The sequence below is a fragment of the Ruegeria atlantica genome, from assembly GCF_013032455.1.
Lineage (GTDB): Bacteria > Pseudomonadota > Alphaproteobacteria > Rhodobacterales > Rhodobacteraceae > Ruegeria > Ruegeria atlantica_B.
In genome coordinates this window covers 1-57,165 of record NZ_WQCF01000008.1, presented here as the reverse complement: position 1 = coordinate 57,165, position 57,165 = coordinate 1, and the positions used below count along the sequence as shown (strand labels likewise).

Annotated in this window: 55 protein-coding genes and 1 pseudogene (1 of these 56 only partly in view); 19 read left to right on the top strand and 37 right to left on the bottom strand. The window is 57.4% G+C overall.

The genetic code is table 11. The features are described 5' to 3' along the window. Positions 1–474, top strand: partial view of a CPBP family intramembrane glutamic endopeptidase gene (locus GOW93_RS20935; protein WP_170385597.1) — the 3' portion only. It extends 366 nt beyond the left edge of the window; only the last 474 of its 840 coding nucleotides appear in the window; its start codon lies off the left edge, out of view; the stop codon is at positions 472–474. A gap of 2 nt (positions 475–476) precedes the next feature. Here GOW93_RS20935 and GOW93_RS14410 read toward each other — a convergent pair whose 3' ends face one another. Next, a complete protein-coding gene (locus GOW93_RS14410) occupies positions 477–935 on the bottom strand; it encodes an Lrp/AsnC family transcriptional regulator (protein ID WP_170385595.1) in 459 nt (152 codons plus the stop codon). 137 nt (positions 936–1,072) lie between these two features. Between GOW93_RS14410 and ald the strand changes: the two genes are divergently transcribed. After that, positions 1,073–2,188, top strand: a complete 1,116-nt coding sequence (gene ald / locus GOW93_RS14405) for an alanine dehydrogenase (RefSeq protein WP_170385592.1) — start codon at positions 1,073–1,075, stop codon at positions 2,186–2,188. 189 nt (positions 2,189–2,377) lie between these two features. Here ald and GOW93_RS14400 read toward each other — a convergent pair whose 3' ends face one another. Next, positions 2,378–3,190: a mechanosensitive ion channel family protein gene (locus GOW93_RS14400; RefSeq protein ID WP_174819115.1), complete on the bottom strand. Its 813-nt coding sequence runs from the start codon at positions 3,188–3,190 to the stop codon at positions 2,378–2,380. A gap of 209 nt (positions 3,191–3,399) precedes the next feature. Between GOW93_RS14400 and GOW93_RS14395 the strand changes: the two genes are divergently transcribed. Beyond that, complete coding sequence (locus tag GOW93_RS14395) at positions 3,400–4,098, top strand: glutathione S-transferase N-terminal domain-containing protein (protein WP_170385586.1); 699 nt, start codon at positions 3,400–3,402, stop codon at positions 4,096–4,098. A 63-nt stretch (positions 4,099–4,161) separates the two neighbouring features. On the opposite strand, the gene GOW93_RS14390 is transcribed toward GOW93_RS14395, so the two are convergent. The 9 genes from GOW93_RS14390 to GOW93_RS14350 form a co-directional block, all read right to left on the bottom strand. Then, positions 4,162–4,611, bottom strand: a complete 450-nt coding sequence (locus GOW93_RS14390) for a YtoQ family protein (RefSeq protein ID WP_170385584.1) — start codon at positions 4,609–4,611, stop codon at positions 4,162–4,164. A gap of 104 nt (positions 4,612–4,715) precedes the next feature. Further along, the gene (gene pheT, locus GOW93_RS14385) at positions 4,716–7,112 is read right to left on the bottom strand and encodes a phenylalanine--tRNA ligase subunit beta (RefSeq protein ID WP_170385581.1); all 2,397 of its coding nucleotides are present in this window, start codon (positions 7,110–7,112) and stop codon (positions 4,716–4,718) included. A gap of 78 nt (positions 7,113–7,190) precedes the next feature. Further along, entirely contained in the window at positions 7,191–7,985 is a 795-nt protein-coding gene (locus tag GOW93_RS14380; RefSeq protein ID WP_170385578.1) for an alpha/beta hydrolase family esterase, read from the bottom strand. Between the two features lie 257 nt (positions 7,986–8,242). Beyond that, positions 8,243–8,869: a hypothetical protein gene (locus GOW93_RS14375; RefSeq protein ID WP_170385575.1), complete on the bottom strand. Its 627-nt coding sequence runs from the start codon at positions 8,867–8,869 to the stop codon at positions 8,243–8,245. Beyond that, positions 8,866–9,939, bottom strand: coding sequence for a phenylalanine--tRNA ligase subunit alpha (gene pheS, locus GOW93_RS14370; RefSeq protein WP_170385573.1), 1,074 nt, complete (start codon positions 9,937–9,939; stop codon positions 8,866–8,868). The genes GOW93_RS14375 and pheS overlap by 4 nt, the downstream gene beginning before the upstream one ends. A 71-nt stretch (positions 9,940–10,010) precedes the next feature. Further along, positions 10,011–11,381, bottom strand: a complete 1,371-nt coding sequence (locus GOW93_RS14365) for a glutamate--cysteine ligase (RefSeq protein WP_170385569.1) — start codon at positions 11,379–11,381, stop codon at positions 10,011–10,013. A gap of 65 nt (positions 11,382–11,446) precedes the next feature. After that, positions 11,447–11,974 (bottom strand): hypothetical protein, encoded by a 528-nt coding sequence (locus GOW93_RS14360; RefSeq protein WP_170385567.1) that lies wholly within the window; start codon positions 11,972–11,974, stop codon positions 11,447–11,449. Continuing rightward, a complete protein-coding gene (locus GOW93_RS14355) occupies positions 11,971–12,819 on the bottom strand; it encodes a GNAT family N-acetyltransferase (RefSeq protein WP_170385564.1) in 849 nt (282 codons plus the stop codon). The genes GOW93_RS14360 and GOW93_RS14355 overlap by 4 nt, the downstream gene beginning before the upstream one ends. Beyond that, complete coding sequence (locus GOW93_RS14350) at positions 12,816–13,541, bottom strand: 16S rRNA (uracil(1498)-N(3))-methyltransferase (protein ID WP_170385562.1); 726 nt, start codon at positions 13,539–13,541, stop codon at positions 12,816–12,818. Before GOW93_RS14350 ends, GOW93_RS14355 begins: the two co-directional genes overlap by 4 nt. Positions 13,542–13,553: 12 nt before the next feature. Between GOW93_RS14350 and ubiA the strand changes: the two genes are divergently transcribed. The 3 genes from ubiA (at position 13,554) to GOW93_RS14335 (ending at position 16,819) form a co-directional block, all read left to right on the top strand. After that, positions 13,554–14,516 (top strand): 4-hydroxybenzoate octaprenyltransferase, encoded by a 963-nt coding sequence (gene ubiA, locus GOW93_RS14345; protein WP_170385559.1) that lies wholly within the window; start codon positions 13,554–13,556, stop codon positions 14,514–14,516. Positions 14,517–14,580: 64 nt separating this feature from the next. Continuing rightward, the gene (locus GOW93_RS14340; RefSeq protein ID WP_170385556.1) at positions 14,581–16,497 is read left to right on the top strand and encodes an OmpA family protein; all 1,917 of its coding nucleotides are present in this window, start codon (positions 14,581–14,583) and stop codon (positions 16,495–16,497) included. Position 16,498: 1 nt separating this feature from the next. Next, positions 16,499–16,819, top strand: coding sequence for a hypothetical protein (locus GOW93_RS14335; protein ID WP_170327275.1), 321 nt, complete (start codon positions 16,499–16,501; stop codon positions 16,817–16,819). Between the two features lie 2 nt (positions 16,820–16,821). Here the strand turns inward: GOW93_RS14335 and GOW93_RS14330 are convergent, their stop codons facing one another. From GOW93_RS14330 to pgsA, 4 genes are all read right to left on the bottom strand, one after another. Further along, positions 16,822–17,496 (bottom strand): hypothetical protein, encoded by a 675-nt coding sequence (locus GOW93_RS14330; protein WP_170385553.1) that lies wholly within the window; start codon positions 17,494–17,496, stop codon positions 16,822–16,824. A gap of 77 nt (positions 17,497–17,573) precedes the next feature. Beyond that, positions 17,574–18,017 (bottom strand): molybdenum cofactor biosynthesis protein MoaE, encoded by a 444-nt coding sequence (locus tag GOW93_RS14325; protein WP_170385550.1) that lies wholly within the window; start codon positions 18,015–18,017, stop codon positions 17,574–17,576. A gap of 1 nt (position 18,018) precedes the next feature. Continuing rightward, positions 18,019–18,264, bottom strand: coding sequence for a molybdopterin converting factor subunit 1 (gene moaD / locus GOW93_RS14320; protein WP_170386136.1), 246 nt, complete (start codon positions 18,262–18,264; stop codon positions 18,019–18,021). Positions 18,265–18,267: 3 nt separating this feature from the next. Further along, on the bottom strand, positions 18,268–18,936 hold the full coding sequence (gene pgsA, locus GOW93_RS14315) for a CDP-diacylglycerol--glycerol-3-phosphate 3-phosphatidyltransferase (RefSeq protein WP_170385547.1): 669 nt from the start codon (positions 18,934–18,936) through the stop codon (positions 18,268–18,270). A gap of 183 nt (positions 18,937–19,119) precedes the next feature. Between pgsA and GOW93_RS14310 the strand changes: the two genes are divergently transcribed. Next, positions 19,120–20,004 carry a DMT family transporter gene (locus tag GOW93_RS14310; protein WP_170385544.1) on the top strand — a complete coding sequence of 295 codons (885 nt, stop codon included), beginning with the start codon at positions 19,120–19,122 and terminating at the stop codon, positions 20,002–20,004. Here the strand turns inward: GOW93_RS14310 and uvrC are convergent. From uvrC to GOW93_RS14280, 6 genes and pseudogenes are all read right to left on the bottom strand, one after another. Continuing rightward, positions 20,001–21,875 carry an excinuclease ABC subunit UvrC gene (uvrC, locus tag GOW93_RS14305; protein ID WP_170385541.1) on the bottom strand — a complete coding sequence of 625 codons (1,875 nt, stop codon included), beginning with the start codon at positions 21,873–21,875 and terminating at the stop codon, positions 20,001–20,003. The two genes, GOW93_RS14310 and uvrC, sit on opposite strands and share 4 nt — an antisense overlap. 290 nt (positions 21,876–22,165) lie before the next feature. Then, positions 22,166–22,948: pseudogene (locus GOW93_RS14300) on the bottom strand (SDR family oxidoreductase); the annotation flags it as partial. 18 nt (positions 22,949–22,966) lie between these two features. Further along, positions 22,967–23,929, bottom strand: a complete 963-nt coding sequence (locus tag GOW93_RS14295) for a calcium/sodium antiporter (RefSeq protein WP_170385534.1) — start codon at positions 23,927–23,929, stop codon at positions 22,967–22,969. 168 nt (positions 23,930–24,097) lie between these two features. Further along, positions 24,098–24,895 carry a S49 family peptidase gene (locus GOW93_RS14290; RefSeq protein WP_170385532.1) on the bottom strand — a complete coding sequence of 266 codons (798 nt, stop codon included), beginning with the start codon at positions 24,893–24,895 and terminating at the stop codon, positions 24,098–24,100. Between the two features lie 114 nt (positions 24,896–25,009). Beyond that, positions 25,010–25,771: an ABC transporter permease gene (locus GOW93_RS14285; protein ID WP_170385529.1), complete on the bottom strand. Its 762-nt coding sequence runs from the start codon at positions 25,769–25,771 to the stop codon at positions 25,010–25,012. Then, a complete protein-coding gene (locus GOW93_RS14280; RefSeq protein ID WP_170385526.1) occupies positions 25,768–26,697 on the bottom strand; it encodes an ABC transporter ATP-binding protein in 930 nt (309 codons plus the stop codon). Before GOW93_RS14280 ends, GOW93_RS14285 begins: the two co-directional genes overlap by 4 nt. 152 nt (positions 26,698–26,849) lie before the next feature. Between GOW93_RS14280 and GOW93_RS14275 the strand changes: the two genes are divergently transcribed. After that, positions 26,850–27,959: a CaiB/BaiF CoA transferase family protein gene (locus GOW93_RS14275; RefSeq protein WP_170385523.1), complete on the top strand. Its 1,110-nt coding sequence runs from the start codon at positions 26,850–26,852 to the stop codon at positions 27,957–27,959. Between the two features lie 57 nt (positions 27,960–28,016). On the opposite strand, the gene hemE is transcribed toward GOW93_RS14275, so the two are convergent. After that, complete coding sequence (gene hemE, locus GOW93_RS14270) at positions 28,017–29,051, bottom strand: uroporphyrinogen decarboxylase (protein ID WP_170385520.1); 1,035 nt, start codon at positions 29,049–29,051, stop codon at positions 28,017–28,019. 107 nt (positions 29,052–29,158) lie between these two features. On the opposite strand from hemE, the gene hemC reads away from it, so the two are divergent. Further along, positions 29,159–30,118 carry a hydroxymethylbilane synthase gene (gene hemC, locus GOW93_RS14265; protein WP_170385517.1) on the top strand — a complete coding sequence of 320 codons (960 nt, stop codon included), beginning with the start codon at positions 29,159–29,161 and terminating at the stop codon, positions 30,116–30,118. 224 nt (positions 30,119–30,342) lie between these two features. On the opposite strand, the gene GOW93_RS14260 is transcribed toward hemC, so the two are convergent. The 9 genes from GOW93_RS14260 to GOW93_RS14220 all read right to left on the bottom strand — a co-directional run bounded on the left by GOW93_RS14260 (position 30,343) and on the right by GOW93_RS14220 (position 39,840). Further along, complete coding sequence (locus GOW93_RS14260; RefSeq protein WP_170385514.1) at positions 30,343–31,620, bottom strand: aspartate aminotransferase family protein; 1,278 nt, start codon at positions 31,618–31,620, stop codon at positions 30,343–30,345. Position 31,621: 1 nt separating this feature from the next. Continuing rightward, a complete protein-coding gene (locus GOW93_RS14255) occupies positions 31,622–32,725 on the bottom strand; it encodes a mandelate racemase/muconate lactonizing enzyme family protein (protein ID WP_170385512.1) in 1,104 nt (367 codons plus the stop codon). Positions 32,726–32,759: 34 nt separating this feature from the next. Continuing rightward, entirely contained in the window at positions 32,760–33,143 is a 384-nt protein-coding gene (locus tag GOW93_RS14250) for a hypothetical protein (protein WP_170385509.1), read from the bottom strand. 96 nt (positions 33,144–33,239) lie between these two features. After that, positions 33,240–34,349: a mandelate racemase/muconate lactonizing enzyme family protein gene (locus GOW93_RS14245; protein WP_170385506.1), complete on the bottom strand. Its 1,110-nt coding sequence runs from the start codon at positions 34,347–34,349 to the stop codon at positions 33,240–33,242. Continuing rightward, positions 34,346–34,630 carry a cupin domain-containing protein gene (locus GOW93_RS14240; RefSeq protein ID WP_170385504.1) on the bottom strand — a complete coding sequence of 95 codons (285 nt, stop codon included), beginning with the start codon at positions 34,628–34,630 and terminating at the stop codon, positions 34,346–34,348. The genes GOW93_RS14245 and GOW93_RS14240 overlap by 4 nt, the downstream gene beginning before the upstream one ends. Continuing rightward, entirely contained in the window at positions 34,627–35,733 is a 1,107-nt protein-coding gene (locus tag GOW93_RS14235; protein WP_170385501.1) for a mandelate racemase/muconate lactonizing enzyme family protein, read from the bottom strand. Before GOW93_RS14235 ends, GOW93_RS14240 begins: the two co-directional genes overlap by 4 nt. After that, positions 35,730–36,308, bottom strand: a complete 579-nt coding sequence (locus GOW93_RS14230; protein WP_170385498.1) for a dimethylsulfonioproprionate lyase family protein — start codon at positions 36,306–36,308, stop codon at positions 35,730–35,732. Before GOW93_RS14230 ends, GOW93_RS14235 begins: the two co-directional genes overlap by 4 nt. Further along, on the bottom strand, positions 36,305–37,387 hold the full coding sequence (locus GOW93_RS14225; protein WP_254443602.1) for an alcohol dehydrogenase family protein: 1,083 nt from the start codon (positions 37,385–37,387) through the stop codon (positions 36,305–36,307). Before GOW93_RS14225 ends, GOW93_RS14230 begins: the two co-directional genes overlap by 4 nt. Beyond that, positions 37,387–39,840 carry an FAD-dependent oxidoreductase gene (locus tag GOW93_RS14220; protein ID WP_170385495.1) on the bottom strand — a complete coding sequence of 818 codons (2,454 nt, stop codon included), beginning with the start codon at positions 39,838–39,840 and terminating at the stop codon, positions 37,387–37,389. Before GOW93_RS14220 ends, GOW93_RS14225 begins: the two co-directional genes overlap by 1 nt. Before the next feature lie 68 nt (positions 39,841–39,908). Between GOW93_RS14220 and GOW93_RS14215 the strand changes: the two genes are divergently transcribed. From GOW93_RS14215 to GOW93_RS14205, 3 genes are all read left to right on the top strand, one after another. Then, entirely contained in the window at positions 39,909–40,796 is an 888-nt protein-coding gene (locus tag GOW93_RS14215; protein WP_170385492.1) for a MurR/RpiR family transcriptional regulator, read from the top strand. Next, a complete protein-coding gene (locus GOW93_RS14210; RefSeq protein WP_170385490.1) occupies positions 40,793–41,881 on the top strand; it encodes an aromatic ring-hydroxylating oxygenase subunit alpha in 1,089 nt (362 codons plus the stop codon). Before GOW93_RS14215 ends, GOW93_RS14210 begins: the two co-directional genes overlap by 4 nt. A 162-nt stretch (positions 41,882–42,043) precedes the next feature. After that, a complete protein-coding gene (locus tag GOW93_RS14205; protein WP_170385487.1) occupies positions 42,044–42,427 on the top strand; it encodes a carboxymuconolactone decarboxylase family protein in 384 nt (127 codons plus the stop codon). Positions 42,428–42,439: 12 nt separating this feature from the next. Here the strand turns inward: GOW93_RS14205 and GOW93_RS14200 are convergent, their stop codons facing one another. The 4 genes from GOW93_RS14200 to GOW93_RS14185 all read right to left on the bottom strand — a co-directional run bounded on the left by GOW93_RS14200 (position 42,440) and on the right by GOW93_RS14185 (position 46,075). Then, a complete protein-coding gene (locus tag GOW93_RS14200; protein WP_170385484.1) occupies positions 42,440–43,450 on the bottom strand; it encodes a DUF2955 domain-containing protein in 1,011 nt (336 codons plus the stop codon). Continuing rightward, complete coding sequence (locus GOW93_RS14195; protein WP_170385481.1) at positions 43,440–44,504, bottom strand: HlyD family secretion protein; 1,065 nt, start codon at positions 44,502–44,504, stop codon at positions 43,440–43,442. The genes GOW93_RS14200 and GOW93_RS14195 overlap by 11 nt, the downstream gene beginning before the upstream one ends. After that, on the bottom strand, positions 44,501–45,580 hold the full coding sequence (locus GOW93_RS14190; RefSeq protein ID WP_170385478.1) for an AI-2E family transporter: 1,080 nt from the start codon (positions 45,578–45,580) through the stop codon (positions 44,501–44,503). Before GOW93_RS14190 ends, GOW93_RS14195 begins: the two co-directional genes overlap by 4 nt. Positions 45,581–45,748: 168 nt before the next feature. Beyond that, complete coding sequence (locus tag GOW93_RS14185) at positions 45,749–46,075, bottom strand: potassium channel family protein (protein WP_170385474.1); 327 nt, start codon at positions 46,073–46,075, stop codon at positions 45,749–45,751. A 723-nt stretch (positions 46,076–46,798) separates the two neighbouring features. Here GOW93_RS14185 and GOW93_RS14180 point away from each other — a divergent pair. After that, positions 46,799–47,983, top strand: coding sequence for a tyrosine-type recombinase/integrase (locus GOW93_RS14180; protein ID WP_170385471.1), 1,185 nt, complete (start codon positions 46,799–46,801; stop codon positions 47,981–47,983). Positions 47,984–48,512: 529 nt separating this feature from the next. Then, positions 48,513–50,213 (top strand): aspartate-alanine antiporter, encoded by a 1,701-nt coding sequence (gene aspT, locus GOW93_RS14175; protein WP_170385469.1) that lies wholly within the window; start codon positions 48,513–48,515, stop codon positions 50,211–50,213. Between the two features lie 107 nt (positions 50,214–50,320). On the opposite strand, the gene GOW93_RS14170 is transcribed toward aspT, so the two are convergent. Beyond that, the gene (locus tag GOW93_RS14170) at positions 50,321–51,952 is read right to left on the bottom strand and encodes a bifunctional aspartate transaminase/aspartate 4-decarboxylase (RefSeq protein WP_170385467.1); all 1,632 of its coding nucleotides are present in this window, start codon (positions 51,950–51,952) and stop codon (positions 50,321–50,323) included. A gap of 542 nt (positions 51,953–52,494) precedes the next feature. On the opposite strand from GOW93_RS14170, the gene GOW93_RS14165 reads away from it, so the two are divergent. From GOW93_RS14165 to GOW93_RS14150, 5 genes are all read left to right on the top strand, one after another. Beyond that, entirely contained in the window at positions 52,495–53,136 is a 642-nt protein-coding gene (locus GOW93_RS14165) for a hypothetical protein (RefSeq protein ID WP_170385464.1), read from the top strand. Between the two features lie 83 nt (positions 53,137–53,219). Next, positions 53,220–53,468, top strand: a complete 249-nt coding sequence (locus tag GOW93_RS14160; RefSeq protein ID WP_170385461.1) for a helix-turn-helix transcriptional regulator — start codon at positions 53,220–53,222, stop codon at positions 53,466–53,468. Positions 53,469–53,590: 122 nt separating this feature from the next. Further along, entirely contained in the window at positions 53,591–53,809 is a 219-nt protein-coding gene (locus GOW93_RS14155) for a hypothetical protein (protein ID WP_170385458.1), read from the top strand. 188 nt (positions 53,810–53,997) lie between these two features. Then, entirely contained in the window at positions 53,998–54,306 is a 309-nt protein-coding gene (locus tag GOW93_RS20790) for a hypothetical protein (protein WP_254443600.1), read from the top strand. Positions 54,307–54,335: 29 nt separating this feature from the next. Then, entirely contained in the window at positions 54,336–55,148 is an 813-nt protein-coding gene (locus tag GOW93_RS14150) for a hypothetical protein (RefSeq protein ID WP_254443598.1), read from the top strand. Positions 55,149–55,295: 147 nt separating this feature from the next. Here the strand turns inward: GOW93_RS14150 and GOW93_RS14145 are convergent, their stop codons facing one another. After that, complete coding sequence (locus GOW93_RS14145; RefSeq protein WP_170385454.1) at positions 55,296–56,558, bottom strand: leishmanolysin-related zinc metalloendopeptidase; 1,263 nt, start codon at positions 56,556–56,558, stop codon at positions 55,296–55,298. Positions 56,559–57,165 lie beyond the last annotated feature (607 nt).

The window sequence follows — 57,165 nt, the reverse complement described above, 5'->3', positions numbered from 1 at the left end:
AAACCGCTGGTTCTATTCGCCGTTTTGCTGGCCTGGCCCAGGATAGCACAAAGCACAAAGCTAACCAGAAGAGGCCTTTTGGGAATTGGATTATTGGCCCTGCCTACCCTGTTTGGACTGGGCCTTATATCGGGCGCGGTTCGGCCCGAAATCGGCCTGCCCGCTTGGTGGCTTATCTTTGCACTGTCAAACCTGTTTCTGACTTGCTTGACGGAAGAGGCTTTTTTTCGAGGCTATCTGCAATCAGCCCTTATCCCGAAAACCGGTGTAGCAGTGGGAATCACAATTGCCAGCCTGTTGTTCGGCCTGGCCCACGCGGGCGGTGGGGCGGCTCTGGTTGTGTTCGCCTCGATCCTCGGGGCAGCCTGTGGATTGGGGTATTATGCAACCGGTCGAATTTGGGTACCGGTTTTGATGCATTTCGGCTTCAACGCTTTGCATCTAGCCCTTTTCACGTATCCGGGCCCGGTCTAGCGCTATACCGGCAAAGCAGTCGTCTTGAACACCGTGCGCAGGGCAAACGAACTTTGCATCTGCGCCACTCCGGGCAACCGTGATAGATATTGCCTGTGGATGCGGGCAAAATCCTCGGTGTTTTCGGCAACAACTTTCAGGATGTAATCCGCTGTACCTGCCATAAGGTGGCATTCGAGCACGTCGGGAATGCGGGCCACGGCCTTTTCAAATGCGTTCAAAACTTCTTCGGCCTGCCCCTGCAGGGTAATCTCGACAAACACCGTCGTGGGCACGCTCATCTTGCGCGCATCCAACAGCGCCACATAGTTGCGGATATAACCGTCCGCCTCTAATCTTTGCACCCGCCGGTGGCAGGCCGAGGGAGACAGATTGACCTGCTCGGACAGCTCTGCATTCGACATCCGGCCATCCCGCTGCAGGGCCGCGAGAATCTTTCTATCAGTCGTGTCGATGCTCATTTACGCAATTCCTTTGCGAGATTCTGTTAATATAGTCGAAAATTTCCCGAAAAAAAGCCAATTCCCGGGCAGAGTTTCACAGAAATTGCGGCCAGGATCGCCCATTATTTAAGCAGTTTATGAACGGAGGAACAAAAATGAAAATCGGTTGCCCCAAGGAAATCAAACCTCAGGAATTCCGCGTCGGCATGACACCCAACGCCGCGCAAGAGGCCATCGCGCGTGGTCATGAGGTGGTGATCGAAACCAATGCCGGGATTGGCGCAGGTTTCGAAAACGACGACTATATCGCAGTTGGTGCACAGATCGTCGATACCGCCGAAGAGGTGTTCGCCACAGCCGACATGATCGTCAAGGTCAAGGAACCGCAAGCGGTTGAGCGTAAGATGCTGCGCGAAGGCCAGCTGCTGTTCACCTACCTGCACCTGGCACCCGACCCAGATCAAACCAACGACCTGTTGGAATCGGGTTGTACAGCGATTGCATATGAAACTGTCACTGCGCCTGGTGGTGGCCTGCCTCTGCTGGCCCCGATGTCCGAAGTTGCAGGTCGCCTTGCACCGCAGGTTGGCTCGTGGACCCTGCAAAAGGCAAATGGCGGCCGTGGCGTTCTGATGGGTGGCGTTCCGGGCGTGAGCCCTGCCAAAGTCGTCGTTATCGGCGGCGGCGTTGTCGGCACGCATGCTGCAAAGATCGCTGCGGGCATGGGCGCGGATGTTACCATTCTGGATCGCTCTCTGCCCCGTCTGCGCTACCTCGACGACGTGTTTGGCGGCACTTTCAAGAACCAGTACTCGACCGCTGGTGCCACTGCTGAATTGATCCAGACCGCTGACATGGTCATCGGTGCGGTTCTGATCCCCGGTGCGGCTGCCCCCAAACTGGTGACCCGCGAACAGCTGTCGACCATGAAGCCCGGCGCGGCTCTGGTTGACGTTGCGATCGACCAGGGTGGCTGCTTCGAAACCTCGAAGGCAACTACGCACGCTGATCCGGTTTACGAAGTTGACGGCATCATGCACTACTGCGTCGCCAACATGCCCGGCGCGGTTGCTCGTACGTCCACCATCGCACTGGGCAACGCGACCATGCCGTTCATGCTGTCGCTGGCAAGCAAGGGCTGGAAACAGGCCTGCAAGGACGATGCGCACCTGCTGGCAGGTCTGAACGTCCACGCCGGCAAGCTGACCTACGAAGCGGTTGGCACCGCCCTCAACATCGACGTTGTCGATCCGACAACTCTGCTGAACTAAGAGAGCTCCCACCTCTGAAAGCGTTCTTTTCCAAAGGACGCTTTGCAGACTTGGGCATAGCGCCGCGCCAAAAGCGCGGCGCTGTTGTTTCTGGCCTATCGGTAGAACACACAAAAAAGGGCACCGCGCCTTCGCGCAGTGCCCGACCCAACAAGAGGATATCAATACCTGACTGACAGGCGGAAGACTTTACGCCTGCTTGTGAATTTCCACCGAATGCGGATACGGAATCGACACGCCTTTGGCATCGAACGCCTCTTTTACCGCTTTGGTGATTTCGAACTTCACATCCCAATAATCTGCCGCCGCACACCACAGGCGGGCCGTCAGATCGACCGAACTGTCGCCCAGATTGGTGACGCGCACCCACGGTTCTGGATCGTTGTGAATACGGTCATCTGCCTTGGCAACATCCAGAATGATCTTCATCGCCTCATCAGCACTGTCGCCATAGTCGATACCGAACACCAGATCGACACGCCGCGTGTCGTGAGCCGAATAGTTGGTAATCACAGAGCCCCAAGACTGTCCGTTCGGCACAATGATCTGCACATTGTCAGGCGTCACCAATTCGGTGGTGAACAGGTTCAGGTCCTTCACCGTCCCCGCGGTGCCGCCGATATCGACATACTGGCCCAGCTTGTAGGGGCGGAACACCACCAGCATGACACCGGCGGCCAGATCGCTGAGGGTTCCCTGCAGCGCCAGACCAATCGCCAGCGACGCAGCACCCAGAATGGCAACGATACTGGTCGCTTCGATCCCGAAGATTCCCAGTACGGCAACCAGAACCATTGCCAGAATGGCCCATTTGACCAAGCTGGCCGTGAAATTGCCCAGTGTCGGGTCTATCTTTGGGGTCGAATTGATCCGGCGGCGCACGACGCCCCCGACTGCACCAGCCACAATCCAACCGAGGACAAGAACGACCAGCGCCTTTACCGCGCTTATGATCAGCGGGGCAAACACGCCCACCTGTGTTACGACCTCATCCACGCGCATCTCCTTTCAACAACAAGAAACCCGCGCCTTTTGCGCGGGATTTGGCGAATACTGAGGCAAAATAAGTCTTTGGTCTAGGTGTCAGTTTTCTGGGATTTCCCCGTTGTTCACCTACAAACACGCTCTGACCGACAGCGCACACCACCAGACCTTAAAAGATCACTCGACACCACCTACGTTACACGCAACATCCAAACAGGAGCCCCTATATGCTGGACACCTATTCACACCCGATCATGAATCGCTGGCCTGCTCAGTTTCCCGATCGGATTCAGCTCTATTCGTTCCCGACACCCAATGGCGTCAAAGCCTCGATCATGCTGGAAGAAACCGGCCTGCCCTATGAGGCGCACAAGGTCAGCCTTTCGGATACGGATGTCAAAAGCGCCGAGTTCCTGTCGCTGAACCCCAACAACAAGATCCCCGCGATCATCGACCCCAACGGCCCGGATGGCGAGCCCATCGGCCTGTTCGAAAGCGGTGCAATCCTGCTGTATCTGGCCGAAAAGACCGGCAAGTTCATCGGCCAAACCAAGGCCGACAAACATCGCATCACGCAATGGCTTATGTTCCAGATGGGCGGCATTGGCCCGATGTTCGGGCAATTGGGCTATTTCCACAAATTCGCTGGCAGCGAGATTGAAGACCCCCGCCCGCGCCAGCGTTACGTCAACGAGGCCAAACGCCTGCTGAACGTCCTGAACCAACAGCTGGAAGGGCAGCACTGGATCGCCGGAGACTATTCGATTGCCGACATGGCCATCGCCCCTTGGCTGCGCGGGCTGGATTTTTATGAAGCCAAAGAGTTGGTGGGCTGGGAAGATCACGCCAACGTGGTGGCTTATCTTGATCGCTTCCTTGAGCGGCCCGCCGTGCAAAAAGGGTTGGTGACGCCCGCACGGGACTGATCGCCAAGCAACCCGCTGAAACAGGGCTTGCAGCCGCACCAGCGCGCAAGCCCTTTTCGTTTCTTAGCTCGGCAGCTTTCCAGTCAGCACATACCGCAGCACTTCAACCACTTGGCTCGATTCTTCGGCCACAGCCAGCGCGGCGGCGTCGACCTCTTTTAGCGCGTGCTGGTGGTCGGGACCGTGCAGCACAATTAGCGACTTGCCCAGCGCCGCCGCATAGCCCGCGTCAAAGGCCGCGTTCCACTGCTTATATTTCTCACCAAACCGCACGACGACCACATCGGCATCCGCGATGCCTTTGCGGGTTCGGATCGCATTGACCATCGCGCCCTTGTGGTCATGCCAGTACTTGTTCGGCTCGGCCCCCAGAATGGCCACGCCGCAATCGTCGCTGGCGTCGTGATCGGTGACCGGGCTGTTGAAGGTGATGTCCAACCCCTGCGCGCCGTCGATGATCTGTTCGCGCCAGTCGGTGTGGATTTCGCCAGAGAGGTAAACGTTCAGGCCCATGGGTGTCTCCGCTTTTGTTTCCAAGTCTACTTATGACGCAATCCGGAAAAGCCCAACGAAAAACGCGCCCGTAGGCGCGTTGATCTCTTTCCGGAAGTCAGGTTTTACCCGCGCAGAACGCCGCCGGTTGCCTTGGTGACCTTGGCGATGATTTTCTCAGCCACCGCTTCGATGTCTTTTTCCTTCAGCGTCTTATCCGTCGGTTGCAGGCGGACGGTGATGGCCAGAGATTTCTTGCCCTCACCCAGACTGCCGCCGATGAACTCGTCAAAGACGCGCACATCCTCGATCAGCGCCTTGTCGGCCCCCGCTGCGGCGTTCACCAACGTCAGCGCCTCGACACCCTCATCAACGACAAAGGCAAAGTCACGCTCGACAGCTTGCAGGTCACGCAGCTCCAGCGCGGCACGGGTGGCACCGGATTTTCGAGGCAAAGGCACCTCGTCCGGCCAGATGGTAAACGCCATTGCCGGGCCTTTGATGTCCATCGACTGCAGGACGCGCGGGTGCAGTTCACCGAACACGCCCAGCACCTTTTTCGGGCCCAGACAAATCTTGCCGTGACGACCCGGATGCCACCACGCATCTCCGTCGCGCAGGATCTGAACCTTGGCGGGCGCGCCGATGGCAGCCAGCACGGCCTCGGCATCTGCCTTGACGTCGAACACGTCTACGGGGCGAGACGCGCCGTGCACGTCCTTCGGCCCATCGCGACCAACCAACAGGCCGGTGATTTGGGTTTTCTGATCGCCGGGCTCGCCGTCATGGAAAACCGGGCCGACCTCGAACAGCGCGACGTCCGCATAGCCGCGCGCCTGATTGCGGGCCGCGGCCTGCAACAGGCCCGGCAACAGATCGGGACGCATATGGCTCATCTCGGATGAGATTGGGTTTTCCAGCTGTGTCGCTTCGTCCCCGCCACCAAACAGTGCTGCCGAGGCCTGATCGATGAAGGTGTAGGACACACATTCGTTATAGCCCAGCGCCGCGCAGGTGCGACGCGCCATGGATTGACGGCGCTGTGTCGGGGTCATCACAGGTTTCGGGATGCCATCCGTGATACGCGGCAGCGGTTTGCCCTGCAGCTTGGTCAGGGATGCAATCCGCGCAACCTCTTCCACCAGATCGGCTTCACCCATGATGTCGGGGCGCCAGCTGGGAACATGCGCCATCTCACCTTCCAGACGGAAACCAAGACGAGTCAGGGTCTGGCGTTGTTCACTTTCGGGGATATCCATCCCGACCAGAGACTGCACCCGGGCAGCGTCCAGCTTGTAGGCACGTGAATGATCCGGCGCCTTGCCGGCTTCAACTACCTTGGAAACCTCACCGCCGCAGATATCCAGAATCATCTGGGTCGCCTGCTCCAGCCCCTCCAGCGTGTATTTAGGGTCAACACCGCGTTCAAAACGGTACCGCGCATCGGAGTTGATCTTCAACGCACGTCCGGTCAACGCGATCTGCACATGATCCCAGAACGCGCTTTCAAGGAAGACATTCACCGTTTCTTCGGTACAGCCGGTTTCCTCACCACCCATGATACCGGCGATGGATTCCGGGCCTTTGTCGTCCGAAATCACCATCATGCCGGGCTGCAGGGTGTACTCTTTTTCGTCCAGCGCAACCAGCTTTTCACCACCCTTGGCGCGGTGCACTCGCAGATTGCCCTGCACCTTATCCGCGTCGAATACGTGCAGCGGGCGGTTGTGGTCAAAAGTCATATAGTTGGTGATGTCCACCAAAGCCGAGATTGGGCGCAGACCGATCGCCTTCAACTGATCCTGCAACCATTGCGGGCTGGGGCCATTTTTGACACCCCTGATCAAACGTCCGGTGAAATGCGGCGCGCCATCCAGAGTATCCTCATCAATGGTCACCTTGATCGGGCTTTCGAAATCACCCGGCACCGGCGCATAGTCGCGTTCCTTCAGCGTGCCCACACCGCGCGCCGCCAAATCGCGCGCAATCCCTTCCACGCCCAGCGCATCGGGGCGGTTCGGCGTGATCGCAATCTCGATCATCGGGTCAATCTTCGAGGGCTCATTCTCGGCCAGCCAGTCGATGAACCGATCACCGACCTCACCCGAGGGCAGCTCGATGATACCGTCATGCTCGTCCGACAGCTCCAGTTCGCGCTCGGACGCCATCATGCCAAAGCTTTCGACACCACGGATTTTGCCGACGCTGATCGTCAGGTCCAGACCGGGGATATACATGCCGGGCTTGCAGACCACGACGGTGATGCCTTCGCGTGCGTTCGGGGCACCGCAGATGATCTGCAGCTCGCCCTCATTCGTGTCCACCTTGCAGACGCGCAGCTTGTCGGCGTCGGGGTGTTTCTCGGCATGTTTCACGTAACCGAGGGTGAAATCCTTCAGCCGGTCCGCCGGATTGACGATCTCTTCGACCTCAAGGCCAAGGTCGGTCAGCGCCTCGGCGATCTCATCGACCGAAGCATCAGTGTCGAGGTGGTCTTTCAGCCAGGAGAGAGTGAATTTCATTGCACGGGGCCTTTTTTGGCAAACATCCAGTCGGCACAGGCAATGGCAAAGATTGGGCCGGGGTGCAAGCGCTGCGCGTTACGGATAGGTGGGGGTGCGGCCCAAAAGCTCATCCAATTGCCGCCCAATCCAGCCATGAGGGATGAAATGCCCGCCGGGATGGGTATCCAACGTAACCCGCCCCTGCGCGCAATCCGCCCACTCCACCCGGCTGAGCGTCAGGATCGGCACCACACTCCAATCGCCGCGCGGAGTAGCCCCGTTGCAGTTGTAAATCCCGCGCCACAACGCCACCGGATAGGTCGTATCGCCACCCGCGCCATAGGGGAAATCCATCACCGTATCGCTGAGGCCGTGCACATGGCGCACCTCGCGCGGGGCTTCGGGGCAATGTTCGGTCTGACGGATGGTTCCGGCCACGCCCAGCAACGCAGCGATATCATCGCCCGACTGACAGGCAAAGCGCCACGCCATCGCGCCGCCGAAGGAATAGCCCGAAACATAGATGTGGTCCGGATCAATCGGATAGCGCTTGGCCACGTCCTCTAACACCCGATCGGCAAAAGGCACGTCGCCAGTGTCCGAGGTCCAGAAATCCCAGCTTTTGCCCAGCCCGTTTGGGGCCACCAACAACACGCCGCGCAGTTTCGTGGCACCGGCGATGCGTTCATGGTTCACCACAACATTTCCCTGCCGTGCCCAGCCATGGAAATGCAGCAGAACGGGCAGAGGCGTTTCACCATCCCAGCCGTCCGGTTCCAGCACGTGATACGAGCGGTCACCGACCTGACAGGCGGTGTCGCCATGGCAGGTATCCACGGCGGCGGCTTGGGTGGCGGTCAACAACAAAAGGCAGAGCAGTCGGTAAATCATCCGTCGAACCCTAGCGAGCCTGCGCCCACTGTCACGTCACAACCCCGTGGGCGCATGTAACAAGCCGCGCCGTCGCCAGACCGCGGGCTGGCGATCCTCGGGTTATGGTGGGCAATTTATGTCGGCCAAATCCGTGTGTCGTTCAAACGGAGCGCTTGTGGAGCTAAATCGCCAGCCCGTGCGGGCGGTCTGGCGATGGCGCGGCGGCCTTTCGGCCTTTGCTCCGCGCTTTATCAAAAATACCGCGAAAATTTACTTCAGTCAGACGCCGAGTGTCGAACGTAAGGCAGAAGCTTGGCTTCAATTATGTTCAAAGCTGTCGATAATTTCTCAGTCAATGAACCGGATGTCTGGTCATACCCGTCCCATATTAGTTCTTCGTATCTCTCAATTCTTTGAATATCCTCTGCGGACAACGCGCGCCCAAAATGTGTGCTGTCCCTCTTTGCATCTCTAATCTTTGCCTTGAGGGCGACAATCAGTTTCACGCGCGCATCTAAAATTACATCTATCGCTTCTTGGACTTCATCATTCCCGACAAGTGCTTTTTGGCGGACCCCAAGCCGCCTTAACTCGGCATACTCGTCATTGAGATCAGCCAGCTCATTAAGCCTACGACGAAAGTCATAGGCTCCATCTTCATCCTCACCGGCGGGTGCTACGAATCCCATCGGGCTTCGAACAGACTGGAATTTACTAATCAGTTCAGAAGCATGCGAGATCAATGCTTCCCCGAGGTCCGCGCGCTTCAGTGTTAATTTCTCGCCTTTCCACGAATGAAGTTGGCGATAAGCAACCCATACACCGGCGGCAACCGAAACCGCGATTGCAACTTGGCTCAAAGCAGCAATTCCTTCGAAGATGCCGCTTGATGTCACCGTCACCGCGACAAACCACCATGCAGGTTCGGCATATCCAGCGCCGCGAACCCATAGTGCCGCAACCAGCGCAGGTCGCTGTCAAAGAACGCCCGCAAATCCGGGATACCGTATTTCAACATCGCCAGACGGTCGATGCCGATGCCAAAGGCAAAGCCCTGATAGACCTCGGGGTCGATACCACCGGCGGCGATCACCTTGGGGTGGACCATGCCCGAGCCCAGAATTTCCATCCAGTCATCGCCCTCGCCGATCTTCAGCTGGCCGTTATCCCAGGAACAGCGGATATCGACCTCGGCCGACGGCTCGGTGAAGGGGAAGTGCGAGGCGCGGAAGCGCAGCTCGACATCGTCGACCTCGAAGAACGCTTTTACGAACTCTTCCAGAACCCATTTCAGGTTCGCCATCGAGATGTCTTTGTCGATCGCCAGCCCCTCGACCTGATGGAACATCGGCGTGTGGGTCTGGTCATAGTCGGCGCGGTATACGCCGCCCGGACAGATAATACGGATCGGCGCGCCCTGCAGCTCCATCGAGCGAATCTGCACCGGGGAGGTATGGGTACGCAGCACATGCGGCGGGCGATCATCGCCTTCGGCGCGGTGCATATAGAACGTGTCCATCTCGGCCCGTGCCGGGTGGTGGCCGGGGATGTTCAGGGCATCGAAGTTGTGCCAGTCGGTTTCTATCCGCGGCCCTTCGGCCACCGAGAAGCCCAGTTCGGCAAAGATCGCGGTCAGTTCCTCGGTCGCCTGGCTGATCGGGTGGATCGAGCCCTGACGGCGCGCGCGGGTCGGCAGGGTCACGTCCAGCCATTCGGTGCGCAGACGCTCATCCAGCGCGGCATCGGCCAATGCTGCTTTTTTCGCCACAAGCGCCGAGTTGATCTCGTCTTTCAGGGCGTTCAGCGCGGGGCCTGCAACCTGACGTTCTTCGGGCGTCATCTTGCCCAACTCGCGCATCTTCAACGCGACCTCGCCTTTTTTACCCACGGCGGAGACGCGGATCGCCTCAAGCGCGTTTTCGTCGCCTGCTTCGGCGATCTGCCCCAGATACTTTGCCTTAAGATCGTCCATGACGGCCCTCTGAAATTGGTCGACAACCTGCTATCGGCCAATCCCTGCGAATGCAACCCGGACCGAGCCGATCAGTAGCTGTATTCCGGGAACACCCGCGTCAGATCACCATTCCAGTCGCCATTGTAGTGATCCAGCAACTCATCGGCGGGAACCTTGCCCGTCTCAAGGCTGTCTTTCAGGGCGTTCAGGAAATGCGTCTCGTCCGGAACCAGACCACCGGCACCGGGGAAGGCGCGGGATTTCAGACCCGCCTCGGAAATCGAAACCACTTCACGCGCCAGATCGTGCATGTTGATGTTGCCGACCTGAGCTTGAAGACCGTCCTTGGCGGCCTCGATCCGCAAGGATTCGCGGGTTTCCGCGTCCCAGCCTTTGACCAGATCCCACGCGGCATCCAGTGCACCCTGATCATAAGTCAAGCCAACCCAGAAGGCGGGCAGTGCGCACAGGCGGCGCCATGGGCCGCCATCGGCGCCGCGCATCTCCATGAATTTCTTGATCCGCGCTTCGGGGAAGGCCGTGGTCAGGTGGTCGGCCCAGTCGGATAGGGTCGGTGTCTCACCCGGCAGCGCAGGCAGTTTGCCTTGCAGGAAGTCGCGGAAGGACATGCCCAGCGCGTCGATATACTGGCCGTCGCGATAGACAAAATACATCGGCACATCGAGCGCGTATTGTACGTAGCGTTCGAACCCAAAGCCGTCTTCGAACACGAAGGGCAGCATACCAGTGCGAGCATCATCCAGATGCCGCCAGATATAGCTGCGCCAGCTTTTCTGACCGTTCACCTTACCTTCGAAGAACGGAGAGTTCGCGAACAGGGCCGTTGCGACCGGCTGCAGGGCCAGCGCCACACGCAGTTTCTGCACCATGTCGGCCTCGGACCCGAAGTCGATATTGACTTGAACCGTGCAAGTGCGGCGCATCATGGCACGGCCCATGGTGCCGACCTTCTCCATATAGTCGTTCATCAGCCGGTAGCGGCCCTTGGGCATTAACGGCATCTCGTCATGGGTCCAGATCGGAGCCGCGCCCAGACCGATGAAACCCACGCCAATCTCGTCGGCGATATCCTTCACCTCACGCAGGTGAGTGTTCACCTCATCGCAGGTCTCGTGAATCGTCTCCAGTGGAGCACCCGACAGTTCCAGCGCGCCACCGGGTTCAAGGCTGACATTGGCGCCGTCTTTTTCCAGACCGATCAGATGCCCAGCTTCGCGCACTTCAGCCCAGCCGTGGCGATCGCGCAGCCCTTCGAGCACCGCAACGATCGAGCGTTTACCCTCGAACGGCAGGGGTTTCAGAGTGTCTTTACAATAGCCGAACTTCTCATGCTCGGTCCCGATGCGCCAATCCTGCTTGGGCTTACAGCCCGATTCCAGATATTCGGCCAGTTGCTCATGGCGTTCGATCGGCCCGCCGCCGGACTGGGGGATGGACATGAACCGTGCTCCGATCCTGATGTGTCTGTCTAGTTGGTCAGTCGTGAGGGTAAACCGCCCCAGTGTCAATGCAGGGTTAGATGAGCCGGGCGCGTTGACGTGCGCTCCCAGATCACTACCGGATGCAGGGACCCGCCGTTCAGTTCAGACAGCATTTGTTCGGTTTTCAGGCCCGGCAAGGCCGAGAACACATCAAACAACGCCTCAGCGCCTTCGGCATTCACAGGAATGTGAAGCACCGGCTGACCCGGTTGTTCCAGCACCCAATGCGCGGGTGAGGAAGTCGGGTCTAACGCAAGCCTCTCAATTTCCCGTGTGGCAATCATGCCACCTTCCAGCGGGCCAAGATAGGTGATCTGGCCTTCGTCGATGGTCACAACACCGGGGCCACCAACACCCGTGCGAAAACGGGCGCGTTGAATGCCAATGACGGCGAGCGCCACGGCAGCAAGAACCAACACCCAGCCCAGCCAACCCAGCAGCCCGCCAGGTCCACTGATCCAGCTGAGGCCCACCAACAGGACCGCCGCAGCCACCAGCACCTCGCGCCAGCGCCACAGGGTCAGTTTGGCTTCGGGTCGGATGAAACTCATGCCGTGTCCTTTGGGTTTGTGAACAGGATCAGTGAATACTGACCCGCCGGTTGAAATCCAATTCCGATATAGGCACGCGCGGCGGAATCGGAAGCCGCAAACAGCACCGCGCGGGACGCTCCGGCCTCGCGCGCCTCAACCAGATGCAGCGCCACAGCCAGTCTGGCATGGCCCAGACCGCGCAGGTCCGGCGGCGTGTAAACCCCTCCGATTTGCACGATCTCGGGTAGGCGGGCGTTGAAGCCGGTCATGGCAACCGGCTGGCCTTCGATCAGCAACGCGCGGTGCGAGTCGCGTTCGATATACGTTGCGACATCCGCTTTCGCCTGCCCTCGCGCCCGATCAGGCGCGAAATCCATGGCCTCGATCAGATAGCTTTCCCGCCACTCTTGGGTGACCGCCTTATCGAGCGCCTCCAAAGGCACAATCTCGGCACTGTCATCTTCGGGCACAACCAGCTTGTCCAACTCCAGCGAAAATCCTGGTTCGTCATTGTTCAGGGTCGCGGGGCGATCTTCCCATCCTGCCAGTCGCATGACCCGGTGAGCCTGAGACGCCTCGGCGGCCAGACCAAACAGCTTGCGGCCCCGGATCAGGTTAATCGCTGCCTCAAGCTCTGCGTCGGTGCAATCGGGACATTGCGGCAGGACCATGCCTTCGTTGGTGATGCTGAATACGGCGCGGGGTTCATCCCCCAGAACCCAAGCGTTCAACGCGCGCGGATGTGCACCGTGAAGACCATGATCCCGCAAATTGGCCAGCGGAAACATCGAAGTCTGAATATGTTGCGAGAGGAGCGCATCGATCTGCGGCACATCGGTTTCAGTCGCCGCTCTCCACGTCACGACCAATCCCCCAAAGCCTGTTGCCACATGGTCAGGGCGGCCACGGCGGCCGTGTCGGCGCGCAGGATACGCGGGCCAAGGCTAACCACATGCGCGAACGGCAACCCGGCCAACCGGGTGCGTTCTTTTTCCGAGAACCCACCTTCCGGGCCAATCAGAATAGCCCAGGGGCGACCTGTTTCCTGCGCAGCCAATCGCAAGGCCGAGCCCACCTCGGCCTCGTCGCAGAACATCAGCTGGCGGTCTCCGGGCCACGCGTCGAGAATTCGATCTAACCGTTGCAGATCGGCGACCTCGGGCACGAAAGTTCCACCGCATTGCTCGGCAGCCTCAACAGCGTGGGCCTGCAGACGGTCCTGGCGAATGCGTTCGGAGTTGGTGAATTCGGTCTGCACCGGCATGATCCGCGCCGCGCCCATTTCCGCCGCTTTTTCAACGATAAAATCGGTGCGCGCCTTTTTGATTGGGGCGAACAGGAACCACAGGTCGGGCGGTATTTTAAGCGGTTTTGTCTGCTCCACGCAGCTCAGAACGCCACCGCGTTTGCCCGCCTCGGCCACCTCGGTCAGCCACTCTCCGTCCCGGCCGTTGAACAGGGCCACATGGCCGCCCACAGCCAGCCGCATAACGCCAAACAGGTAATGCGCCTGCTCACGCGTCAAATCTACCGATTGCCCCTGACCCAGAGGGTGCTCTACATACAGTCTGATCTTTGCACTCATGAGACGTTACATATGCAAGGCAACGCCCCAACACCAGACGGTCAGGTCGCCGATGCGGTCAGTGGCAACTGGGTCGATTCATATGCACCCGCTTTTACCCGGCCCTACCTTCGACTCAGCCGCGCGGATCGGCCCATCGGTACATGGTTGTTGCTGATTCCCTGTTGGTGGGGTCTGGCGCTTGCGATCCTCAGCGATGGCACCCCCCGATGGGAAGACCTCTGGATTGCTATCGGCTGTGCCATCGGGGCCTTCCTGATGCGCGGCGCGGGCTGCACGTGGAACGACATCACCGACCGAAAGTTCGACGGACAAGTGGAACGAACTCGGTCGCGACCGATTCCATCCGGGCAGGTCAGCGTGCGGCAAGCTGTGATCTGGATGGGTTTGCAATGTCTGCTTGCACTGGGAATCCTGCTGACGTTCAACCAAGCGGCCATCGCCATGGGTGTACTGTCTCTGTTGCCAGTTACAATCTACCCCTATGCCAAACGCTTTACATGGTGGCCGCAGGTGTTTCTGGGGCTGGCCTTTAATTGGGGCATCCTGCTGACCTGGGCTGCGCACACTGGAACGGTCGGCGCACCCGCGATCACGCTGTATCTGGCCGGCATCGCCTGGACGCTTTTCTACGATACGATCTATGCCCATCAGGACGCCGAGGACGACGAGCTGATCGGCATTAAATCCACCGCACGGCTGTTCGGCACCGACACCGCCCGCTGGCTGAAATATTTTCTTGTGGCCACGGTCTTCCTAATGGGTTTGGCCATTATCGACGGTGCACTTTCTCAGGCCTCGTTGCTGGCGTTGGTCGTTGCATTGGCGGGACCATGGGCTATGGGCTGGCACATGACATGGCAATTGCGCGGGTTGGATACCGAGGACAATGCAAAACTGCTGCAACTGTTCCGTGCCAACCGCGATACTGGCCTTATTCCGCTGATCTTCCTCTGCGTCGCGCTGTTGCTCTGATTGCACCTTGGCGCGGGCCTCTGTAAGAGTGCGCACAACCGCTTGAGGAGTCGATAAACCGCACATGCGTTTGCCCTATTTCTTTGCCGTTTCTCTTATCTTTCTCGTGGCTGCAGGCCTGTGCCTTATGGCCGCCAGCTTTGCGGTGACAAAGGTTGAAGAAACGTCCGAATTCGCGGTGCGCCGCGCGCTGGACTTGAAAGGGCACGACTGGACCGAGGTGCATTCGGACGGCTTGCGCGTCGTACTGACGGGGACCGCCACGGACGAGGCCACCCGTTTCAGCGCACTGACCGCAGCGGGTACCGAAGTCGATACCTCGCGCGTGATCGACGAAATGGAGGTGGCACCTACAACCGAACTGGCACCGCCCCAATTCTCCGCCGAGATTTTGCGCAATGACAGCGGTATTTCCGTAATCGGCCTGATCCCAGCCAGTCAGAACCGCGACGCACTGATAAAACGATTGCGTGATCTGGATGATGACGGCCGTGTTTCTGACCTGCTGGAAACCGCAGACTATCCCGAACCCAAAGGGTGGGATAACGCCATTAGCTATGCGCTGGACGCTTTGAACCTGCTACCTCGCTCCAAAATCTCGGCCAGCCCCGGACTGGTAAAGATCACAGCAATTGCCGACAGCCAGCAGGAAAAAGAACAGCTGGAACAGTATCTCACGCGCGCCGCGCCGCCCAGCCTGCGCATCGGTCTGGCGATCTCGGCACCGCGGCCAGTAATTACACCTTTTACCTTGCGCTTTCTGATCGGCGAGGATGGCGGGAAATTCGATGCGTGCTCGGCTCAGGATGAAAATGCCCGGTCTGCGATTGCCGCCGCCGCGCAGGATGCCGGTCTGACAGGCCCCTTCACTTGTACCATCGGTCTGGGCGTACCCTCACCCCGCTGGCCCGAGGCCGCTACACTTAGCATTCGCGCCTTGGCAGAGCTTGGCAAAGGGTCGGTGACGATCTCGGACGCGGATATCACACTGGCGGCAGCACAAGGCACAGATGCCGGAACCTTTGATCGGGTGGTGGGCGAGCTTGAAAATGCCCTGCCCCCGGTCTTTGCACTGCATGCGGTCCTACCTCCACCCGAAACGGATGAAGGCGAAGGCCCGCCCGAGTTTACTGCCACGCGCAGCCCCGAGGGGCTGGTCCAGATGCGTGGTCGTCTGACTGATGAAACCCAGCGCGAGATGGTCGATAGCTACGCCCGCGCCGCCTTTGGGTCCGAACGGGTCCATACTGCACCCCGTATCGCACCAGAGGGCCTGCCAATGGATTGGCCCGTGCGTATTCTGACCGGGCTTGAGGCGCTGGCCCAACTTCACAATGGAGCCCTGACGGTCACACCGGACGATCTTGTTTTGACCGGCATCAGCCATGACCCGGACACACGCGCCCAAATCGCCGGACTGCTGTCCGAAAAGCTGGGCGACGCGCAAGAATTCACCCTGTCCATCACCTATCATGAACCGCCCGAACCCGCCGACAAGCTGCCCGACCCAGAAATCTGCGAAGAACGCATCGCCGAGGTTCAGGCCAGCACCAAGATCGCATTCGAGCCCGGCTCGGCCACCGTCGCCGCCGATTCACGCGACACGGTAAACCAGATCGCGGACATCCTCCGCGAATGCGGTCCGATCCGGCTTGAGATTCAGGGCCACACCGACAGTCAAGGGCGCGAAGAGATGAACCAGCAGCTCAGCCAGGCGCGGGCACAGTCCATCCTGAACGAGCTGCGTGGGCGCCGCGTGCCCACCGCCAGCTATACTGCCGTAGGATATGGCGAAACGCAGCCCATCGCCGACAACGACACCGAAGAAGGCCGCGAAGAGAACCGCCGCATCGAATTTCACCTGATCCGACCCGAGCCGGTCGAGAACCCGGAAACCGGGCTGGACGCGATCGAGGCTGAAACGATCAAGGCCGAACAGACGGACAATGCCGCCTCAGAGGCGGATGCAGGGGACCAATAAGTTGAACCGTATCGAATTCATCATCGCCACCGCCATCATCCTGTTCGCCGCGTTCTGCATGGGCTGGTTTGCCAATTGGCTGGCCCACCGCCTGTCCCGCGTGCGCCAAAGCGACGTGGCCGATCTGGACCGCATGAGCCAGGAGTTGCACGAGGCCGAGGAAACCCGCGATCAGGCGATCACCTACCTGCAACAGCGCGAAGCCGAGTTGACCAACCAGCTTACCCAGGCCGAGGCTGAACTGGCCGCCGCCATGGACGGCCTACGCGCCGCCCGGCAAGAGGCCGAAGAATTGCGCGGCCGCATCAACAACGCGGATTGAACTTACGAGAAACGGGAAACTGTTTCTGACGGAAACCGGCACTTGGCCTTGTTGACTTCTGCTGCCATACGGTATTCTCCAAATCCGCCAAGCAGCATGAGATACTTGTCCGCCACCCTACGGCTAAACTCACGCTCGGTGTCGAATTGTTTGTCGTCAATGGCAAACATATCCCTCGTCAAAGATGCCTTTTTCAGATCTTCACTCACATCTGTGTGGAAGCTTTCAAACGCCTTCAGGAATGCAACATAGCCTGCATCACGGGTCAACTCTCCACGTTCGTACAACGCCCGACGGGCGTATCTGTCATAGGGCGAAAACTTCAGTGGGTTCTTACAAAATAGATACTTGGACACCATGGAATAGGGGCGGCCCGTAGTTAGCCGGTCTTCGTACAGCTTTTCGACAAAGCTCGAGAACGCTTCAGAACCAAGGTCACTGGGGTCCTCAATCCTAATCTGCGCCAGTTTAGGTGCCAGTTCATCGCGCCTATTTTTGGGCGCAGTTCTGGCCAGCCCCCAGATCGACAAAAAATCTTTGAACTTCTCTCGGGGCAATTCGCAGTTTTTCTGGACAGCCTCTGCACAGGATTTTTCGCCATCAAACCAGGCGCGACTAGCTTCAAAACATGCCAAGGCCAAGCGATTGGCAGGATCAAAAAATAACGGTTTCCTCATACGCGCTCCAAAGCGTTATTAAATCCTTGATCAACTATATCTCTAACTTTGGGGGATCGAGAGGAGTCAGCGCGACATCACCAGCGTGTCAGCGCGTCTTCGTCCTCATCCTTCGCAGCCACCCATGCCTCACCTGACTTGGTGATTTCCTTTTTCCAGAACGGAGCGCGGGATTTCAGGTAATCCATCAGATACTCGGCCGCCTCGAACGCGTCCTTGCGATGCCGAGCAGCCGTGGCCACCATCATGATCCGGTCCCCCGGAGCCAGCCGCCCGTGGCGATGGATGACCAATACATCCCCCAACGACCAACGTTGCTGCGCCTCTTGCGCGATCTTGGTCAGGGCGCGTTCGGTCATGCCGGGATAGTGCTCGATCTCCATCACATCCAGATCGCCCGAGGCCAGATCCCGCACGACACCGGTAAAGGTCACAATGGCCCCATTTGCGTCGTCACCTGCGGCGAAGGTATTGGCCTCGGCGCCCAGATCGAACTCTTGTTCCTGAACCACGATGCGCATGTCAGCCGCCGGTCATGGGTGGGAAGAATGCCACCTCGCGCACTCCGGACAGCGAAGCGTCAAAATCTGACAGCTCCTGATCCAGCGCGACGCGAAGCGCGGAAAGGTCGGCAAAGGCTGCAGCATAGCGGTCTTCACGCGCGCTGAGTTCGGCCACCAAATCGGATACCGTCGCGGCCTCGGTCTCGACCCGCTCTTTCGGCAATCCGATCCGTTCGCGGACCCAAGCGAAATACAGCACGTCCATCACTTAGCTCTCCTTCAAGTGGGGCATGGCTTTACGTAGGTAGTCATAGCCAGTGATCAATGTCAGCGTCGCGGCAATCCACAACAGCCACAGACCGATCCGGCCAGACCAAAACATCCCCTCAAGGTGCCAGCGTAACCCGTGCAGGTCTTCAATCTGCCCCGTCAGAACCTGATCCAGCGTTTCTGCATCCATCCCGAATGAACCCATCACAAAATGGTGCTCGAATATCCCCTGCGAGAACAGGATAGCAATCGCCACCATCTGCGCGGTGGTTTTCCACTTGGCCAGCTTTGTCACCTTCAGTGTCCCAGCCACGTCGCCCAGATATTCCCGCAGCCCCGAGACAAAGACTTCACGGAACAGGATCACGGTTGCTGGCAAGACCAACCAGGGCGTCCAGTGCTCGGCGGAATAGCCCACCAGGATCATCAGCGCGATCACCACCATCGCCTTGTCCGCAATCGGGTCCAGCATGGCCCCGATCTTGGTTTCCTGCTGCCAAGCGCGGGCCAGATAGCCGTCGAACCAGTCAGTGATAGCCGCCGATAAAAACAGGATCAGCGCGAACCAATCCGCGTAAGGACGGGTGAAATACAAAAACATCACGGCCAGACCGGGGGCTGCAAGAAGGCGTAGCACGGTCAGAATATTGGGCAGGTTCCATTTCATGGTTCGGACATTACATTGCCGGTCGCAGACATAAAAGGCGGCCCCGCAAAAAACTGACCCGATCACAGGCAGTTGCGGCAGCGTTGGTCAAAGGGTCGCAAGCCGGAACTCTCATGCAGATACCCCCTTGGCGCGCGCTCCCTTTGCGGTCAGATTGACGACCGGTTTCAAAGTAACAGAGCAATGACAGCACATATTCAAACCGATGCCCGGTCCAATCTGATCGGCAGCGCCTGGATGATACTGGCGATGGCGCTGTTCGCGCTGGAAGACGCTTTGTTAAAGGGGGCCTCGGCCGCGTTGCCAATCTGGCAAATCCTGCTGCTTTTCGGTTCAGGTGGGGCGGTGATCTTTGCGATTGTGGCCGCGCTGCGTGGGACGTCACTGTTTCACCCCGATGTGTTGTCGCGCCCAATGAAAGTGCGGGTCTTGTTCGAAATCCTTGGGCGGCTGTTCTATGTGTTGGCGATTGCCCTGACACCTTTGTCTGCAGCAACGGTGATCCTGCAAGCCACACCTCTGGTCGTGGTCGCAGGCGCAGCGCTGTTCTTTGGCGAAACGGTCGGGTGGAGACGGTGGAGCGCCATTCTGATCGGCCTGATCGGTGTGGTCATCATCATTCAACCGACCGGAGACAGTTTCTCGGCCCTGTCCATACTGGCCGTGCTGGGCATGTTGGGTTTTGCTGGACGCGATCTGGCCAGCCGTGCCGCACCCGCAACATTGGGAACCGAGGTACTGGGGTTCTACGGCTTCCTCTGCATCATCATCGCCGGCTTGGCCTATCGGTTCTGGGAAGGCGCTCCGCTTGCGCCCGTTGACCTGCATACCGGACTACATGTGACTGGGGCGGTTCTGATGGGCACCGCCGCCTACGCCGCGTTGATGAAGGCAATGCGGACGGGCGAAGTTTCCGCCGTCACCCCGTTCCGCTATTCCCGCCTGCTGTTCGGGGTGGCGTTGGGCGTGGTCATCTTTGGCGAGCGACTTGACCAGACCATGTGGATTGGCAGCGCACTGATTGTGGCCTCGGGGCTGTATATCCTGTGGCGCGGACGCCAAGCTTAGCCCTTGTCGTGGAAGAAATCATAGACCTTCTGCGCCAATCCGGCTGAAATTCCGTCAACCGCCTTCAAATCCGCCAGATTGGCCCGGCTGACCGCCTTGGCACTGCCGAAATGCGCCAGAAGGGCGCGTTTACGGGCGGCCCCCACTCCGGGGATTTCGTCCAGCGGTGTTGCGCCCACGGCCTTGGCCCGTTTCGCCCGGTGGGTGCCGATGGCAAAGCGGTGCGCCTCATCCCGTAAGCGCTGGATAAAGTACAGTACCGGGTCATTGCGTTTCAGGGCAAATGGGCGCTGACCAATACGGTGGAACTCTTCCTTGCCGTGGTCTCGGTCCACGCCCTTTGCGACGCCGATCATAGGGATGTCCTCGACCCCATGGGCCTGCATGATTTCATGCACGGCGCTCACCTGCCCGGCCCCGCCGTCGATCAACAGAAGGTCGGGCCACATCCCCTTGTCGCGGTCCGGGTCCTCTTTTTGCAGGCGGGTGAAGCGGCGGGTCAAAACCTCTTTCATCATGCCGAAATCATCGCCTGGGGTCAGGTCGTCGCCGCGGATGTTGAACTTGCGATAGGCATTTTTCATGAACCCCTCAGGGCCTGCCACAATCATGCCGCCCACTGCATTGGTGCCCTGAATGTGAGAGTTGTCGTAGACTTCGATCCGGTCCGGAGGCGCATCCAGTTCGAACGCCTCGGCCACGCCACGCAGCAGTTTGGCCTGCGTGGCGCTTTCCGACATGCGGCGGGCCAGCGATTCACGTGCATTGCGCAGGGCACCGGCCACCAGTTCCTGTTTTTCACCGCGCTGAGGCACAAGGATTTCAACCTTGCGGCCCGCCTTTACGGTCAGCGCCTCCTGCATCAGATCTGCATTCTCGATCCCGTCGGACAGAATCAATTGCCGGGGCGGTTCCTTGTTGTCGTAGAACTGGCCTAGGAACGCCTCCATGACCTCAGCAGCCGACACATCGGGCCCCACGCGCGGGTAGAAATCCTTGTTGCCCCAGTTCTGGTTGGCACGGATGAAGAACACCTGCACACAGGCCTGCCCGCTATCCATGTAGAGGCCAATCACATCCGCCTCGGCCACTCCGCGCGGGTTGATGCCTTGGCTGGTCTGCACCTGCGTCAGCGCCCGGATACGGTCGCGCAGACCGGCGGCGCGTTCGAACTCCATCGCCTCCGACGCCGCCATCATCTGTTCGGCCAACTCCTCCTGCACCTTGGTGGACCGGCCCGACAGAAAGCGTTCCGCATCCTTGACGCTTTCGCGGTAGTCGGCTTCCGAGATCAGCCCGACGCATGGTCCCGAACACCGCTTGATCTGATAGAGCAAGCAGGGGCGCGTGCGGCTATCGAACATGGAATCCGAGCAGTTGCGCAACAGGAATGCCTTCTGCAACTGGTTCAACGTCCGGTTCACCGCGCCCGCGCTGGCAAAGGGGCCAAAATACGCGCCCTTTTCTTTCTTCGCCCCGCGATGTTTCTTGATCTGCGGATAAGCATGATCCTTGGCGACCAGAATATTCGGAAAGCTCTTATCGTCGCGCAGCAACACGTTGTACTTGGGCTTGAGCTGCTTGATTAGGTTCTGCTCCAGTAGCAGCGCCTCGGTCTCTGTTCGTGTGGTCAGAAACATCATCGAAGCGGTCGCGGCGATCATCCGTTCGATCCGGCCCGAATGACCGGGCCGCGCATAATTCGACACCCGCGCTTTCAGGTTTCGCGCCTTACCCACGTATAAAACGCGACTGTCCGCATCCAGCATCCGATACACACCCGGCGAGCTGTCCAGCGTCTTCACATAGCGCTGAATGCAGGCATAGCCGGTGGGCTGAGCATCCGGGGTCTGGTTGTCTTGGAGTGTCATGGGCCTCAGATATGATTCTCTGACAATGGCTGCAATCTTGAGCCTCGCAGATCAAGAGAAAACAAATCCACGGTTTCTGTGGATAAGTATGATGATAAGTTTCCTGATACTACGAAATTCCCTTGATTCATTAAGAAATCCTTGAACTGCCCAAAAAATAGGCAGCAATATAAGTAATTGTTTTTAAAAGAAAGAAAATCCTACACAAGACAAGTGCATGAAAAAAAAGACATTTTCACGATAGGCAGGTAACAGAAATGCGAACGGTGCAAAACTTGCAGCAGATTTACTTATTCTACACCCAATACATCCGGCGTCTGCCAGCCCAAATGCTGCCCGCCATCCACACACAAAAGCTGTCCGGTGACGGCTTGGGCATCCAGAAAATACCCCAGCGCGGCGGTAATATCTGACGGGTTCGCGCCTCGCTCTAGCAGAGTGTTGGCCCGCTGCGCGTTGAAATGATCCTCACTCTGGCGGTGTCCCTGCATGGTCGGCCCCGGCCCGATGGCGTTGACGCGGATCGCGGGGGTCAATGCCTGCGCGGAAGTACGGGTCAACGCCCAAAGGCCCATCTTGGCAATCGTGTAAGACATGAATTCAGGCGTCAGTTTACGTACCCGCATGTCGACCATGTTGACGATCAAACCAGTTGCGACGGGTTCGCCTGCCTCGTCCGTGTCGGGTGTCAGCCCCTGTTCCGCCATCGCCTGTGTCAACACGAAGGGCGCGCGCAGGTTGCTGTCCATATGCCGGTCCCAGCTTTGCCGCGTGGTGGAGTGGATGTTGTCATATTCAAAGATTGAGGCGTTGTTGACCAGACAGGTGATCGGCCCGCCCAGAGCCTCAGCCGCGCGAGGTAGCAGCGCGCTGACCTGCGCCTCGTCCAGCAAATCGGCCTGCAAAGCCACCGCCTTGCGGCCCAAGGCCTGAACCTCGGCCACGGTCTCTTGCGCGGGTTGTTCCGAGGTGGCGTAATGCACGGCGACATCATAGCCGCGGCGCGCCAGATACAGCGCCATGGCCCGTCCAAGGCGAATTCCGGCACCGGTCACTAACGCTCGGGTCATGGACGTTTCCTCTTGATCAAATCACGCCAGCAACACGACGATGTAGACTGCATATAGCAGGGTCAACACAAAGCCCCAGGTGCGCGTGATGTCCTGTTTGAAAAACACGAACGGGGCCAGCAGCAGCGAGGCACCCAGCATGACCCAAAGGTCGAACCGCAGGAATTCAGGATCAACGGGAATCGGCCCGACAAGCGTAGCAATCCCGACGATGGCAAGCAGGTTGAACATGTTCGACCCGATCACATTGCCCAGAGCCACATCCGCCTGCCGCCGTAGCGCAGCCATCACTGTTGTCGCCAATTCCGGCAGAGAGGTCCCAACGGCAACCAGTGTCAAGCCGATCACTGTTTCGCTGACGCCATAGGTGAGGGCAATCACGGTCGCGTTCTCGACCAGCAGATGCGCACCCATGGGCAGACCGATCAGACCTAGAACCAGATAAATCGAAATCTTCCAGTAGGCCATGTTGGGGTCGGCCTCTTCGAGGCCGTCCAGTTCTTCATCCTCGGCGCAGGCCTGACCGCATGCTTTGCGATGCGCGTGTGCCTCGCGAAACGCATTCCAGAGGACCAGACCCAATGCCGCCAGCAGAATCGCTCCGCTAACCAGAGTGAACACACCGCAGAAGGCCAAACCAATGAACAGCACCGAGGCCAACAGCATAAAAACATAGTTCCTGCGGCTGTTGCATTCGCTGGTATGCAGTGTCGACAGCAAGGCTGGCAGGCCCAGAACCAACAGGATATTTGCCGTATTTGACCCGACCACGTTTCCCAGGGCTATGCCCGGCGCGTTTTCCTTGATCGCGCTGATGGCAATCAAAAGCTCGGGCGCCGAGGTGCCAAAGGCCACGATCGTCAGGCTGACGATCAGCGCAGGCACGCCCATGCGCAGGCTCAGGTTCACCGCGCCACGAACAAGGGCATCGCCCGCCAGCAGCAAGATCAGCAAACCGAGGCCGGATAACAGCCATGCCGTCATGTCCGGCCTCCTTTTTCGCAGGCGCAGGGGCCTTTGCCGATCCTGAATCGCCCACAGCGCGGACACCTTGCCGATTGCAACCGTTTCTGGCCCGGAAAGCGCAACTTTCCGAACATCGCCAATACTCCCATGGCGATCAAAAACAGAGTGACAATTTTGATAATCACGTCACAAACCGAAACGCGCGTATGCAGCGCGCTCCTCAAGCCCGGCGATGGCGTCCTGCGCCAAGGACGCACCGAACCGTGACCACAACGGTTTGCGCAGCCCATAACGGCGGAATTTGACCTTATCGCCAAACCGTTCCTGCATCTTTGGTTTCAGATGCGCGATGCCGTCGATCAGGCCCAGTTCTTGGGCACGTCGCGCCAACCAGATTTCTCCGGTGAACAGGTCCTGGCTTTCGTCCAGCTTACCACCGCGCCGGTTTTTGACATGGGTGATAAAGTTCTCATGGATGTCGGCCAACAGCCCTTCCAGCCGGGCGACATCCTCTTTTTTTTCGGGCGCAAACGGGTCCAGCATGGACTTCGATTTGCCAGCGGTGTGTACGCGGCGCTCGATACCCTGTTTTCGCAACAGGACATGCGCGCCGAACCCCGAGGATATCACCCCAATCGATCCCAGAACCGAGCTGTCATCGGCATAGATCTCATCTGCAGCCGCCGCCAGCCAATAACCGCCCGAAGCGGCGACATCCTCGACAAAGGCGATGACAGGAACGTTCAATTCCTCAGATAACCGCCGGATTCGCGCCCCGATCAATGAGCTTTGCACCGGCGATCCACCGGGTGAGTTGATCTCAAGCGCGACGGCAGCGGGCTTACCCTTGCGAAAGGCTTTTTCCAAAACCGCGGCCAGCGCGGTGTCGGACATTGACCCGCGTCCGGCCATTCCGATGGCTCCGGACAGGCGCACAACGGCCACACAAGGTTGTTTTTTGAGAAACGGCAGGCTGAGTTTCATGGGTGCCGATGTAGAGTGCGCCCAACCGGTAAACAAGGGACCGTTTGGCTGATATCCGTGACGTGAACACATTTCCTGAGGGCAGTGGGCAAAAATGCAACGCCCCACTGCCGGTTAGTTTCGGATGCGCCAACCGGTTTTAAAGATCCAACCGATGATGCCCAGACACGCGCCGGTAAAGGCCAGAATGGCCAGCAGGCTGAACCCAATCGGAACATCCGCAAGCCCGTAAAACGACCAACGGAAGCCCGAAATCAGGTAAACCACAGGGTTAAACAAGGTGATCGTCTGCCACAATGGCGGCAGCATCGAAATAGAATAAAACGTGCCCCCCAAAAAGATCAACGGAGTCACCACAAGCTGCGGCACCAGCGACATTTGCTCAAAGTTGCTGGCCCATATACCGATGATAAACCCCAAAAGGGAAAAGCTGAGACAGGTCAGGATCAGAAATGCTGCCATTGCAAAGGGGTGCTCAATGCGCAAATCCACAAAAAAAGACGCAGTGACCAGTATGACCAAGCCCACGAACAGCGCCTTCGTTGCCGCCGCCCCAACATAGCCGATTACAATTTCGATGAAATTGATAGGCGCTGAGAGCAGCTCGTAAATCGTGCCCAGAAACTTCGGGAAATATATTCCGAAGGATGCGTTGGAAATCGCCAACATCACCACTGATAGCATGATCAGCCCCGGCACGATGAACGCACCATAGGACACACCCTCAATCTCTTGAATACGGCTGCCGATGGCGGTGCCGAAAACCACGAAATACAGCGAGGTCGAAAGGACGGGCGACAAAAAGCTCTGCGCCAGGGTACGGAAGAACCGGGCCATTTCGAACCGGTAGATGGCAGCAACAGCGGACCAGTTCATGCGGGCTCTCCGGACACCAGATTAACAAAGATTTCCTCAAGGCTCGACTGCCGGGTCTGCACATCCCGCAACACCAGCCCCGCCTGCGCCACGTCGTTCAACAACGTGGTGATGCCGGTACGGTCCGCATGGGTATCATAGGTATAGACCAGCGCATCGCCATTGCCATTCAGCACCAGATTATGGGCCGCCAAACTATCCGGGATGGTATTGATGGGCTCACTCAGCATCACCTCAAGCTGCTTTTTCCCCATCTGCGCCATCAGCGTGTCCTTTTCCTGCACCAACAGCAGTTCGCCCTTGTCGATGACGCCAACGCGATCGGCAATTGCCTCGGCCTCTTCGATGTAATGCGTTGTCAGGATGATGGTGACACCGGCCTGTTTCAGTTCGGCCACGATCTCCCACATGTCCTTGCGCAATTCGACGTCGACGCCAGCGGTAGGTTCATCCAGAAACAGGACGCGCGGTTCATGCGACAGCGCCTTGGCGATCAACACCCGGCGTTTCATACCTCCGGACAACTCCTTGATCGCGTTCTTGCGCTTATCCCACAGGGACAGTTTCCGCAGAATGTCTTCAATCCTTGCATCATCGCGGCCCAGCCCAAATAACCCGCGCGACAGGCGAACCGTGTTCCAGACCTTTTCGAACGGCTCCAGAGCGATCTCCTGCGGCACCAGCCCGATCATCCGGCGCGCAGCACGGAAATCGGTTTGAATATCGTGGCCGCCCACCGTCACCGTCCCCGAGGTCGGCGTCGTGATCCCGCAAATGGTCGAAATCAGCGTTGTCTTGCCTGCCCCGTTCGGACCAAGTAGCGCCAGAATCTCCCCCTGTTCGATATCCAGAGACACGCCTTTAAGCGCTTCAAACCCATCAGCATAGGATTTGCGCAAGTCCTTGATCGAAAGAATGGTCGTCATGCAAGTACCCCGTTCTGGAGGCGACCCTACCCCGCCCAACCAGCGCAGAACAGGCCAATTTCGCACAAGCCCCTGCGCTTTTTTATGTTCTCGACGTACTGCTTGCAATTTGCGGGCGATCCTTGAACCCTGCGTAAAAACGAGGGGGCATAATGCTGAACGGTATCCGGATTATCGAGGTCGAAGGATTGGGACCCGCCCCCTTTGCCGCCATGCTGTTGGCGGATATGGGTGCCGACGTCATCACCATCCACCGCAAGGGGCAGCCGGTGACGCCGGGCATGCCCGAACGATCTATTCTAGATCGCGGGAAGCGGTCGATTGAGCTGGATCTGAAAGACGCAAATGATTTGGAGATCGCCAAACGCCTGATCAGCTCAGCCGATGCGCTGATCGAAGGCTTCCGTCCGGGCGTAATGGAAAAACTGGGGCTCGGCCCAGTACCCTGCCATGAGAAGAACCCAAGGCTGGTCTATGGCCGGATGACAGGCTGGGGCCAAGACAGCCCCCTGTCGAAAACGGCCGGGCATGACTTGAATTACATCGCCCTGTCCGGTGCGCTCTGGTACGCGTCTCAACCCGGCCAACCGCCGCAAACACCCGCCACGCTGGTCGGTGATATTGGTGGCGGTGCCATGTATCTGGTCGCGGGTCTTCTGGCCGGGCTGCTGAACGCGCAAAGATCCGGTAAAGGTACCGTGGTCGACGCCGCCATCTACGACGGCTCAGTCCATATGATGAACCTGCTCATGAGCATCGGCCAAACCGGCAACCTGACCGAAACTCGCGGCCAGAGCCTGCTGGACGGCCCGCATTGGAGCCGCACCTATACCTGCTCCGACGGCGGCTACGTGACGGTGCAATGCCTTGAACCCAAATTCTACGCGCTGTTTCTGGACAAAATGGGCCTTTCAGACGACTCGGGCTTCCAGCAGCAATACAACCGCGCAACATGGCCTGCACTGACCCAACGCTTGATCGAAACATTCGCCAGCGAACCAAGAGACCATTGGGCAAATCTCTTTAGCGGCTCCGATGCCTGCGTTGCGCCAGTTCTCAGCCCGACCGAAGCGCAGTCCCATCCAATGAATGCGGCACGTCAGACATGGCGCAAGACAGATGGCACTCTACAAGCCGCCGCCGCCCCCAGATTCTCAACCTCCGAATGGCAATCCAAACCCAGCCCGGCCCGGGGTGAACACCGTCAGGACATCCTGAACGAGCTTGACGCACAACAGGCATCCGCCTCTTCATCTGGCTAAAAATATCCCGGGGAATGAATTGGCCACAGGCCAAGAAGGGGGCTGGCCCCCTTTCGTTTACCGCCCGCGCACCGTGTCGATCATCAACTGAACGTTTTCCGGATCCGCATCCGGCGTGATCCCGTGACCGAGGTTAAAAATGTGCGGCCCCTTCGAGAACGCCTCGACAATCCGTCGTGTTTCATCCACCAACGCCTGCCCGCCCGTTACCATATGAGAAGAGGCCAGATTGCCCTGAACGCAGCCATCCACCTGCACATGTTCGGCAGCCCATTCAGGTGACACGGAGTTGTCCAGCGCTACACAATCCACACCGGTCGCCTTTGCGAAACCGATATACCCATCGCCCGCTTCACGCGGGAAGCCGATCACCGGGATGCCGGGATGGCGCTCCTTGATGGCCTGCGTGATCACGCGGCAAGGCTCGACCGCATATTTTTGGAAGGCGTCGCCTTTCAGCGACCCGGCCCAGCTGTCAAAGATCTTGACCACCTCGGCCCCGGCCTCGATCTGGGCTGACAGATATTCGATCGTCGCCAGCGTGATCCGCTCCAACAGCGCCTCGAACAGGGCGGTGTTTTCCTCGCGCAGCGCATGGGCAGGCCCCTGATCCGGCGTTCCGCGCCCGGCAATCATATAGGTCGCGACAGTCCAGGGCGCGCCTGCGAATCCTATCAGAGTCGTCTCGGAGGGCAATTCCCGCGACAGGATGCGGACGGTCTCATAAACCGGTGACAGGGTTTCGTGGATATCCTCGACCGGCTTCAGCACATCAAATTCTGATTGCTGCGTGATGGTCGAAAGTCGTGGGCCTTCACCCGTGACGAACCACAAATCCGCGCCCAGCGCCTGCGGCACCAACAAAATGTCGGCAAACAAAATCGCGGCGTCAAAGCCATAGCGGCGGATCGGCTGCAACGTGACCTCGGCGGCCAGCTCAGGATTATAGCACAGTGACAGAAAATCCCCGGCCTGCGCGCGGGTTGCGCGATATTCGGGCAAATAGCGGCCAGCCTGACGCATCATCCAGATAGGCGGCACATCCTGTACTTCGCCCGCCAGTGCCCGCAGCAGTTTCTTTGTCTCGGCCATCTTTGTCCCCAATCGTCTGGTTTGTCGCAACGGGTCGGCCCTCAGTGGCAATTTGTCAAGGTGTGCCCCCATTGTCAGGGCAATGTGACGCGACTAAAGCTTGGCCCATGACACTGACCCTGCCCACACCCGACTCACCGCTAAAGATTGGCACCCGTGGTTCGCCTCTGGCGCTGGCGCAAGCCTATGAAACCCGGCAACGGCTAGGCACCGCCTTTGACCTGCCCGACGAGGCGTTCGAAATCGTGGTGATCAAGACCACCGGCGACAACCGCGCCATGATCGACGCGGACCGCCCGCTGAAAGAGATCGGCAACAAGGGCCTGTTCACCAAGGAAATCGAAGAGGCGATGCTGCGCGGCGATATCGACATCGCTGTCCATTCCACCAAAGACATGCCTGTGGAACAGCCCGAAGGCCTGATGCTGGACACGTTTCTGCCGCGCGAAGATGTGCGCGACGCGTTTATCTCCCCCAGCCTGAACTCGATCCATGACCTACCAAAGGGTGCGGTGGTCGGCACGTCGTCGCTGCGCCGCCGGGCGCAATTGCTGAACCGGCGCCCCGACCTGAACGTGGTCGAGTTTCGCGGCAACGTGCAGACCCGGCTAAAGAAACTGGCGGACGGCGTGGCAGATTGTACATTTCTCGCAATGGCTGGCATCCGCCGCCTGAACATGGATAACGTCCCGGCGACCGCCATCGCCCCAGAGGACATGCTGCCCGCCATTGCACAGGGCACGATCGGCATCGAGCGTCGTACTGAGGATTCCCGCGCAGCGGGTATGCTTGAAGCGATTCATCATACCGAAACTGGCCAACGTCTGACTGCAGAACGAGCACTGTTGGCGGCTCTGGACGGGTCCTGTGAAACGCCCATCGCCGGGTTGGCCGAGGTACAGGATGGTCAGCTACGCCTGCGCGGCGAGGTGCTTCGCCCCGACGGGTCCGAGGCAATTTCAGAAGATATCACCGGCACCATCGCCGACGGCTCCGAAATGGGCCGCACGATGGCAGAAAAACTATTGAAGCAAGCGGGCCCGGGTTTCTTCGACTGGAGAAATTAGTAAAAATTTGAGTAATGTGAACTACTTCACTGTCGGGAACATGGCGATCTGGCATCAAGGTCCCATGCCGATCACCATGACGGGTCAATCTCGATAAAGTCGAAAAATTTTTCAGTATATTCGCTTAAGTGGTATTCGAGGGGGCGAGAGTTTACCCAGTTCACTGATCGGTTAGGGCCGCTGTCATATTTCGACGGCGGCCCATTTCTTTTCAATGCTGACGGTCACGTAGCACTGATTGCCTGCACAGCCTTATCAACAGCATCACGGGTTTTCTCCAGATCTGCCTTTGTCACCGCAAGGGACGGGTAAAGCTTGCCGGGGGCTTTGAAAATCCCTTGGTCGCGCAACGCAGCGTTGTAGATCACGTTGCGGTGCGGGTCATCATGTTTGGCACTGCGATAATCGCGGCAGGCGCCATTGTTGAAATAGATATCGAACAGCGTTTCATCGCCGACGATCTGATGCTCAATACCCGCCTTGCTCAGTGCATCCGCTTGCATTTGCTGCAACGCGACACCGGTTGCGCGTAGCTGGTCATAGGTACCGTCGCGCCGCAGGATCTCCATCGTTTTCAGACCCGCGACCGAGGCAACTGGGTTGCCTGACAGCGTACCCAGTTGCATCAGCCAACCCTCTTCGCCCACCTTTGCCTTGTCAAAATGTTTCATGATTTCGGCGCTTGCGCCCAGCGCAGCCAAAGGGAACCCACCGCCGGTGATTTTACCCAAGGTGCAGATATCGGGGGTAACACCGTATTTCTCTTGCGCGCCGCCATAGGCCAGACGAAACCCGGTGACGATCTCATCGAAGATCAGAAGGACATTGTGCTTGTTGCACAGGTCGCGCAGACCTTGCAGATAGCCGGGCCAAGGCGGGATGATGCGCTGCAACGGCTCAACCATGATCGCTGCAACGTCGTTATGTTCGTCCAGCAGAGCAGCGACCGCCTCAAGATCGTTGTAGGGCGCAATCAGCATCTGTTCTGCCACGCCCGCGGGGATCCCGGCGCTGTCCGGTACAGCCTGCGGGAAATTGACCCGCTTCGATGGTGCAAGACTCATCTGAGCCTCGGCGCTCATGCCGTGATAGCCACCTTCGAATTTCAGGATTTTGTCACGACCGGTGTAAGCGCGGGCCAGACGGATCGCGTACATATCCGCTTCGCCACCTGAAGCGACAAAGCGGATCTGCTCGCAGCACGGCACCGCATCAATGATCGTTTCGGCCAGTTCGATACCTTTGGCGTTATTGGCAAAGAAGGTCATTCCCTTGGGAAGTTGTTCCAGCACGGCCTCCATCACCTCGGGGTGGCCATGGCCCAGCAGCATCGGGCCTGATCCGATCAGATAGTCGATGTATTCATTGCCGTCTTCGTCCCAAACACGGCTCCCCTCGCCACGGGCGATGATGATACCCGGGTCGAAATTGCCAAAGCCGCCAGCGGGTAATACCTCATTCGCGCGGGCGATCCATTCGGACTGAGTGTTAATTTTCAGCATCTCACGCGATCTCCAATATCGGGGAACCCAGGGTTTCGGGATCAGGCACCACACCTAACCCCGGACCTTTCGGCGGAGCAATCCGGCCGTTTTCACGGTTTGGTGCGTTCGGACAAACACGCGGTGCAACATAGGACGACAGATCACAGGTGTTCAGCAGTGATCCATGCGGGGTCGAGGCCGCAAAATGCAGCGAAGCCGCTGTCACGATATCCGATCCCCAGGTGCATTCAGCGCAAATCTCGGCACCCAAATGCACGGTCAGGTCCCGCGCGCGGCGCATGGCAGACAAACCGCCGAACTTGGACAGTTTCAGCGCGACCGCGTCCATACATCCCAATTCATGCGCCCGTAGCAACGAAGTCAGATCAAAGGCGCCTTCGTCAATCTTCATCGGCAAACCGGTGGCCTGTCGCACAGCGGCGCAGTCTTCCAAGGTTTTGCAGGGCTGTTCCAGCATGACATCCAGATGTGCAACCGCGCGGCCTGTCCGGGTGGCCTGCAGGCGCGACGCTCCACAGTTCCAGTCACCATAGACCAAAGGCCCCTGTCCCACGGCCTCGCGCACCTTGATCAGCCGCTCGGCATCGGCCTGCCAGTCGCCCTCGACGCCCAGTTTGACCTGAAACTGGCGTATGCCGGTCTGATAAGCGGTCTGGGCGATCCGCGCCATTTCGTCGGGTGCGATACAGGTGATCGAATGATAGAGTGGCATGTCCTTCCGCGTCCGACCGCCCAGCAAAGCATAGACCGGTTGGCCCGTGGCCTGACCAAACAGATCCCACAGGGCGATGTCCACGAGGGATTTCGCATAGAGATGCCCCTGTAGAAACGCATCCAGTTTACGCATCGGCGCATCTACACCGAACGGGGACATGCCTAGGATTTCCGGACCCATCTCCGCCACCGCGCCCGGAACACCCCCTGCATAGGCGGGCAAATAGTGGGGGATCGGGCAGACCTCACCCCAACCCTTCAGGCCGCTATCCGTCTCAAGACACAGGATATGAGAGGTTACGATCGCGCAGGTCTTGCCCTCGGCCATGTGATAGGTTTCATGGCTGGTCAGATCGACGGACCAGAGGGTTATCTTGGTGATCTTCATTGCTGCGCCCCTTTTGGCTGGAGCCGCAGCTTTGTCAGTTCCAACCCCGCATTTTGACAGGCCGCCCTGTTACCAGCTTCCACAGTGTATAGACTGCCCAAACCCAACCAGCGATGGCCGCGATCAACCACCCAATCATGAACAGGGATGCCGTGCCCCCAGCAGAGCCGAAGGTTGAAACGGCCATCAAAATCCCCACGGTCCATGCTATGAGCCAGCCAAACAGGAAAACTGATGAGAACAGACGCATTCCAAGGGACATGCCCCCTGCGCCCTTTTCCTGTTCCAAATCGCTGTTTTGCGGCGGTGATTGTGCACTGCCAAAGATTGCGTTCGCGTCCTTTCGATTGCGGCTCTGACCAATCATCAAACCAATTCCCAAAGCGACGATCGCGACAATCAGATGTGTTATATCCATACTCCCTCTCTAAATTATTATTTATTTTCATATATATAATTTTAGACCACGCTAAATTCAAGATTTTGGCATGCGATTGTATACAAAATTCGCACATCATTTCACATACTCCGCGGTAGGTTCGCCCAGCGCGTCCTCATCCGGATGCACACCGAGACCCGGCGTTTCCGGCAAGTGTAGGTGACCGTCGACGTTGCGCGGGCCGCGCCCACCCGCAATATCGACGGTGATCATATCCTGACAGGCCCATACAGCGTGGCAATTGGTGTCCGGAATGGTGGCGGCCAGATGCAAGGCCTCGGCATCGGCCAGAACCGAGCCACCCGTGGCCATGACGAACATATCGATACCATGCGACAGCGCGATATCCCGTATCCGCGCGGCTTTGGTCAGACCGCCGACGCGGTTGAGTTTGATCCCGAAGATCTCGGCGATCCCATCGCGGGCAATGCGGGTTGCATCCTGCAGGGTCACGAGGCTCTCATCCACCGAAACGGGCGAGGCATGACGGCCCGAGATCGCGGCGATATCATCCAGCGTCTCGCCGGGTTGTTCGAACATCACGTTCAGGTCTTCGCAAGCACTCATCACCCGTAGGGCCTGTTGTCGGGTCCAGCCGCGATTGACGTCATAGAGCACAATCTCTCCCGGTCGCCGGATGCTTTCGACGTCGCGCACGCGAGCAATGTCGCGTTCCACATCACCGCCGATTTTAACCGAATGGGCGATGTAGCCTCGGCTGCGATAGCGTTCCATAACCTCGCGGGTTTCCTCGATGGTCTTGGCTCCAACCGAAGAGGCAATTGGACGCGGCGTGCGTGACCCTCCACCCATCAGATCGGCGATCGGCAGACCCGACGCCTGACCGGCGATATCCCAGCAGGCCATGTCAATCGGGCTTTTCGCATAAAGGTGACCGGGCAGCGCAATATCCATTGCGCGCTCCACCTCCAACACCTTGCGCGGGTCGAGGCCGAGGATGAATGGCGCCATAGTCTGAATTCCAGCACGGATGCCAGGCCCGTGCGCTGGGACGTATGTGTGCCCCCATGGGGTTCCCTCGCCCCAGCCAACCAACCCCGCATCGGTTTCGATTTTCACAATCGTCGCGTCGAGGGATTCAAACTTTAGACGCCCGCCGGACAGCCAGTATGGATGCTCCAGAGGCAGATCGATGTGATAAACCGACAGTCGGGTAATCTTCATTTCAGTTCCACTTCAACAAAGGACATAGGGTCGTCCCCAGCATTGATCACATTGTGTTCGACGCCTTCGTCCCGGCGATAGGCCGTGCCGGCGGGAACCGTCACGTCATTGACTGTTCCGTCGGGCAGCTCTAATCGCATGTGGCAATCGGTGATGGCCGTGATGACATAATCCATCGTATGACGGTGCCATCCGGTTTCCGCGTCAGGAGCAAAGTCAAATCGCGTTACCCGTACGCGGGCGTCGTCAATCATCCGGGTTGCTGTCGCCTGCGATCTCATAAGCGGAACTCCTCAATCGGTTCTCCCAGACTTTCGAAATCCGCGGCCACCCCCAATCCTGGGGCGTCCGAAGCGTAAAGCTTGCCATCCCGCGACACCGGCCCACCGATTCCGGTTGATCGGGTGTTGTAATTCATCAGATCAGTGGTGTTCTGCAGATATTCGGGCGGGGTCGAGGCTGCAAAATGGGCGACGACAGAGGAGGCAATTTCGCCACCCCATGTATCCTCACTGACCACCGGAATGCGGTTGTCGACCAGATAATCCCGCACCCGCCGCGCCTTGCTGAGCCCGCCGAGGTTCGAGATTTTCAGACAGCAGATTTCGGCCCCACGATCCGCGACGATCCGTTGGGCCATATGGATGCCGGTGACGCATTCGTCCAACTTCATCGGTTGCTCAGCCACACGGCGCACCTGTTGGCACTCCTCATAAGTGCGGCAGGGCTGTTCTAGAATGAAGTCCAGATCGCGCGTCGCACGTGCCACCCGGATTGCATTATCTACGCGCCAACCCTGATTGGCATCGGCCATCGCCTTTTCACCCGGTTGCAGCAAGGGCACCGTAGTACGAATGCGGTCAATATCAGTGGTCCAATCGCCGCCCACCTTGACCTGAAACTGCCGATACCCTTGTTCTCGATAGCGGTTTAGCTCGGCCACGGTTTCATCCACCGCCTTTTGCGGCGCGACCCGATACATCGGCGCGCCGTCGGTCAGCTTGCCGCCCAGCAACATCCATACGGGCTGATCACAAGCCTGCCCCAAAATATCCCAGCAGGCCGCATCGAACGGGGCCTTGGCATAGCCATGGCCCTGCACCAGATGATCCATCAGCTGCTCGATCTGCCCCACTTGCCGCGGGTCTTCGCCCAACAGCTTTGGCGCCACCAGCCGCGCCAGTGCCGCGACGCCCTCGGAATGGGCAACCATGTAATTCTCGCCACAAGGCGTGAACTCACCGCAGCCCTGTAATCCGGCATCGGTGTCGATGACAACGACCGAGGCGATGGCCGTTTCGATCGCATTGCCAGCACCCCAGACATAGGCCCCACCCACATAGGGCAGCCCAGTCTGGTAGATGCGGATGCGGGTGATCTTCATGCGACATCCATCCGTGGCAGGTCATCCATGCCTTCGCCACGCCAGAGGACAAAGGTCAGAATTGGCTGGTCGGTCGTGGTCATCGCGTGGCTTTGCCAGCTGTCATGGTGACGCGTCTGGTTCGGGCCGACATAGGTTTCGTCCCCGTCGACACGGAACACCGCCCCACCTGCCAGCGTCAGGTACAACTCTTCGGCCTGATGGCTATGCCAATCATAGTTCAGACCCGCTCCCCAATAGCCCACATAACCTCGCAACCGGGTCGAGTGGAAATGACCAGTCGGGCCAAACAGTTCGTAATACCCATATTTGCTCAGGAAATCCGCACCAACTTCCTCTTCTGTATAAGTATGCTTCCATTGGGCCAAATGTGCGGTTGCCTTAATTGCCGCAACCAGGTCGCGTGTTGACGCACTGCCGTCGAGATCAATGTCGCGCACCAAATCCGTGGCGGGTATTGGCGCAGGCTGCAGACCCGTCGGCGACAGATCGTCAGGCCATGCCGCGAATGCAGCAAGGTCGGGATGCACCTGATGCAGTTGCCGGGCCGCCTCTAATACGTCGTCCAGAGTCATGGGATCACCACGATGTTGCCGGTATGCTGTTTTGCGATGAAGGCGGCTTGCGCTTCGCGCAGCTCCTCCAGCGGATAGGTCGCGGCGAGGGCGGGTTTGATCTCACCGGCCTCGATGTATGTCACGAGGTTCCGCATGACTTGCGGGTCGATCACGGTTGAGCCGGTGAAGGTCAGATCGCGCAGGTAGAAGGTCCGCAGGTCGAAATTCACCATCGGGCCAGCGATTGCACCGGAACAGGTGTACCGCCCGCCGCGCTCCAGAATGTCGATCAGGTTCGGCCAATAGGGGCCACCCACCACATCGGCAACCACGGTGATCTTTTCATCGCCCAGCGCCGACCGCAAATTCTCGGGCGCGCGGGGCAGGATCATGTCAGGGCCAAGCCCGGCCACGTCGGCATGTTTCGCCTCGGACGCCATTGCGATCACACGTGCGCCCCGGCGTTTTGCCAGTTGCACCAGCGCACCGCCTACACCACCAGACGCGCCGGGAACCAACACCGTGTCCTTGTCGGTCACGTTGGCGCGGGTCAGCATCCCCTCGGCCGTGGAATAGGAACAAGAAAACGTTGCCAGTTCCGCATCAGACAGGTCCGAGGTGATCGGCACCGCGTTCTCGGCCAGTGTCGTGGCGTATTCAGCGAACCCTCCGTCCCGTTCCGATCCGAAATAGCCGGTTTTGTCCATGTTGTCGGGGTCCGTCGGATCACGCAGCCATCCATCAGTGATGACACGCTGACCGACGCGGGCGCTGTCGACGCCTTCACCTACCGCTACGATTTCACCGCAGATATCTGCCCCCTGAATACGCGGAAAAGTGATCGGCGCTCCGCCCCAAGTGGGATCGTCTTCGCCCACTTCTTCGAAAGCGCCTCCGGTGGTCGCATCAGTGACCGTTTTGGAATACCAGCCCGAGCGCGTGTTGACGTCTGTGTTGTTCAGACCGCAGGCGGCGACCTTTATCAGAACTTCTCCGGCCGCCGGATCCGGGCGCGGCCAGTCTTTGTGCAGAACCATCTGCTCCAGGCCGCCATGGCCCATCGTGACCATGGCTTTCATCGTGTCGGGAAAGCTCATTACGCAGTCTCCAATGCGGCGTCGGTGCGCGGCAGAAGGCTTTGCGGATCATAGGCAGGTTCCCCCAGCACGCAGGCTGCGCGGAGTTTGCCGTGGACCACCACCTGCAATTTGGTACCGGGTGTTGCGGCCTCGGGCTTGATATACGCAAAGGCGAGGATTTTACCGACCGTATGGCCATAAGCCACCGAGGCCGTCGAACCCACGACACGCCCGTCCAGCATCACCGCTTCACCACCATGTCCGTCAATCTCGCCGTCAGGCTCGATTTCCAGATAGGCGCAGATCCATGGAAGGTCGGTGTTCAGCGTCTTGTCCTTGCCCAGATACTCTTTGTCTGTGCGGGCAAAGCGCAGCACGTCGGCTTCGGCCAGAGTAACCTCATTGGTCAGCTCGCCCGCACCTTTGAAGCCCTTCTCCATCCGCATCACGTTCATGGCAAAGCTGCCGTAGTCGGTAATGCCGTGCGGCTCACCCGCCGCCCAAAGAGCGTTATAGACGTCAAGGCAGGCGGCGTTGGGCATGTGCAGCTCCCAGCCCAGCTCACCAGCATAGGACATACGGAAAGCCCAGACTTTGTGACCCGCGATGGTGATCTCCTGCGCGGACAGCCAGCGGAACCCGGCATTGGTCAGATCGGCATCGGTGCATCGCGCCAGCACCTCGCGCGACCGTGGGCCGTTCAGTGACAGGGCGGACCAATCAGAGGACAGAGCGGTGACCTGCACATCCTCTTCCGCGCGCTGCTGCGCCAGGTGATCCAGCAAGCGCTGTTCGAAGAACGCCGCACAGACCAGATAGAAGCGGTCTTCGGCCATGCGCACGATCGTGGTCTCCAACTCGATCCGGCCACGGCGGTTCAGCATATGTGTCAGCGTGATCGAGCCGACCTTTTGCGGCATCCGGTTGGCGGTCAGTCGGTCTAGCAGGGCATAGGCGTCCGGTCCCGAGACCTCGACCTTGGTAAAGGCGGTGACATCCATGATGCCGACGCGCTCGCGCACCGCTTTGACCTCGGCCGCGACCATGTCATCGGCTGGCGTGCGGCGGAAAGAGTAGTAATCGCGTTGCTCGACCCCGTCCCGCGCGAACCAGCGGGGACGCTCGAAGCCGTAGACCTCTTCATGCACCGCGCCTTTGGAGTTCAGCAGCTCATACAGCGGTGACGGCTTGATCGGACGCCCTTCCAGACGGTTGAAATGCGGGAAGGGGATTTCGTGGCGTAGGCAGTAGTCTTCCTCGGCCTTGATCACCTGCCAGTCCTTGGTGGCATAGCTGCCGAACCGGCGTGGATCGAACTCGCGCATCGAGATATCGGCCGCACCATGAACCATCCAGCGCGCCAGTTCGCGGGTCAGGCCCGGCCCCCAACCGATCCCGATTTGCGTGCCGCAGCAGCACCAGTAGTTCTGCACACCCGGAGCAGGCCCGATCAGCGGGTTGCCATCGGGGGGATGCGAGATCGCGCCGTGCACGTCACGCTGAATGCCCAGTTCGGCAAAAATCGGCATGCGGTTCAGGCTTTCCTCAAGCCACGGCATCACCCGGTCGTAATCCGCATCGAAAAGCCAGTTCTCGTATTCCCACGGGCAGTGATCATGCCAGACCGAGTTCGGATTCTCTTTCTCGTAGATCCCGATCAGCCCGCGCTGTTGCTCCATCCGGATATAGCCAGAGACCTTGCGGTCATCACGGATCACCGGCAGTTCCTTGTCGAGGTTCTGGAACTCGGGCACCGGCTCGGTTACGAAGTAATGGTGCGTCATCGAGGTCATGGGCAATTGCAGCCCAGACCATTCGCCCATTTGGCGGGCATAGGTGCCGCCTGCGTTCACCACATGCTCGCAAGTGATGGTGCCCTGTTCGGTCTCAACCACCCATTCGCCGTTGTCGGCCCGCGTGATGTTGGTGGCGCGGCAGTTGCGGAAGATGCGCACGCCTTTCTGACGCGCCCCGGTCGCCATCGCCATGGTCACGTTGGTTGGATCAACATGACCGTCATCCGGCGTGTGCAGCGCTCCCAGCACACCTTCGAGATTGTAGAACGGGTGCAGCTCGGCCACCTTCTCGGGGCCAACCAGTTCGATGTTGAAACCCAGCGAACGCCCCACCGACAGGGTATGGCGCAGCCAGTCCATCTCATCCTCGGTATAGGCCAGACGGAACGAACCGCAGCCATGCCATGTCACAGGCTGGCCTGTTTCAGCCTCCAACTGGCCGGAATAAAGACCAATGTTGTAGTCCACGCATTTGCCTAGCCCAAAGCTTGAGGTCGAATGCGTGATCTGGCCCGCCGCATGCCAGGTGCTGCCGCTGGTCAGCTCGGCCTTTTCCAGCAAGACGGTATCGTCGCCCCAGCCTTCATGCGCCAGATGATAGGCCAGACCGACCCCCATGACGCCGCCTCCGACGATGACCACGCGGGCGTGGGTGGGCAGATTCTTCTCGGACATGATTTTTCCTCTTCCCGAGTCGCGTTTCTGCTCGACAGGCTAATTCCACAAATGTACCATCGTCAATCATGAATGACACAAATGTATCATCAATCGTTCTCGACCGCCTCACCGAGGAATGGGATGCCCTCACCCCCGAGGCGCAGAAAGCCGCACGTTACGTGCTGGAAAACCCAACAGATGTTGGGGTTTCAACGGTGCGAGAGATTGCCGAGGCCGCAAAGGTCAAGCCCAACACCTTTGTCCGGATGGCGCGGCAGGTGGGGTTCGAAGGCTACGAAGATTTCCGCGCTCCGTTCCGCGATGCGATTCGTAAAGGGGGCGTGTCGTTTCCTGACCGCGCCCGCTGGTTGCAAAACATCGGCAAGTCGGGGGAACTGGGAGGGCTCTATGCCGACATGGTCGGCGCGGCGATCCGCAATATTGAGGACACTTTCGCTGGAATCGACGCCGCGCGCCTGAAATCTGCGGCTGAGGACATCTGGAATTGCCGTCAGATTTTCACGCTGGGTGTCGGCGTCAACAATGCCAACGCACGTAATTTCACCTATCTTGCCTCGACCGGGATGAAGCAGTTCCACGCTATCCCGCGCCCCGGCTCGACCCCGGTGGACGATCTGGCCTGGGCAGGTGAGCAGGACGTGCTGATCGCCATCACCTGCCACCCCTACCGGACCGAGGTAATCGACGCCATCAAGCTGGCGCGGCAACAGGGTCTGACCGTGATCGGCATTTCCGACAGCCCTGCCAGCCCGGTCATCCTGAACGCGCAGCACGGCTTTGTGGTTGCCGCAGACACCCCGCAATTCTTCCCGTCCTCCGTTTCGACCATTGCACTGCTGGAAACGCTGCTGTCCTTCGTGATTGCGGTTTCCAGCGATGAAATCGTCGAACGAGTGGAACGGTTTCACCAACGCAGACACCAACTTGGCCTCTACGCGGAGGAGCCCGAATGAACGCACCCCTGACCCACTCACTGGACGCGCGCTACTACACTGACCCAGCGATCTTCGAGCAGGAGATGCAGGGGCTTCTGGCCCGAACGTGGCAGTTTGCGGGCCATGTCGCACAGGTCCGGGAAACGGGGGATTACTTTGCGTTTGAAATCGCCGGCCAGAACCTGTTCTGCATTCGCAGCCGCGACGGCGAAATCCGCACGTTCTATAACGTCTGCCAGCATCGCGCGCACGAGATGGTGACGGGTGCGGGCAACACCCGCGTCGTTGTGTGCCCCTACCACGCCTGGACCTACGAATTGTCCGGCCAGTTGCGCGCCGGTCCCAATATCAAGTCCGTCCCAGGCTTTGACCGCAGTGCAATCTGCCTGACCTCAGTTCGCACCGAGGTCTTCAACGGGTTCATCTTCGTCAATCTCGATGATGACGCCGCTCCGATGGACGACTGGTACCCAGGCGTGCGCGAGGAAATCCGCGCCTTTGTGCCTCATATCGACGATCTGGAACCGCTGGAATGGGTTGAAATCCCGGAGAACTGCAACTGGAAGGTCAGTATCGAGAACTACTCGGAATGCTACCACTGCCCGACCAACCACCCGACCTTCGCCGAAGGCGTGGTCAAGCCCGAGACTTATGACATTCAGCCCGACGCCAGCGGCGGCTATGTCTTGCGCCACACCACTGAATGCCAGAGCCTCGACAAGATGACCTATCCCATCGACCTGTCAGTGCCACATGCAGGCGACTACCAGTCTTGGTTCCTGTGGCCGATGTTCTCGTTCCAATGTTATCCGGGCAACGTGCTGAATACCTATCACTGGCGCGCAAATGATGCCGACCACTGCACCGTCTGGCGCGGCTGGTACACCGAAGGCGGATCGGAAAGCGCGGTGATCCGGCAACTGGCGGTGCAGGATCGAGAAACAACAGTCGAGGAAGACATTCGACTGGTCGAAAGCGTTCACCGGGGCCTGAAATCCCGCGGCTACCGCCCCGGCCCGCTGGTTCTGGACCCTGGCTGCGGGGTGATGTCGGAACACTCGATCGCCCGGTTGCAACAATGGATGCGCGAGGCGGTGGAATGAGGATCTTTCCTCTAGACACTTGCGATAATCGTTGACGGTATCTGAGAAAAACACCCAGCTTGCTTAAACCCCTCGCGCTTTGCGAGGGTGCCGAACCACATCACACGTATTAAACCCGCTGCCCCAAACACTACCTGATGCGCCAAAAACCGGAGACCTCACATGGCAGATATTTTCGACGAAGACCTTTTCCTAAAAGGGCTAGAGCAACGCAAAGGCACGCTTGGTGCCGAGTATGTGGAAAAAAACCTGGCGGCCGCCGATGATTTTACCCGCCCGTTTCAAGAGGCGATGACGGCCTGGTGCTGGGGGTTCGGCTGGGGCGACGACGTGATCGACGCCAAAACACGCTCGATGATGAACCTTGCGATGATCGGCGCGCTTGGGAAGATGCACGAATGGGAAATCCACTGCAAAGGCGCCATCAAAAACGGTGTCTCGAAAGAGGAAATCCGCGCCATCATTCACGTCATCGGCATATATTGCGGCGTGCCTCAGGCCTTGGAGTGTTTCCGCGTTGCCCGCAAAGTGCTGGAAACCGCATAAAGCGCACGGACCTCAAGCTGGGTTCTGGCGCCTCCTTTCGGGCCAGAACTCATCCACCACGATATAGGCCACGATCACGAAAGTTGCGGCACTGGCGACCTGCAATACTCGCGTGATACTCTTCACATCGGCCTCGTCCGAAAACGGCGCTATTGAGCCTCCGTAGACGATCAGAGCCGTCGTGATCGCTGACCCTGCGGCAGCGGCCAGAGGGATCTGAGCTTTCCCCAACGCGCCCAGTGTGACGCAGAAGAAAAAGCACAACAGCACCGGCGTCAGAAACACCGGTGCTATGACGTTAACCTCATAACAAAGGATCGAAACCGCAGCGCCCAGAAGATTTGCCGTCAGCATGGCAATGGCAACGGTTTTACCCGCAGACGGCATCGCCGCCAGTTGTTGGCTTAGCAGTGCCACGAAAAACAGCACCAGCAACGCCGATGCACCTGATACGAAGAACGCCAAGGCGAAAGGAACGGTGACCAGCGCCATTCGAAATATCCGGCGATGCGGGTCAAAGTCCTGCGCTGCCTCTGCCTTTTTCTGCGCATCGGACGGAGGCTCGGCAGGAATGATCACAAACATAAGCGTGGACACAAAGCCCGCGAAGAACAAGTTCAACGGAATCCAGAACACCAATACCAATGCCAGGTCCTGCGACTGCAGCACAAGGTTCGGAATCATCAACGCCCCCATAAGGGCAATGACACCGGGCAAGACCCCGGCCCCCGAAACAGACCACGTAAACGACAGGATGATCCCAATGGCCACGAGGATCAGAAAGACAACCGGGTATGGCGCAAAGATGGACGACACGAGGAAGGAGATGAACATCAAGCCAATCGAAAACACAAACAACTTACCAAATGCGGCCATAGGCAACGCCGCCGGAGCCTGCAGAAACAAGGCGGTGAAAACTGCGCCCACTACTGCCAACGGCCAGCCCAGAAACAGCCCTAGTGAAAAGACACCGGTCACGCCCACCGCCAGCCGCAGGATTGAGTTCCGGTCCTCAGTACGCATAGGACAGGATTGAGACCACGCGGATATAGGCGCGGCCCACCATGTTCAGCAGCGAATTATCACTGAGATACATGATGACATCCGCCTGCCCGTTCAGCTGAAACCGCAGATCATCTTCGGTGCTGCCGGCTTCGTACCCAGGCAGAACGATCCGCACCGGGAACCGCTCGGGTTCGCGCAAGAACCCTTTGGTGCTGGGCGCACTCGCCAATTGACCGGGTTCATCCCCACCGCTCAGAGACACGGCTGCGCTGAAGCTTTCAATCACACCTGGAACGATCTGTCCGGGGTGCATGTCCAGAACCACATCGACCGGAGAGCCGACAGCGGCGCGGCCAAGGTTGTTTTCGGTGAAATACGCCTCGATCCACACATCGGTTGCATCAAGGAACGTCAACAGGTCCTGACCGGAACGCGCATACGTTCCCGGGGCAATCAGCAGATTGGATATCACCCCCGTTGCCGGAGCTCGCAATTCGGTCCATTCGAGGTTCAGCTCTGCATCGGCAAGGGCGGCCAATGCCCGCTGAATTTTAGGGTTCTCTACACCCTCTGCGCCCAGCCTCTGTTTTGCCTTTTCCAGATCGGCCACAGCGTTTTCCAGATTGGCCTCGGATTCAGCCAGTTGCCCTCGGGCATCGTCAGCCTTTGAGACCGCAATCAGACCCTTCTTTTCCAATGCGAACACACGTTCGGTTTGCAGACGCATCGTGTCCAGATCGCTCTGCGCGCGGGCCAGTTTGGCCTGTGCTGCACTCACCTCGGCCGAGGACGCGCCGACCTCTTGGGTTGCCGCCTCAAGATCCGCTTCGGCCTTGTCGCGTTCAATCTCGTACGGGCGGCGGTCAATCCGCACCAGCACATCGCCGGCCGAAACGACCTGACCGTTTTGCACCAGAACTTCGGTAACCGTGCCTGTGACCTGCGGAACAATCTGTGTCGCCACGGCTTTCACGCGGGCATTTCCGGTGAACGGCGTTTTTCGATCTGCGACCAGATACCAGACAAGGAAAATCAGTATGACCGCCAGCGTCGTCCAGATCGTTTTCCTCATTCCGCCGCTCCTTCGGCAGGTTCCGAGGCATCGGGGGATTCGTCGATCCAGACCTTGAACAGTTCATAGAAAACCGCAAACAGGACCGGGCCCATGAAAATGCCAATCAGGCCATATGCCATCATCCCTCCAAGTACGCCAATCAGGATGACCAACATCGGCGTCTCAAGACCCTTTGAGATGAAAACAGGTCGTAGAAAACTGTCCATGATGGCAACCGGGATCGCCAGAATGGTAAACACTAAGGCCGCTCCACCGGACATGGAGCTCCACGCATAGATAGCCACCGGCAATAGGACGAGACCGGGGCCGATCTGGATGATCGAAAGGATCAGGCACACGAAAGCCAGCGTTGCCGCCGACCCAATGCCGAAAACCGCCAGCAGAATCCACACGACGACAGCCTGTATTGCTGCAACACCGATCACCCCCTTGGTGACGTTTCGGATCGTTGCCCCAGCCAGTGTGACAAACTCTCCGCCACGGGGGGCAAACACGCGGTTGGCGAAACGTTGCAATCCTTGCACCAGGTTCGGCCCGGGGCTGAAAAGCGCGCCCATAATGATGACGGACAGCGCAAGGCCCAGCAACCCTATGCCGATTCCTAGTACTCTGCCGAACAAAGACTTGGTAATTTCCAGTATTTGCGCGCCGTATTTTGCCAGCGCCCCGTCCAGATTGCGTTCGAACATCGTCCAGACATCGGCAATCTTGTTTCCAACTAGCGGAAGCTCCTTGATGCCTTCGGGCGCAGGGGGAATTTTCAGTTCGCCGCGATCTGCCTGTTCGGCAAAGTCTGACCCAAGTTCGGCGGCACCGGACACCGCCGTTGCGACCGGACCCAGCGTAAGTAAAAGACCCAACAGGACCAAGATCGTCGCTGCCAGAGATTTTCGCCCACCTAGCTTGCCTTGAAGCCACTCAAAGACTGGGTAAAGCGCGACGCACAATATCGTCGCCCAGATGACCACGCTGGCCAACGGAGCAACCATGACCAGCGCGCTATAAAGGAACAGTCCAAGGAAAAGTAAGCGTATAGCAAGATCAACGATCTTTGCGTCCTGGGTTTTTTCCATTCCGTCCCTCCCACATTTTGTTTCCTCAAACTTAAACTCAAAAAACACGATGTGTATATATTTTTGGATTTTTGGTTCGGTAGAGCCTTGAAAAATGCAGGGAAATCGCACCGATACTCAACGAATCCGCGGCTTGTGGATTTGTACAAACCACGGAAACACGCCGTTTTAGGTGCCTTCGTCCCCATCATCCTGCGACAGGATTGTGTCAGCGACGGTGGTTGCTGCGGTTACGAATACACCCAGTCCAACGATGATGTAGAGCATCGTAAAAATCTTCCCCGCAGCCGTTTCGGGTGAAAAGTCCCCAAATCCCACCGTCGAAATTGTGACGACCGAAAAGTAAATTGAATCGAGCCAACTCCAGCCTTCGACGAAATGATAAAAGACAGAAGCCCACAAAATCATCCCGACCGTAAAAGCCAGAATTCCTTTTACCCGACCGTCTTTGAATGCAATGCGTATTCCTCGCGTGATCCTTCTAAGTGAATTCATAATGCCCCCTTCGATTGATAAAGGAGGTATAGCAGGGTTTTCGCAATCCTAGAAAACCGGCACGAGATTTTAGTTTTCTAAATTCGCGTCAGATACTGAATAAGCTTGCTTTCAGTTGTGTTGGCACGACGCAGATATCCCCAAGAGCTGCAAAACTAAGCATTAAATATTCCGTCAGAAAGGATAGCTACGGAAGAAGGAGTATCGAATAGGGATTTATTGGTCCTGGCAGGTCGCGATATTTGCAACCAACTAAATTCAGCACAAGTTGCTGGAACAAAGCGTAACGAGAACCTGCCACAAACGGACACCCGAAACCTTTGCGGCGTTTTCGTTTGAACCAGGCGAATATAACAGCCTTCTGATGACCGCAGCAGAAACTGTGATTTTACTCAGACACCCCCACAACAATGGGCAATTTATTATGGCACCAAGTGCGGCGCTACGAACACGGGAAGCGCCCCAAGGTGCGCTAAGTGTTTGATATCCTATCGAGAATATTGGTTGCGGGAGCAGGATTTGAACCTCTGACCTTCAGGTTATGAGATAGCTTACACCTACCTGCACCAACTACGCCCGAAAACGCTGACTTACCCTATCTTATTGGAATCGTTGTTTTATTATTGACGGCCGACACGCTCCGCTCCTACCTCTTACGCCATGAACCGCTTCCAGTTGCTTCCACAATGCTTCCACGGGGCGATGACAGAGAAAGGATGAGGGATGCCAAAACTGACCAAACGCGCCGTAGAAGCCCTGCCTGTTGAGGCGAAAGACTACTTTGTCTGGGACAGCCAGATTGCCGGGTTTGGTGTTCGCGTCATGCCCTCCGGGGCCAAGACCTATCAGGCACAGTATCGCAAGGGCGGAAGGACACGGCGCGTTTCCATCGGACGACATGGCAAGATCACCGTGGACGAGGCGCGAAAGCTGGCAAAAGAACTCATGGGGCAAGTGGCAAAGGGTGAGAACCCCGCCGAAGAGATTGCCCAGCATCGCCGCGCTCCCACGGTCGCGGCCTTGTGTGAGCGGTTCTTTGACACCCACGTTAAGGAACGCTGCAAAGCGTCCACCCAAGGAGAGTATCGCAGGGCGATTGATCTGTTCATCGTTCCGGCCATTGGCAACTTCAAAGTTGTCGAATTGGAACGAAAAGACATAGCCGAACTGCACCACAAATTCCGGGACAAACCCTATCAGGCCAATCGGACATTGGGCGTGTTGTCCAAGATGTTCAATCTCGCGGAAATCTGGGGCTTGCGGCCTGACGGATCAAACCCCTGTCGCCATGTCCCAAAATACCGCGAAGAAAAACGGGAGCGGTTTCTGTGCCAAGACGAGTTGCAACGACTCGGGCAAGCTTTGACAGACGCGGAACGGGATAGCTCGGAGTCGCCATTTGTCATTGCCGCTTTCCGGTTGTTCATCCTGACCGGGTGTCGCCTCGGTGAAATCCAGACTCTGCAATGGTCCTTCATCACAGATGCAGGAATGGAGCTTCCAGACACCAAAACAGGCGCGCGACGCATTCCCCTGCCCCAAGCGGCCCGAGCGGTTCTGACCGCCCTTCCACGGCTTGCTAACAACCCTTACGTCATTGCTGGGGCTATCTCCGGCTACTACGCCACCGACCTGCAAAAGCCATGGCGTCGTATACGTAAACGGGCCGGTCTGCATGATGTCCGTATTCACGACCTGCGCCATACCTACGCGTCAAACGCCGTATCATCAGGAATGCCCATTCAGATGGTCGGACGGTTGCTAGGTCACAGTCAGATTCAAACCACCATGCGGTATGCGCATCTGGCCGATGATCCGGTGCGCCAAGCGGCGGAGAAAAACGCGGCACGGCTTGATACATTTGTAGGTGTTCGGGAACCCCAACAGGCGCTCCGTTTAGTTAGGTAGGGTATTGGGCACGTACTCCCCGCCTTAAACGTATACATAGGCGTGCTACATTACGTAGGACATCTACGTATACGATACGTAACTTGGAGAGTCTCCTCCTACCCGGGGTATACCCGGCCACGCGTATACCCCGGGTAAGGAAAACCACGATCCACGCCGATACTTCGAATGACGGCTCAGAGCCCGAAGCAGACATTAGATTTGAGGCGCACTTAGCCGGTCAGCGGAAAAGCTGCCAGCTTGGATGACCACTTTTTTATTAGCGAAAAATTGTGTTTGATTTCCAGTTGACCCAAGAAACCATCGAAATGGCCAAGGCTCATTAACAAAAGACGAAGAGTGGATGGTGTGACCTGCATTCCAAAATAGCTTTTAAAGTTCCACGTTCACCTGCCCTTTAATAGAGTTTGTTCCGAGTAGTTTAAAACCTCCGCACGACGTCGGTTGTCTAAATTTTTTTGTTTTCAATACAGTAAGGCTCTGTATCTTGAGGAGAAACGACCGGCGTTGGGACCCTGGAGATTTCAGAATGGAATTGATTACAGAACAACTTCGCGCCTTCCCGATCATGGCGCTGTTTCTTTGTTTGGGTCTTGGATACGGGGTTGGAAAGTTTCGGGTCGGCAAGTTCGAATTGGGGGGCATTGCGGGCACTTTGTTGGTGGCGGTCTTCATTGGCCAGATCGGTGGTATCAACCTTAGCACCGATGTTCAGAATGTATTCTTTTCCCTCTTCATATTCATGGTCGGTTACAATGGTGGGCCTCAGTTTTTTGCGGCCTTGAACCGAACTGCGCTGACCAAGTTACTGGCCGCGTTTTTGATGACCCTCTGGGGGTTGTTTTTTGTTATCGTTGTTGCTCGGTTAGCTGGCTTGGACAAAGGGCTTGCCGCAGGGTTGGCCGCTGGCGGCCTGACGCAATCTGCAATCATTGGTACCGCTGGAAACGCTATCGATCTGCTTGGGCTCGCCGCAGATGAGGCGGAAAAGCTGAAAACCAACATCGCCGTAGGATACTCGGTTACTTACATCTTCGGCTCAATCGGCCCGATATTGGCAGTTAGCATCATTCCCATCATCATGCGTGTCGACCTGCGGCAGGAAGCAATTAAGCTGGCTCAGAAACTCAGCGGTGGCGGTCGCAAATTAGAGGAAGGTGAGTTCCTTCCCATGAATCGGTTCGACGCCCGCGCCTATCAGGTAAATGCCGATGCAACCATTGCCGGAAAACCCGTCAAGGACATTGAAAGCGGCTATAATGGCGATCTGATCGTCGAACGATTGCTCCATGATGGCGCTCCTGTGGATCCGACCCCTGACACGGTAGTCAATGTCGGAGACATTGTGGTCGTCTCCGGCCTCGTCGCGACTTTGACCCAGTTCGAGGGGAGCGCTAGTGGTGAAATCGGAGAGTATCCCCCTGAACTGACGGTTGTAGAGGAACGTCGCAACGTCGTGGTCACCAACCGTAAACTGACCGGCAAAACCTTGGCAGAGTTGCGCGAGGCTCTGACGGCGGATCAAAGGCGCGGTGTTCATATCTCAAAGATAACCCGTATGGGCCATGATGTCCCCGTCCTCCACAACACAGAGATCCACGCAGGTGACGAGGTCAGTATTGTCGGTCACAAGGACGACCTGAACCGGGTTGCCAAAGTTGCGGGCTATGTGCCGCCTTCGGCCTCGGTAACCAATTTCATTGCATTGGGGATCGGCGTGGCCATCGGCTATCTGATTGGAGAGATCAGTTTCGTCATAGCAGGAACGAAGGTGGCTTTGGGGTCCGGCCTCGGTTGCCTGGTTACAGGGTTGATCATCGGCTATTTGCGCATCCGGCGGCCCAAGATCGGCGGTATTAACCGCGGGGCCGCGAATTTCCTTCAGAGTTTCGGTTTGGCTGTGTTTGTTGGTGTCGTTGGCCTAAATGCAGGCAAACCCGCATTGGAGGCAATCCAGGAATATGGGATCACGCTGCTGCTTTTGGGTGTTGTGGTTACACTGATGCCCATGATCGTGCAGTTCCCGATCAACTATTTCGCCCTGCGTATCAAGAACCCGGTTGAGGCCTGTGCGGTTGTGACCGGATCACGCTCGGGTAATCCCGGTTTTGCGACACTATTGGAAAAAGCCGGGAACTCGACGCCCACACCCGCCTTCACCATGACCTATGCCGTGGCCAATATCTTCCTGACACTCTGGGGGCCGTTGGTTGTGGCTTTTGTTCCGTAAGTCAGACCGGAAATGGGTACAACAACCGGAATCCTAGCTTGGAAGGGTGAGATCAGCATGTGTGTCAATCATCATGCTGATCCGTTGCTTTACGCCGTTGCTGGATCTTAACCGTGCAAAGGCAGTCCTTTCGAGGCACGATAGGCCTGCACGTAGCCAGTGGCCACCGCGCGCACCGCTCTTCCGATCTGGCGGTAAGCACTATCATCCAAATTGGCGAACGATACCCGCGCCGACCAGTTAGGCGCGTCAAAGCCCGATCCATTCAGCAAAACGATCCCGTGATCTTGAGCCAGTTTGAAGGATATATCCAGCGGGTGAACATTCTCGTTGATCCACTCGACCACCTCTTCGCCCACGTATTTGCGCAGCCAGAATTCGAAGTCGATAATACCGTAGTATTTGTCGAACAGCGGGTTATCGGGAACTTCGATGCCCAGCCCGTCGACCAACTCGTCAAAGCGATGTTTCAGAATACCCCAGCAGAATTTCTGATAGGCCTTCTCTTCGTCCATAAGCTCGACCAGCGAAAACAAAGTCATCATCACCTGTTGTGGCAGCGATAGACCAGCAGTGTGGTTCAGCGCAACATCGCGGCTGTCGGCGACGATCCGGTCGATGAACTTGAACGAGGATGGATCAGGCGTCAGCGTTTCGTAGCGTGCGTTGACGACGGCTTTGGTTTCATCGGGAGCATCCGCAATCATCTTGTCGAAGATGTTGTTCTCAGCCACCAAAATCGCGCCTAAACGCCATCCAGTGCAACCAAAATACTTGGAGTAGGAATAAACCCCGATGATGTTCTCAGGCAGATGCCCCAAGATCGATTGAAAGTTTGGAACGAAGGTCCCGTACACATCGTCAGTCAAAATGATCAGGTCGGGGCGGCGGGTCTTTACGAACTCAACAAGCCGAGCCGAGACCTCGGGGCTTATAGCGACTGAAGATGGATTGCCTGGGTTAACCAGAAAGAGTGCTTTGACTTTTGGGTCGGACAGAATTTCGAAATCGTCGTCGTTGAGTTGGAAGTGGTCCTCTTCTTTCGAAGATACATCCACTGTGTTCAGCCCATAGTCTTCAAGGACCGGCATCTCCAGATAGGGTGTGAAAATCGGTGTACCCAACGCAATCGTGTCACCGGCATTCAGCAATCTCTGGTTCTTGAGCGCTTTGAAGATGTAACACATCGCTGCGGTTCCACCCTCAACTGCGTAGATATCGAACTTCGCATCCGGTCGGTGCCCCGCGCACATCGCCCACATAACGTATTCGTGGACAATCGCTTCGTTGTGTTCCATGCAACGGTCAGGCATCGGGTAATGGTCGCCAATAATACCGTCAGTCAACTCGAGCACGAAATCGTCGGGTATAAAACCAAATTTCTCAATCGCAAAATCAACTACGGCCGCCAAAGTCTCCGCACCAGGAGGGCCGTTTCCTTCAACCGATTTGGCGCAGTACGTTTTTAGCCGGTCATAACAGCTTGGCCCTTGCGGCATCCCAGCCAGACCAACCTTCGGCTCATTTCGATGGCGCTGTGCTTCTGTCATAGCGAACTGCCCTAACAGGAAAAACGCCTCCCGCGCTTTAGTGGCGATCCAGTTTGGATTCCCTCGACCGGCATTTAGATATGGCAGAGCCATCTGTCGCGCCTCTTTTTGCGCCAATTTAATGAGTTCGTCTTTGATCTGAAAAGGACTTAGGTTTTCAAACTTATGCAGGTTGAGCGATTCTGACATGATATCAAATCCTTGCGTAAAAACAGATGACGTAGCTCAGCGGACCGCATGCAGGGCAATGTGTCAATTAAAACAACACCAATTGAAGAGGCCGGTGTGCAGCCGAGGATTGTGTGTTTTCATTAGAAGCCTTAGCTGCAACCATTTTACAAGGCAGTCAGAATGATAGAAATTGTGCTGAGGCTCTGCGCTTGGAGCTGACATCCAACATGAAATTGCACAGTTCGCTAATTACGCATAAACGCCATTGGTCGGGACCGGCAAGGCGATTGCAGTGAACGGCAGAAAAGTCCGCGCAGCGGACATAGCCCTCCTGAAACAGAAGTGCCCTATTGATTGGTATAGATGTGCGCAGGGTAAGTTGTGTCCCGCACGTAAGATATACTGGGGACGTTGCACCCTATTAACTTTACTCACTGCATCACATACCTATCCCCGACATTTAGAAGAGGTGGAGCAGTGAGCCAACCAACCAGCTAGACCGTTTGTGGCGTAGCGGCGTTGCCATAACCCAAGCTTGGATTGTGTATGCAGAGCCAAAGTTGAAGGAGCGCTGGGAAAAGCTGCAGAAATCGTCAGCGATCGGCGCCCTTGAGGATGGGATGACCAAAGCTTCGGCTATGGAGGCAGATGCAGTCACCAAGATTCAAATGCTGTTGGAAGGACCACAGAAAATCCTAGAGGCACGCAATACTCTTAGACAAAACCTCCAAGAGAACATTCTGAAATACATCGCGGGCAGCCATCTTCATGCCTTTGGCTTTGAACCGCCAAGAAGAGTTGCTAGTACCCCGGTTGCAATTCCTAAAGCAGCATGGTCTGGCCGCTGCAATTGGGATGAAGGCAAGCTTAGTTATAGAGGCATGGAGTTTATTGAAGTCCGTCTGACAACCAATCGCATTCGAAATGAAATCCTTGAGCGCGGTCATGTCGACTCCACACCAACGCGCGCCCCGGGCAGGCCATCAGTTAAACCAGACATCGAAGCGGCCTTTCACGCTCTTAACAAGGCCAGAGAAATAGACCCAACGGCATCGCAAATGTCGCACTACCCTAAAGTCAGACGGTGGCTTGAATTGCACCGTCCAGACCTAGACGTGCCACCCGCACAAATAAATTCGGAAACCATTAGAAGAATTATTTCTCCCTTTTTCAATGAGTTAAAGAAAACCAAAAAACAATAAAACATTCAGGGTTTTATTGGCATTTTTTGTGGTTTGGGATTGGTCCAAGTCTAGAGCATCGAAACACACACCGGAGTAAACCGATGCTCACAAACGAACCAGCAAACGACAACAACCGCCCCGCGACGGACTATCTGGACGGCTTTATCGACGAAAGCCAAGCCGCCGATTTCCTGTGCCAGAGCGTGCGCACCATCCAGAAATGGCGCGTGACTGGATTTGGCCCGAAATTCTATAAGTCGGGGCGCTCTGTCCGTTATCGCCGCCGTGAACTTTTGGAATGGGCCGAGGCACATCGCTACGGCAACACCAGCAGTTACACCGCAGCCTGAGTTTTGCCCGCGCGGGGTTGGCAGCGCCGTGCGGGATTTTGGGGCCGGACTGGCTCTGTAGAGGCGCGGGCGAAACAGTCCCGCGCCCTTTTCCTCAAACATCAACAGAAAGACACTGAACCATGGCAAACCAGCCTGCACAGAAATTCAAGATAGGCTTGATTACCGCAACCATCTGGGACAATGATGGCTTCTACTCGGTTGATATGTCCCGCGCCTACAAGACCGATACCGGCGAATGGCGCAATTCGAACAGTTTCCACCATTCCGACTTGCTCAATATCGCCAAATGCGCGGAGCGCGCCGAGATTTGGATTGGCCGTCAAACCAATGCCAAGTGATGGCAGCGCCGGAGCGGCCTCGCTCCGGCCCCAAAACAAATGCTGCCCCGCCGGAGGCACTAAGGGGGCAAAAGCCCCCGCATTCTTTTCCACAACATCGCCACATAACCCAGCGGCAGGGCATGCCGCGTTAGAGGGGGGTCTTGTAACACCCCCCTCCACGAATACGAAAGCGAAGGCCAGCGCAAATGGAAGCTACTATCCTGCATTCAGGCTTCGATGGGCTGAGATTCACTATTCAGGCCGATATCCCTAAGGACTTTCGCGAAGAACTGGCATCCGCCAAGCAACATGCCAAGGAGACCTATTGCGATTGCGCCCTCGAATTTGGCTCTGTGTCCCTGAACGTGACCAGCAAGGGCGCACGTGGCTTCACCGCCCATACCGGCGACCATGGGGCCGTGTGGCTGTTCCAAGACCCGCAGGACCGCATTTCCAATAACCCCGGGATCACCCCGTCGACTTCCGTGCCTTTGGCCTTGCCACGGCCGGTCTAGAAGGTGCTGAGCGGCACTTTCGCGACTGCATGGAGGCATTTGGGATCAAATACTTAGAAACCCAATTGCGCGTGGCGCGGGCTGACTTTGCCGTCGACTTGCTGGCCCCGCGGTTTGAACCCGACCGGGAAGCCTTGGTGGTGCCACCCGGCACAAAAGTCACCGAATATACCGGTGTTGATGAAACCGCGACCGTATCAAGTGGAGCACGGGTAGTTGGCTTGCGTGCCGGTGCCGTCGCCAACCGGCAATTGGCGATCTATGACAAGCGCGCCGAGGTCATCCAGCAAAACAAAATGGGGTGGCTGACGATTTGGAATGCAGCACTTGAGGCCGCAGACAAACCGCCGCTAGACCTGACCGACCGGGCAGCAAGTCAGGTTTGGCGCTTTGAGATGCGGCTTGGCTCCAAACAACTCCGCAACCGCTTCGAGATGCGGAATTGGCAGGACGTACGTGACGTCATCGGAGACGCCTTCACAGACGCGCTAGGGCGTATCCGATACTGTATGCCATCTGCAGACGGAAACCGCGCACGCTGGCCCACACACGAGCTGTGGCAGCAGGTTGAAGCCGTGGTTGGCAATGACCTCTTACAGAATTGTGCAGGCGTCTTGCCCAGCGACGTGATGGAAGCCAATCGCGCCGCCAAGATGCGGGAGTTGGATGCACAGCTTCTGGGCTTGTTCATAACGCGAGCCGCTATTTCAGACGTTTCTGCGGATAGTTTTAGTGAATTTATGGAAGGTCACTCCGACGTACTGGCTCGGCTCGCTGTAGAGAATACCACACCTCTCGAAGAACGACTTGCCAAGGCTCGCGGGAAGTACCGGTTGTCTTGAGTGGTCGCGTAGCGGCTGTTCGCCGCGTTTGCAGCACCGTATTTTCATTTGAATAACTGCTGTGCGGTCAAAAAACTGTCTTTTCGATTTAAGCAAACGAAAACCGGCGCAGAAACGCGCCGGTCTGGGTGTCTAAAGTAACGTGCATCAGGCGATCAAAGTGCCGTCTTCATTGTAAAGGATATACGCGTTGTCGGCGACGACCAGAGTCTCCAAAAGATTGATGTCATCAGACAGATCATTCGCATGGTCCCCCGTCAGAGCGTCTTGATCGACATAGTAGCCGATGTCAGCAAGTGCTGCGATGGACCAGTCAGAAAGATACGCTCCTTCTACAGTATCGAGATAACCGGTCAGGAGCTCATCACCGTGAACATCGTCATCCCAATGCGCCAAAGCCGTACCAGAACCACCCTCTGTTTCGACGATGATTTGGTCACCGTCGGTCCAACTTTCGCTTATATACTCAGCGTTCCCTGCGGCTCCGTTGTATACGGCAGTTGTTTCATACACATCATCAGTTGGACGACGTGTATCTTGTCCAGCAACCTGTGTTGACGTCTGAGAAATGATGTCAGGGTAGTAATTGTCCCACAGCGTGCCGAAGCCCAACGCATGAAACATCTCATGCAGCACCACGTCATCCCAAGTTCCGTACGTGGACAGGGCCTGCGCATCTGAGGTGTCGAACTCCATCAGACCTACGACGGCGGTATAGGCATCTAAAGCAGTTGCTTCGCGGGCGGAGAAGACATTCGCGCCGCCCAAGATGTTACCGACTCCATCAATATCTGTCAGGCGCGCTTCAATAAGCACATCATCGACAGTGAAGATGTTGGTGCCAGTTGGATCAAATGTGTTGAAGGATTGTGGATCATCCCAAAGGCCTTGCGTCATGATGGAGCTAATAAACTCTGCAGAAAGAGCAAAGGCGTCCATGTAAGCTTCATAGCCGGTCCAATCGCCGTAAAACTCAATTTCGACGTTGAAGTGATCCACACCATCCGCATCGGCGGTGCCGCTGAAGTATTCCGCGAACAGATCGTTTGTACCGTAACCGGAGGATGTGTCGTCATCATCGCCCGAACCATCGTCACCGCCGCCACCACCACCGAATGGACCACCACCTACGCCGTCCGGTCGCTGAAACGCGAACTCATCATTGTCGAATGCATTGCCATTTGACGTAAACAATTTCCTATTTACCGAACCGCCGTTGTGACCAACTTTATAGCCTTCGTGATCGTGCAGCTCGTAGTCGTTGCCGGTCGCCACAGCAAATACAAATTCTTCATGATTCAAAGTTACGAAATTCAATAGATTGTTAGACAGCTCTTCAAAAAAGCCCCTGTGCAGGTGCCGAAGTTCCTGTGTAACCAACCTCAAAACCTTCGTGGTAGGGATCGTCATTCAGATCAAATACGTCATTGGCATTGCCGCCTGACACTTCAGATACAAATTCGTTTAAACTTATGGGCGACTCAGTCAATAGCTTGTTTGGCACCCCTTCAGCAGGCCCTCATGCCGACGCTTGTTCGGACAGAGTGTTGGAAAACAAGTTTTCAAAGACTTCCGTTATTCTATAAAAGGGCGCGAATACTGTATTTCTGGACATCACAAACCATCCTTTACAATTTACTAGAAACACTGGCGGACTCTGTTCGCAATGAACGAGCCCAATTCAAACATCCATTCATCAGAATATAATTTTGAAGTTTAACAAATTAGGAAGGCGCCATTCACCTTCTATTAATGCCGTCGAACGGTAGCTCGGGGTAGCTGGCTTCGTCGTGACCTATGCGTATGTTTGGCGAAGTTATGCCTGTTGCCGTTCTACCACACGGCTTTTCCTGCCCCTTTTGCTTCCACAGTGCTTCCAGCTGTGTTGGCGGAATGCAAAAAGCCTCGCGTTATGCGAGGCTAAGTGTTTGATATCTGACTGAGAAGTTTGGTTGCGGGGAGAGGATTTGAACCTCTGACCTTCAGGTTATGAGCCTGACGAGCTACCGGACTGCTC

Coding starts and splice junctions, on each gene's coding strand:
- GOW93_RS20790 (WP_254443600.1), top strand. CDS start 53,998: ATGGAAGCTACTATCCTGCATTCAGGCTTCGATGGGCTGAGATTCACT.
- GOW93_RS14200 (WP_170385484.1), bottom strand. CDS start 43,450: ATGCGTACTGAGGACCGGAACTCAATCCTGCGGCTGGCGGTGGGCGTG.
- GOW93_RS14225 (WP_254443602.1), bottom strand. CDS start 37,387: ATGAGCTTTCCCGACACGATGAAAGCCATGGTCACGATGGGCCATGGC.
- GOW93_RS14295 (WP_170385534.1), bottom strand. CDS start 23,929: ATGACGGCATGGCTGTTATCCGGCCTCGGTTTGCTGATCTTGCTGCTG.
- GOW93_RS14145 (WP_170385454.1), bottom strand. CDS start 56,558: ATGACGATCCCTACCACGAAGGTTTTGAGGTTGGTTACACAGGAACTT.
- GOW93_RS14210 (WP_170385490.1), top strand. CDS start 40,793: ATGAACGCACCCCTGACCCACTCACTGGACGCGCGCTACTACACTGAC.
- GOW93_RS14155 (WP_170385458.1), top strand. CDS start 53,591: ATGGCAAACCAGCCTGCACAGAAATTCAAGATAGGCTTGATTACCGCA.
- GOW93_RS14325 (WP_170385550.1), bottom strand. CDS start 18,017: ATGCGCATCGTGGTTCAGGAACAAGAGTTCGATCTGGGCGCCGAGGCC.
- GOW93_RS14275 (WP_170385523.1), top strand. CDS start 26,850: ATGCTGAACGGTATCCGGATTATCGAGGTCGAAGGATTGGGACCCGCC.
- GOW93_RS14280 (WP_170385526.1), bottom strand. CDS start 26,697: ATGACGACCATTCTTTCGATCAAGGACTTGCGCAAATCCTATGCTGAT.
- GOW93_RS14340 (WP_170385556.1), top strand. CDS start 14,581: ATGCGTTTGCCCTATTTCTTTGCCGTTTCTCTTATCTTTCTCGTGGCT.
- GOW93_RS14285 (WP_170385529.1), bottom strand. CDS start 25,771: ATGAACTGGTCCGCTGTTGCTGCCATCTACCGGTTCGAAATGGCCCGG.
- GOW93_RS14220 (WP_170385495.1), bottom strand. CDS start 39,840: ATGTCCGAGAAGAATCTGCCCACCCACGCCCGCGTGGTCATCGTCGGA.
- GOW93_RS14395 (WP_170385586.1), top strand. CDS start 3,400: ATGCTGGACACCTATTCACACCCGATCATGAATCGCTGGCCTGCTCAG.
- hemC (WP_170385517.1), top strand. CDS start 29,159: ATGACACTGACCCTGCCCACACCCGACTCACCGCTAAAGATTGGCACC.
- GOW93_RS14215 (WP_170385492.1), top strand. CDS start 39,909: ATGAATGACACAAATGTATCATCAATCGTTCTCGACCGCCTCACCGAG.
- GOW93_RS14255 (WP_170385512.1), bottom strand. CDS start 32,725: ATGAAGATCACCAAGATAACCCTCTGGTCCGTCGATCTGACCAGCCAT.
- GOW93_RS14260 (WP_170385514.1), bottom strand. CDS start 31,620: ATGCTGAAAATTAACACTCAGTCCGAATGGATCGCCCGCGCGAATGAG.
- ubiA (WP_170385559.1), top strand. CDS start 13,554: ATGCAAGGCAACGCCCCAACACCAGACGGTCAGGTCGCCGATGCGGTC.
- GOW93_RS14230 (WP_170385498.1), bottom strand. CDS start 36,308: ATGACTCTGGACGACGTATTAGAGGCGGCCCGGCAACTGCATCAGGTG.
- GOW93_RS14400 (WP_174819115.1), bottom strand. CDS start 3,190: ATGCGCGTGGATGAGGTCGTAACACAGGTGGGCGTGTTTGCCCCGCTG.
- GOW93_RS14170 (WP_170385467.1), bottom strand. CDS start 51,952: ATGTCAGAATCGCTCAACCTGCATAAGTTTGAAAACCTAAGTCCTTTT.
- GOW93_RS14195 (WP_170385481.1), bottom strand. CDS start 44,504: ATGAGGAAAACGATCTGGACGACGCTGGCGGTCATACTGATTTTCCTT.
- GOW93_RS14180 (WP_170385471.1), top strand. CDS start 46,799: ATGCCAAAACTGACCAAACGCGCCGTAGAAGCCCTGCCTGTTGAGGCG.
- pgsA (WP_170385547.1), bottom strand. CDS start 18,936: ATGAAATGGAACCTGCCCAATATTCTGACCGTGCTACGCCTTCTTGCA.
- uvrC (WP_170385541.1), bottom strand. CDS start 21,875: ATGACACTCCAAGACAACCAGACCCCGGATGCTCAGCCCACCGGCTAT.
- GOW93_RS14360 (WP_170385567.1), bottom strand. CDS start 11,974: ATGAGTTTCATCCGACCCGAAGCCAAACTGACCCTGTGGCGCTGGCGC.
- GOW93_RS14310 (WP_170385544.1), top strand. CDS start 19,120: ATGACAGCACATATTCAAACCGATGCCCGGTCCAATCTGATCGGCAGC.
- GOW93_RS14190 (WP_170385478.1), bottom strand. CDS start 45,580: ATGGAAAAAACCCAGGACGCAAAGATCGTTGATCTTGCTATACGCTTA.
- GOW93_RS14365 (WP_170385569.1), bottom strand. CDS start 11,381: ATGTCCATCCCCCAGTCCGGCGGCGGGCCGATCGAACGCCATGAGCAA.
- GOW93_RS14205 (WP_170385487.1), top strand. CDS start 42,044: ATGGCAGATATTTTCGACGAAGACCTTTTCCTAAAAGGGCTAGAGCAA.
- GOW93_RS14330 (WP_170385553.1), bottom strand. CDS start 17,496: ATGAGGAAACCGTTATTTTTTGATCCTGCCAATCGCTTGGCCTTGGCA.
- pheT (WP_170385581.1), bottom strand. CDS start 7,112: ATGAAATTCACTCTCTCCTGGCTGAAAGACCACCTCGACACTGATGCT.
- ald (WP_170385592.1), top strand. CDS start 1,073: ATGAAAATCGGTTGCCCCAAGGAAATCAAACCTCAGGAATTCCGCGTC.
- GOW93_RS14290 (WP_170385532.1), bottom strand. CDS start 24,895: ATGAAACTCAGCCTGCCGTTTCTCAAAAAACAACCTTGTGTGGCCGTT.
- pheS (WP_170385573.1), bottom strand. CDS start 9,939: ATGGACGATCTTAAGGCAAAGTATCTGGGGCAGATCGCCGAAGCAGGC.
- GOW93_RS14185 (WP_170385474.1), bottom strand. CDS start 46,075: ATGAATTCACTTAGAAGGATCACGCGAGGAATACGCATTGCATTCAAA.
- aspT (WP_170385469.1), top strand. CDS start 48,513: ATGGAATTGATTACAGAACAACTTCGCGCCTTCCCGATCATGGCGCTG.
- GOW93_RS14390 (WP_170385584.1), bottom strand. CDS start 4,611: ATGGGCCTGAACGTTTACCTCTCTGGCGAAATCCACACCGACTGGCGC.
- GOW93_RS14150 (WP_254443598.1), top strand. CDS start 54,336: ATGGAGGCATTTGGGATCAAATACTTAGAAACCCAATTGCGCGTGGCG.
- GOW93_RS14245 (WP_170385506.1), bottom strand. CDS start 34,349: ATGAAGATTACCCGACTGTCGGTTTATCACATCGATCTGCCTCTGGAG.
- hemE (WP_170385520.1), bottom strand. CDS start 29,051: ATGGCCGAGACAAAGAAACTGCTGCGGGCACTGGCGGGCGAAGTACAG.
- GOW93_RS14240 (WP_170385504.1), bottom strand. CDS start 34,630: ATGAGATCGCAGGCGACAGCAACCCGGATGATTGACGACGCCCGCGTA.
- GOW93_RS14350 (WP_170385562.1), bottom strand. CDS start 13,541: ATGAGTGCAAAGATCAGACTGTATGTAGAGCACCCTCTGGGTCAGGGG.
- GOW93_RS14380 (WP_170385578.1), bottom strand. CDS start 7,985: ATGATTTACCGACTGCTCTGCCTTTTGTTGTTGACCGCCACCCAAGCC.
- moaD (WP_170386136.1), bottom strand. CDS start 18,264: ATGGACGTGCTGTATTTCGCTTGGGTCCGCGAACGGATCGGATTGCCG.
- GOW93_RS14235 (WP_170385501.1), bottom strand. CDS start 35,733: ATGAAGATCACCCGCATCCGCATCTACCAGACTGGGCTGCCCTATGTG.
- GOW93_RS14250 (WP_170385509.1), bottom strand. CDS start 33,143: ATGGATATAACACATCTGATTGTCGCGATCGTCGCTTTGGGAATTGGT.
- GOW93_RS14410 (WP_170385595.1), bottom strand. CDS start 935: ATGAGCATCGACACGACTGATAGAAAGATTCTCGCGGCCCTGCAGCGG.
- GOW93_RS14160 (WP_170385461.1), top strand. CDS start 53,220: ATGCTCACAAACGAACCAGCAAACGACAACAACCGCCCCGCGACGGAC.